The organism is Streptomyces sp. NPDC006552, from assembly GCF_040611655.1.
Classification (GTDB): domain Bacteria; phylum Actinomycetota; class Actinomycetes; order Streptomycetales; family Streptomycetaceae; genus Streptomyces.
Window position 1 is genome coordinate 55335 of sequence record NZ_JBEXOS010000022.1, and the last position, 43345, is coordinate 98679.

The following is a 43345-nucleotide window of genomic DNA, read 5'->3' on the forward strand; positions in this document are numbered from 1 at the left end:
GCCCGCGGGGTACCCGGGACGCCGTGCCCGCACCGGGGGCCGTGTGGCGGGAGAGCCTCACGTGTGAGCAGCCTGGTAAGGGCCCGCAGGCGAAGGAAAGAAGAACCATGGAACAGCAGCCGTCCGCCCTGATCGTCATCGACATGATCAACACGTACGACCATCCGGACGCCGACCAGCTCCTGCCCTCGGCCCAGAAGGCCGTACCGGTCGTGGCCGGGCTGATCCGGCAAGCGCGCGACGCCGGGGTCCCGGTGATCTACGTGAACGACAACTTCGGGCAGTGGCGCTCCCACCAGGGCGCGCTCGTGGACGCGGCGCTTGCGGGACCGCACGCGGAGCTGGTGGAACCGATCCAGCCCGACGACGAGGCGCTCTTCGTCCTGAAGGCCAGGCACTCCATCTTCTACGAGACGCCGCTGACGTATCTGCTGTGGGAACTCGGTGTCCACCAGGTGGTCCTGTGCGGCCAGGTCACCGAGCAGTGCGTGCTGTACTCGGCGCTGGACGCCCACATCCGGCACCTCGACGTGACCGTGGTCAGCGACGGGGTGGCGCACATCCACGCGGAGCTGGCCGACGCCGCCCTGGAGATGATGCGCCGGAACATGGGGGCGCAGATCGTCGCGGGCGCCGAGGTGACCTTCAGCGAGGAGGACGGCCGCGTCGGCCCGAGTCAGTGAGGCCGGAAGGCCGCGGCCGGCTCCGGGGCCAGTGCCGGCGCGGGCCTGCCCGGTCACCGGTGGCAGCGTGAGCACGCTCCGGGCGAGGCGGGCGCGTTCACCGCGCGACCACGGCCCGCCGGGTTGCCGTCACGGCGAGGGCCCCGGCCGCCGCGCAGCCGATCCCGGCCGTCTGCGCGCGGCCCTCCACCGAGATGATGAGCGCGAGCCACAGGGCGCCGAGCACGGCCCACCAGACCACGAACTCCAGGGCTGCCCACAGAGGACCACCGCGCCGCACCTTCCGCCTCCCGCCGCCGCCACCGTGCCGACAGTGCCTCATGCCCCCGCGGGGGGTTCTCATGCCCCTGCCCGGCCCGCCGCCAGGACTTCGAAGGTTTCCGGCGCCGCCGGTTGTCACGTCCGGGGATGTGGGTACCCGCGCTACTTCCGCTACCAGAGAGGAAGTTGACCATGGAGTGGCTCGAGAGGGCAGCGTGCGTCGGGGAGGACCCGGAGCTGTTCTTCCCGGTGGGCAGCACCGGTCCCGCCCTGCTGGACGTCCACGAGGCGAAGAAGGTGTGCCACCGGTGCCCGGTCATCGCGGAGTGCCTGGAACTGGCCTTGGAGACGGGCCAGACGACGGGCGTCTGGGGCGGCACCTCGGAGACCGAGCGGGCGCCGCTGCACAAGGCGCACCGCCGCCGGGCCCGGCAGAAGGCCCTCGCCGGATGACCACGGCGGGCGCGTCCGGCGGCGCGGCGAGACCGCGGGCCCGACACGGGGCCCGCGGCCCGGTCGCGGGCCGCCCTGGCCGGTGATGATGGACCCCATGGACGAAGCCCCGCAGAATTCCACGGACGAAGCTCCCGAGCCCGCTCTGCCGGCGCCCGCCGCACGTGCCGCGAACGCGCTGGACCGGCTGCTGGCGCACTACGCCGACCGGATCGCGGAACTCCGGCGCGCCGCCGCCCCCGACGCGGAGCGGCTCGGCCGGCTCCTCGCCGAGCGGCAGGAGCTGCTGACCGACAAGGACCTCCTCGCCGACCTGACGGAGGAACAGTTGGTTCAGGTGGCCGCCATCTACGAGACCCGCAACGACACCCTGGACTCCACCCAGCCCGACGTGCGGTGACCATGGACCGGGATGCGGCCCACGGCCGGATTAGGCTCCGCGCATGCTGAGACTCGGATATCCCGTCATCGGTGTCACGGACCTGCCGCGCGCGGTGGAGTTCTGGACCCGGGCGCTCGACCTGGTGGCCACTGAGGAGTGGGCGAGCGACACCTGGCGGACCCTCGACCACGCCGACGGCTCCGGCCGGGCCCTGGCCCTCATGGTCAGTGCGTCGCCCGCCGAGGCGCGCCCCCGTCTCCACCTCGACCTCTTCACGGAGACGAGCGCGGAGCAACAGGCCGAGGTCGAGCGGCTGACCGGACTCGGCGCACGCACGGTCGCCTGGGACTCCTATCCGCCCGACCCGGACTTCGTCGTCCTCGCCGACCCCGACGACAACATCTTCTGCGTCGTCGACCTGAGCCGCGCACCCAGCGGCAGCGGCGGACCGGCGGACTGACGACACGCCGGATCCGGCCCGGCGGACCGTCAGCCCGTCGCGATACGGCGCACGGCGAGCAGCGTGGCGTCGTCCGCGCGGTGCGGACCGTCCAGCCGGGCGACGAGCCGCTCGGCGTAGTCCTGCAACGCGTCGTGGCCGGCCGACGGCACCGCTTCGGTCAGGCACTCTTCCGCGGCGGCGAGGAAGCGCCGGGTGTCCTTGTCGGGATCGCACTCCCGGCGCTCGGTCAGCCCGTCCGAGTACATCAGCACGATGTCACCGACCCGGAGGTCGGTGGTGGCGGCGGTGTACGTCGTGTCCGGCAGGACGCCCAGGGTCAGGCCGGGGCCGTCGACGGGGTCCGGCAGCTGCGTGGCGCGGCCGTCGCGCAGCAGGACGGGGCGCGGATGGCCGGCGCACGTCCAGCGCAGCCGGGCCTGTCCGGGCTGGTAGCGGGCGATGATCGCCGTCGCGGTCGACTCGGTGCCGTCCGCGCAGGCCACCTCGTTGAGCCACTGCGTCAGCCGCTCCACGGGCTGCTCGGTATAGGCGAGCCCGGCCAGCGCGTAGCGCAGCTTGGCCATCAGGGTCGCCGCCTCCAGGCCGTGGCCGCGCGCGTCGCCCAGGGCGATCAGCGGCTGGCCGTCGGGCAGCTTGCGGGCCTTGTACCAGTCGCCGCCGATCCGCGCCTCGCGGGCGTCGGGACGGTAGACGGCGGCGGCGTCGAGCCCGTACGAGCCGAGTTCGTCCTGGAACTGGGGGAGGACCGCCTGGCGCAGGACGTCGGCGACCTCGGTGACGGCCTCGACGCGCTCCAGCTGGCGGTGGACCTCGCGCGCCGCGTACTCCGCGCTGTCGCGGCGCCGCCGCTCGGCGGTGACGTCGATGAGCACCGCCCGCAGCGCCCACACCAGGCTGCCCGGGGCGATGCGGACCGGTTCCGCGACCATGCGGAACACCCGCTCCCCGGCGCCCTCCAGACGCACCTCGCACTCGGTCTTCCGCTTGCGCAGGATGACGTCGTACAGGGCCTGGTACAGCCGCGGCAGGGTGCCGGGGGTGACCGCGGCCGCGAGGTCGGAGAGCGTCGGCGCCGGCGTGTCCCCGGGGAGGCCGAGCACTTCGTGGAACCGGCGGGACGGCTCGACGTGCAGGTCACCGAGGTTCCACTCCGCCCAGCAGGTCCGCACCAGGCGCTGCGCCGCTTCGGTCATCCGCTGACGGTGGCCGGGCTGCCAGGTGATGAGCAGGTGCTCGCCGCACGGGGCGACCCGCACCTCGTCGTTGAGCCGTACCGGGCACCGGGCGGTGCTGACGAGCCACTCGATCGTCTCGGGGCCCTGCGGGGCGCGCTCGCGGTGCGCGCGGGCCAGCATCGCGGGGACGGCCGTGCGGGCGAGCGCGGGGAACTGTTCGAACAGCGCCGTCGGGCCCGACCACAGCGGCAGCGCGGACTCGGGCAGGCGGCTGGCGCCGTAGGCGCGGGCCGCCGCGTTCTGCCGGACATAGAAGGCGTCCCGGACGCTCCCGTCCTCGCTCAGGAGGGGAAGGACCAGCACGGCCGGCTGCGGCAGGGCGTCGAGCACCTCGTGCCCCGAGGGACCGGACGGCACCGGCGGCGGGGCCGGGGCGCGCACCGGCGCGCAGCTCTGCTGGAGCTCCACATAGGCCCGGATCCGCCGCCGCTGCTCCTCCAGCAGCGCGTGGATCGCCTGCAACTCCAGGCGGGAGCGCGCGTCGCGTCGGGACGGGGCTTCGGCCATATGTGCGGGACCTTCTGTACGGGGGCCTCGGGTGACGTGGGCGGGCGCTGTCGAACACCCTCGGCGCCCCGCGCCCCGCCGGCCAGTCGGCCTGCGCCATGTGGCGGTGTCGCCGCCGTGCCGGGGCCGTCCAGACAGCGCCCTGCCGCCCGTACGCGGCGCTCAGTGGCCGAGCGCGCGGTCCACGGTCCGCACCAGCTCGCCGTCCGGGGTGTCGCCGTCCAGCGACCAGAACATCGCCCCGCCCAGCCCCTTCGCGCGCACGTACGCCGACTTCAGCCGCAGGACCTGCGGATCGTCGTAGGTCCACAGGGTCGTGCCGTCGAACAGCCAGGCGTGGCCGCCGCGCCGGTCCCGGTACAGCTCGTACGTGCCCGAACCCGCCCACGCCTTCAGCTCTTTGTAGTCCGCGTAGCCGTCGGCCCACCGGGCGGGCGCGGGTGCGCTCGCGGGCTGCCCGAGGCCGTCGCCGCCGCCGGTGACCCCGGTCCAGCCCTGCCCGTAGAAGGGCATGCCGACGACGAGCTTGCGGGCGGGGGCGCCGCGGCGCAGCCAGGCCTCGACCGTGCCGTCGACGCTGAAGTCGTCCCGGGCGTACAGGGCGGACTGCTGCGCGGTGCTCTTCTCGCCGCTGACGTGGAAGTCATAGCCCTGGAGGTTGACGAAGTCGAAGTCCTTCATCACCTTGCGGACCTCGTACCCCGCGTCGATCTTCGCGGGCGCGGTGGGCACGAACGCGGAGAGTTCGTAGTGCCGGTGCCGCGTCCGGCCGTACGCGTCGAGCTGCCTGCGGAACTCGGCGACGAGCGCCGTGAAGTTCCGCTTGTCCTCGGGGCGGTACACGGTGTCCGTGTCGCCCTCGGAGCCCGGCCACTCCCAGTCGATGTCGACGCCGTCGAAGACACCGGCCGCCGCGCCCGGGCCGCCGCGGGCGCCGTCCCGGGGGAGGTTGCCCTTGATGTACAGGTCGATGCAGGAGGCGACGAACGCCTTGCGGGACGCGGGGGTGCGGGCCGCGTCCGAGAAGTGGGTGGACCAGGACCAGCCGCCGAGCGAGATCATCGCCTTCAGCCGGGGGTTCTCGGCCTTGAGTTCGCGCAGCTGGTTGAAGTTGCCCGCGAGGGCCTGGGTGTCGGTGTCCGCGACGCCGTCGACGGAGTTCTCCGCGTCGAGCGGGCGCTGGTAGTCGGCCCATGGATCGGACTCGCCCGGCACGTTGCCCATCAGGCACCTGCCGTCCGGGCTCGCGTTGCCGAACGCGTAGTTGAGGTGGGTCAGGCGGGCCGCCGCACCGCTCTTCTTCAGGTCCTGGACCTGGAAGTCGCGTCCGTAGACGCCCCATTGGGTGAAGTAGCCGACGCGCCGCACGGTGTTGTGGCCACCCTCGTGGGCCGCGGCGGCGGGCGCGAAGGCGCCGAGCAGGGTCAGGGAGCTGACGGCGACGGCCGCCCGGGTGAGAAGTCTTCGGCGCGGGCTCGCGGGCATGGGCGGGCTCATTCCTGTGAGGCGGCGGTCAGGCGCGGTGCCGGACAACGGGCATGCACGCAGGCGAAGTTATTGGTCTGGACCAAAACGGTCAAGGGGGAGGACGGTGCTCCGGCTGGGGGCGTCTTCCGGCGCGGCCGGATTGTCAGTGGTGGACGGCAGGATGGAAGCCATGACGACGACTTCTGCCGGTCCCGCCGCGCTGTCCGACGCCGCTGCTTACGCACGGGCGGTCGAGGAAGCGTGGGCCGCGGCCGCCGCGTACTACGAGGGCGGCACCTCGCGGCTCGACGACGACGCGTACGACCGGCTCGTGCGGTCCATCACCGCGTACGAGACCGGCCACCCGGACCAGGTCCTGCCCGACTCGCCGTCCGGGAAGGTAGCGGGCGGCGCGGTGGAGGGGGACGTGCCGCACACGGTCCCGATGCTCAGCCTCGACAACGTCTTCTCCGAGGAGGAGTTCACGGCCTGGGCGGCCTCCCTGGAGCGGCGCATCGGCCGCGAGGTCGTCCGCTGGAACGTGCAGCCCAAGCTCGACGGCCTCGCGATAGCCGCCCGGTACCAGGACGGGCGCCTCACGCGCCTGGTCACTCGCGGCGACGGGAGCGCGGGTGAGGACGTCTCGCACGCCATCGGCACCATCGAGGGCCTGCCCGGCGAACTGTCCGAACCGGTCACCGTCGAGGTGCGGGGCGAGGTGCTGATGACCACCGCCCAGTTCGAGGACGCCAACCAGGTGCGCACCGAGCACGGCGGCGAGCCGTTCGCCAATCCGCGCAACGCCGCGGCGGGCACGCTGCGCGCCAGGGACCGGGCGTACACGGTGCGGATGACGTTCTTCGCCTACGGACTTCTCCCGCTGCCCGGCACCGGGGACGCGCTCGCCGCCGACCTGGCCGAGGCCGCGCACGGCGCGCTCACCGACCGCGCGGCCGGGTACGGCATCAACACCCCGGCGAGCACGCGCGTCGCCGGTCTCGTCGTCCCCACGGTCGGGGAGGTGGCCGCCCGGGTGCGGGAGATCGCCGCGCTCCGGGCCGAACTGCCCTTCGGCATCGACGGGATCGTCGTCAAGGCCGACCTCGCCGCCGACCAGCGCGCCGCGGGAGCGGGCTCACGGGCGCCGCGCTGGGCGGTCGCCGTCAAGCTCCCGGCCGTCGAGAAGATCACCAGACTGGTCGGCGTGGAGTGGAACGTGGGCCGCACCGGCGTCATCGCGCCCCGCGCGGTCCTGGAACCGGTGGAGATCGACGGCTCGACCGTCACCTACGCCACCCTGCACAACCCCGCCGACATCACCCGCCGCGACCTGCGCCTGGGCGACCACGTCATGGTCTACAAGGCGGGGGACATCATCCCGCGGATAGAGGCCCCCGTCGCCCACCTGCGGACCGGCGAGGAGCGGGAGATCGTCTTCCCCGCCACCTGCCCGCAGTGCGGCTCCGGCATCGACACCGGCGAGCAGCGCTGGCGGTGCGAGCGGGGCCGCGACTGCTACCTGGTCGCGTCGGTCAGCTACGCGGCGGGCCGCGACCAGCTCGACATCGAGGGGCTCGGCCACACCCGCGTCGTCCAGCTCGTCGAGGCCGGGCTCGTGCAGAGCCTGCCCGACCTCTTCGACCGGCTGACGCGCGAACAGCTGCTCGGCCTGGAGCGGATGGGCGAGACCAGCACCGGCAAGCTGCTGGCCGCCCTGGAGGCGGCGAAGCGCCGGCCGCTGTCCCGGGGGCTGTGTGCGCTCGGCGTGCGGGGCACCGGCCGCTCCATGTCCCGCCGCATCGCCCGGCACTTCGCCACCATGGAGCTGATCCGGGCCGCGGACGCCGAGGCGATGCAGCGGGTCGAGGGGATCGGCGCGGAGAGGGCGCGGGTCATCGTCGCCGAACTCGCCGATCTCGGCGCGCAGATCGACCGGCTCGCGGCGGCGGGGCTGACGATGACCGAGCCGGGGGCGACGCCGCCCGCCCCGGCCGGGGACGCGGAGCCGCAGGGCGCCCCGGCGGGCGGGGCGGGACCGCTGGCCGGGCTGAAGGTCGTGGTCACCGGCGCGATGACCGGCCCCCTGGAAAACCTCTCCCGCAACCAGATGAACGAACTCGTCGAGCGGGCCGGCGGGAAGTCCTCCGGCAGCGTCTCGAAGAACACCGGCCTGCTGGTGGCGGGAGAGGGCGCGGGCGCCAAACTCGCCAAGGCCGAGGCCCTGGGCGTCCGGCTCGCCACCCCGGACGAGTTCGCCGCGATGGTCGCCGGGCTGCTCGGCTGACCGGGGTGGCCGGGGCGCCGGCCGGTCCTCACGGAGCGGCGGCGACCTCGTCGGCGATCGTGCGCTCCTCGCCCACCGGGTGCGTCACCCGGTGCGCGAGGGCGGCCAGGACCCCGCCGACCAGCGGGGCGACGATGAACAGCCACAGCTGCGACAGGGCGGGCCCGCCGGCGAACAGGGCCGGGCCGAGGCTGCGCGCCGGGTTGACGGACGTGCCGGTCAGCGGGATGCCGACCAGGTGGATCACCGCGAGGGCGATACCGATCGGCAGCCCGTCGAAGCCGGTGACGGCGACGCGGTGCGTCACGGCGAGCACCACGAACACCAGCAGGAAGGTGAGGACGGCCTCGGCGAGGAACGCGCCACCGGTGTTGATGTGCACCGCGGAGCGCGCGCCGTAGCCGTTGCTGCCGAAGGCACCCTTGGCGTGGAACCCAGGCACCTGCTTGGCCAGCAGGAAGAGCAGCGCGGCGCCGGCGATGCCGCCCGCGAACTGCGCGACCCAGAAGCCGACCGCGGTGCGCACGTCGATCCGGCGGGCGCACAGCATGCCCAGGGTCACCGCCGGGTTGACGTGGCACCCGGAGATCGGTCCGAGCGCGTAGGCCAGCGCCAGCAGGACGAAGCCGAAGGCGAGCGCGATGCCGAGGGTGCCGATGAACTCGACCCCCAGGACCGCGGTGCCTACGGCGATGAAGACCAGGAGCAGAGTCCCGATGAACTCGGACGCCAGCGCTCTCGTGCGCATCGTCACCACCCTCACTACGTCGTCGGTACCAGCCGTAAGGCGAGCCTTGAGCCGGTACCGTCCGGGCGCCCGCCGGGAGCGCCGATGCGGGGCCGAACGGGTGACGGACGCGGAAGATGGGGCCGAGGAGGTTTCAGCTCTCCTGGACGGGGAGAGCGTGCAGCTTCGGCAGGTTGACCACGATCGCCTCCTGGGTGCTGCGGGCGATGACGACCACGGCCTCGTCCGCCGGATCGGGGTTCTCCTCGCGGTGCGGCACGTACGGCGGGACGAAGACGTAGTCCCCGGGCGCGGTGCGCAGCCGGACCTCCCGCTCCCCCTCGCCCGTGTCCTCGACGAAGACGAACTCCGGGTGCCCGCTGACCACGTAGATGGCGGTCTCGGACGCGCCGTGATGGTGGTCGGAGGAGGCGGTCGCGGGGGCCACGTGGGTCTGGCCCATCCAGAGCCTCTCCGAGCCGGCGGTCCGCCCGCTGACGGCGGCGAACCGGCGCATGCCGCCCGTCTGCGCGGTGTCGCCGTCCAGGGCGTCGGCGCGGATGTGGTGCAGGCGGCTCCGCAGGGGAGCCGTGTGCTCCGGCGCGTCGGGCAGATGCGGGTGGAAACCTTCACCGGGAGTGGTCGGCGCGTCGCTCATGACCGGACGCTAGAGGCCGCCGGAAAAGGATGTCAAGCGGTGTCCATTGCGCCTCACCTGCGGCAATGTTCCCGCAACAGAAGACGGGCGCCGGGGGGAGGGCTGGGAGGCGCCGCGCGGCTCAGGCATGATGGGCGCATGCATATCTCCGCGAAGGCGGACTACGCCACGCGGGCCCTCCTCGAGCTCGCCCGCACCCCCGACGCCCCGCTGACCTGCGAGGCCATCGCCTCCGCGCAGGAGATCCCGTTCCGCTTCCTGAAGTCCGTGGTCGGCGAGTTGCGCAAGGCGGGACTCGTGCGCAGTCAGCGCGGCTGCGAAGGCGGTTACTGGCTGGGCGGCCGCCCCGAGGACATCTCCCTGCTCGACATCGCGCGCGCCGTCGACGGCGATCTGCTCACCCTGCGCGGCGCGCCGCTCGACGGGCTCGGCTACCCGGGCGCCGCCACGGGCCTGCCCGACGTGTACCGCAGGATCGAGGCCGGGGCGGCGGCGGTCCTGGGCGCGGTCACCCTCGCCTCGCTGCTGCCGGCCGGGGTCCCGGTGCCCCACGCCGGAGCGCCGGCCCCGCGGGCGGACCGGAGCGCCGCGTGACGTCCCAGAGCCCTCCGGCGACGGACGGCCCGGGCCTCGAAGTCGTCGAGTACACCGACCCGTTGTGCCCCTGGGCCTGGGGGTCGGAGCCCACGTTCCGCCGGCTGCGGGCGGCGCTCGACGGACGGGCCCGCTGGCGCCGGGCCTACGCCGTCCTGTTCGACGAGGGCGAGGACCCCGCGCCGGACCCGGCGGCGGAGACCGCCTGGTACGCGCGGTACGTCGAGCGGATCAGCGCCCACACGCGCGCGCCCCGCGCCGCCCGGCCGGCCCGGGTCGCCGCGAGTTCCTGGCCCGCGTCCCTGGTCGCCGCGGCGGCCGAGGCGCAGGGGAGCCGGGCCGCCGACCGGGTGCTGCGCCGCCTGCGGGAGTCCATGTTCGTGACGGGCAGCCCGGCCGACACGCTCGACGCTGCCCTGTGCGTCGCGGCCGGCGTGCCCGGGCTGGACGCGGAGCGACTGCGGGCCGACGCGGCATCCGACGCCGTACGCGCGCGGGTCCGGGCCGACCACGCGGAAGCGCGCCGGCCGGTCCCCGAGGTGCTCCGCGTCGACTCCCGCTCGCCGCACCCGGGCGCCGCCAAGGAGGACGCGGACGGCCAACTGCGGTACGCGCTGCCGACGGTGCTGTTCCGCACGGCGGGCGGCCGGCGCGTCGTACCCGGCTGGCGTCCCTACGACGAGTACGCGGCGGCCGTCGAGGAGCTGAGCCCCGGCCTGCTGAGCGGGGTCGATCCGGTGCTGCCCGCGCCGCGGGCGCTACGGCACCACCGCAGTCTCACCGGGCCGGAGAGCCGGGCGCTGACGACCGGACCGTGGCCGCCCGCCGACGCGGTGCGCGTCGACACCGCGGGCGGCCCGCTGTGGCTGCTGGCGGAGGAGGCGCGGGTGTATCCCACCTCCGCGCAGAACGCGCCCGACGCCCCCTGACACGCCGTTGACCAGCGGTGCAGGCCCGTCCGGCCAATGAGACACCAATAGGTGTCCATTGACAGGGGCGGACGACCGGCCCAGGATGTGCCCCATGCTCACGACGCACCCCGGTGTGGTGTGCCGCTACGTGGATCTGCGGCGCACCTGTAGCGCCCTCTGTCGCTGACCGACCGAGTCCACCGCCTTCGCGCTGCTCGCTCCCCTCGCCGCGCCTCTTCTTTGCGCCGCCGCTTCTCGCTCCGCAACCCCGGTCCGCCCCGTGACCCGCTGACGCCCACCCCCACGTCCACCCTGCGCGCTCGCCCGCGCACGCCGGGCGGACGAGGTGGGTGCCGGCCCGTGTCGCGGGGGCGCCGTCCCTCGCCCCGCTCCCCGCCGCCCCGGGCGGCCGTGGGCCCTCGACGAAAGAGAACCATGTCCGGACGCCGCACGCCCCGACGCCCCGCAGGCCCTCCCCACCCCGCCGCCCGGCTGCGCACCGCAGGCCTCGTGACCGGCCTGGCCGCCCTCCTCGTACCGGCGCTGAGCGCGTGCGGCGGCGACGCCGCCTCCGCGAGCGCGGGCTCCGCCCTGAAATGGACCTCCTCGTACTTCCCCACGCACTGGGACCCCGTCGTCAGCGGCAGCGGCGCGCAGTTCCGCGAACTCTCCCTCGTCTACGCCTCGTTGACCCGCACCGACGAGAAGGGTGACGCGGTGCCCGACCTGGCCAGGAGCTGGGAGTACAACGCCAAGGGCGACCGGATCACCTTCCACCTGCGCCCCGGGCTGAAGTTCAGCGACGGCGAACCGGTGGACGGCGCCGCCGTGAAGGCCGCGGTCGAGCGGGCCAAGAAGCAGAAGAACTCCGCCCTCTTCGGCGACCTGACCTCGATCGGGTCGGTGGCCGCGAAGGGACTCGACGCGGTGGTCCACCTCACCCAAGTCGACTACCAGATACCGCAGTTGTTCGGTCAGCGCGTCCTGCAGATCGCCAGCCCCAAGGCCGCGAGGACCCCGGCGAAGCTCGACCAGAACCCGGTCGGCGCCGGGCCCTTCACCGTGACCCGGATCGTCCCCGGCACGAAGGCGGTCCTGAAGAAGAACCCGGACTACTGGGACGCCGACCACATCCACATCGACACCGTCGAACTGACCTCGGCGCCCGACGCCGCCACCGTCATCTCCGGCCTGCAGACCGGCGTCTACAACTTCGCCGACATCGAACCGAGTCAGGCGTCCGCCGCGAAAAAGGCCGGCCTCGACGTCTTCGTGCAGCCCGGCTTCAACGCCTCCAACCTCAGCCTGAACATCAACAAGAAGCCGTTCGACAACGACAAGGTCGTCGACGCCGTGCGCTACGCGGTCGACCGCCAGGAGTTCGTCGACAAGCTCACGTTCGGGTACGGCGAGACGACCGACCAGCCCTTCCCGAAGGGGTACGTCGCCTACGACCCGCGGTCCGCGAACGCCTACCCCCACGACGTGGGCAAGGCGAAGAAGCTGCTCGCCGAAGCGGGCTACGAGCCGGGCGACCTCAGACTGAAGCTCGTCATCCCCGCCGAGGACCCGCAGGCCGAGATCGTCCAAGCGCAGCTCGCGAAGGCCGGCATCACCGTCGACATCAAGATCGACAAGAACTGGGCCACGCCGTTCTTCGCCAAGGACCTCACCTTCTCCCTGTACTCGACGACCGGCCGCGACTCCGCCGCGCAGACCCTCACCGCCCACTTCGGCCCGGACGGCCCGCTCAACCTCAGCTCGCCCTACGAGCCCGACGGTTTCGAGGCCGCCGTCGCCAAGGTCCGCAGGACGCCGCTCGACTCACCCGCGTACGCCCGCACCCTCCAGGCGGCGACCCGGGCCGGCCTGGAGAGCAAGGCGCTCGTCTTCACCTACTCCCAGCCCAACCTCATCGCCAAGAGCAGGACCATCTCCCGGCTGCCCGCGAACCCGGCCCACATCGACTGGACCGGCGTCACCATCGGCGGCGCCAAGTGACGGCCGCAGCGCGCTCCCGCGCCCGCGGCGGCCCGGGCCGCGCGCTCGCCGCCCTCGGCCGGTCCCTCGCCCTCTTCGTCCCCGTCTTCCTGGTCGCGACCTTCGTCACCTTCGCGCTGCGCTCGCTGAGCGGACTCAGCCCGGCCCGCATCCAGCTGGGCGAGGAGGCGACCCCCGAGGCCGTCGCCCGCGTCGAGGCCGAATGGGGGCTCGACCGGCCCTTCCTCGTCCAGTACGGGGACTGGTTCCAGGGCATCCTCCACGGAGACCTGGGAACCAGCTGGACCAACGGCGCCGACATCGCCACCCTCATCGGCGTCGGTCTCGGCGTCAGCCTCTCCATCGCGACGTTCGCCCTCCTCATCGGCGTCGTCACCGGCTTCACCCTCGGCACGCTCGCCGCGCTGCGCCGCACCACCTGGATCGACCGGGCCGTCACCGGCTTCGTCACTGTGCTCTCGGTGATGCCCGCGTTCGTCGTCGGCATCGTCCTGGTCACCGTCTTCGCCGTCGGGCTCGGCCTGTTCCCGTCGGCCGGGTACGTGCCGGCGGCCCAGGGCGTCGGGCCGTGGCTCGCCCACATCACCCTGCCCGCGCTCGCCCTGAGCTTCGACGTCATCGCGGACGTGGCCCGGCAGTTGCGCACCAGCCTCACCGCCGCGTACAGCGAGAACTACGTGACCGGCGCCCTCGTGCGGGGCCTCGGTCCCCGCCGGATCTTCTTCCGCCACGTCCTGCGCAACGCCCTCGGCCCGACCCTCGCCACGCTCGGCCTGAAGTTCCCCGCGCTCGTCGGCGCCTCCGTCGTCACCGAGTGGATCTTCGGCCTGCAAGGCTTCGGACGGTTCGCCAACGACGCCGCCCAGTCCGGCGACGTACCCGCCGTGCAGGGCGTCCTCGTCGTCTCGATCGTCCTGGTCGTCACCTTCAACCTGCTGGTCAACCTCGCCCTGGCCCGCGTGACACCGGCCTCGCAGAGGGGAGTGTGACCCATGGTGCGCCGCGTCCTCAGCCTGACCTCCGGACGGATCGCCGTCACCCTCCTCGCCGTCATAGCCCTGCTCGCGCTCCTCGGCCCGCTGCTCGCCCCGCAGGACCCGCTCGCCACCAGCGCCCACACCCTGGCGGGCGCCTCGCCGGCACACTGGCTCGGCACGGATCACCTCGGCCGCGACACGTTCAGCCGTCTCCTCGACGGCTCCCGCGTCAGCGTCCTCGGCTCCCTCGAAGTCGCCGTCACCGCCCTGGTCGTGGGCGCGGTCCCCGGCATCCTCTCGGTCCACCTCGGCCGCGTCTTCGAGTGGGTCACCCTGCGGCTGACCGACACCCTCGTCGCCCTGCCGTTCCTGCTCTTCGCCGTCGCCGTGATCGCGCTGCTCGGCAACGGCATCACCCAGGCCATGCTCGTCACCGGCGTCCTCGTCGCCCCGCTGTTCTACCGGGTGGCCCGCGCCGCGACCCTCACCGTCGCCCGCTCCCCGTACGTCGAAGCCGCGCTGATCTCCGGCGCCTCGCTCGGCTGGATCGTCCGCCGTCATGTGGGGACGAAGGTGCTGCCGCCGCTCGCGGTCGCCCTCGCGCAGACCATCGGCGTCGGCTTCGTCATCGTCTCCTCGCTCACCTTCCTCGGCATCGGCGTCCAGCCACCCGCCCCGACCTGGGGCGGACTGCTCGCCTCCGACCTCGCCTACCTCAGCCACCAGCCGTGGGCACCCGTCGCCCCCGCTCTGCTGATCATGGTGACGGTCTGGGCCGCCAACCTGCTCGCCGACGCCGTCCGGGACGTCTCCGGAGAGGCGGGCCGCGCCCTCGTCAACCGCCGCGCGGCCCGCGCCCACCGCCCGGACCCGGCCGAACCCGCCACCGCCGGAGGTGCCCGATGACCCAGAAGACCCTCAGGGAGCCGGTCGCCGCGCCTGCGCCCCGGCCCGCCGACCCGGCGCCGCCCGTGCTCTCCGTACGCGACCTGCGGATCAGTGACCTCGCCGGCGGCCGCGAGATCGTGCACGGCGTGAGCTTCGAGCTGACCCCGGGCAAGAGCCTCGGCATCGTCGGCGAGTCCGGCAGCGGCAAGACCCTCACCTGCCGCGCCGCCCTCGGCATCCTGCCCCCGCACGTCGACATCACCGGCGGCGCGGTCGAGATCGCGGGCACCGACATCACCACCCTGACGCCGTCGCGGTGGACCGAGCTGCGGGGCACCACCATCAGCGCGGTCTTCCAGGACCCCGCCTCCTACCTCAACCCCTCGATCCGCGTCGGCGCCCAACTCGCCGAAGTCCTGCGGGTGAAGCGGGGACTCGGCCGTCGCGAGGCCCGCGAACGCGCCGTCGAGCTGCTGCGCGCGGTCCACCTGCGCGACCCCCAACTCGTCCACGGCCAGTACCCGTACGAACTCTCCGGCGGCATGCTGCAACGCGTCCTCATCGCCGCCGCCATCGCCGCCCGGCCGCGCGTCCTCATCGCCGACGAGGCGACGACCGCGCTCGACGTCACCGTGCAGGCGGAGATCCTCGACCTCCTCGCCGACCTGCGCGAGGGGGACGGACTCGCGCTCGTCGTCGTCTCCCACGACCTCGCGGTCGTCGCCCAGCTCTGCGACGAGGTGCTGGTCATGCGCCAGGGCGAGGTCGTCGAACAGGGGCCGACCCGCACCGTCCTGCACGCGCCGCGGCACGCGTACACCCGGCTGCTGGTAGCCGAGCACGAGAGCTACGGCCTCGACAGGTTCCGGACGAAGGAGGACGCGTGAGCGCGGGCGGGACAGACCCGAACCCGGTACTGCGGATCACCGGCCTCGACGTGCACTACGGGCCGCGCGGACGGCGCCGCCAGGCGCTGCACGGCGTCTCGCTGAGCGTCGCGCCGGGCGAGACGCTCGGCCTCATCGGTGAGACCGGGTCCGGCAAGTCCACCCTCGCCCGCACCGTCCTCGGCCTGGTCCCGGCGACGGGCGGCACCGTCACCGTCGCGGGAGCGGACGTCACCTCCTACGGCCGGCGGCAGTGGCGCGAACTGCGCAGGAGCGGGGTCGTCCAGTACGTCTTCCAGGACCCGCTGCGCAGCCTCGACCCGGACCTCACCGTCGCGGACTCGCTGAGCGAACCCCTGCTCGTGCGGGGCGTGACCCGCTCCGAGGCCGCAGCCGGGGTCCGGCGCTTCCTCGACCGGGTCCGCCTCACCGAGGACCTGCTCGGGCGGCTGCCGGGTGAACTCTCCGGTGGTCAGCGCCAACGCGTCGCCGTGGCAAGGGCGTTGGTCACCGAGCCCCGGCTCGTCCTCCTCGACGAGCCCGTCAGCGCCCTCGACTCCGCCAACCGCGTGCAGATCCTGGAGATCCTGAAAGAGCTGCGCGCCGAGGGCACGGCACTCGTCCTCATCTCGCACGACCTCGGCTCCGTCGCCGGAGTCGCCGACCGCATCGCCGTCCTGTACCGCGGCGAACTCGTCGAGACCGGCGCCGCCCGCACCCTCGTCGACGCGCCCCGCCACCCCTACACCCGCCTCCTGCTCCGCTCGGCCCCCACGCTGCACGGCACCCCGGCCGACCGCGCCGAACGGGACGCGCTGCGCGCCCTGCTGCACACCTGATCCCCGCACACCTGCTCACAGACAGGAACGCCCATGCCCCGCAAGAAGATCCACCTCGCGCTGCACCCGTACGGTGTCGGCGGCCCCGGCCAGCACGGCCTGTGGAAGGACCCCCGCGTCGCCAAGAACGCCAGCATCGACATCAACTACTACATACGGCTGGCGCAGGCGGCCGAACACGCGCTGTTCGACGCCCTGTTCATCGTCGACAGCCAGTTCATCAACGCCACCTACCCCGCGCACTACCTCAACCGGCTCGAACCCCTCACCCTCCTGTCCGCCGTCGCCACCCACACCCGGCACATCGGCCTCGTCGGCACGGCCAGCTCCACCTACAACTCGCCCTTCAACCTCGCCCGCCGCTTCGCCTCCCTCGACCACATCAGCGGCGGCCGCGCCGGCTGGAACGTCGTGACCAGCTTCGACACCGGGACTTCGAAGAACTACGGCCTCGACGAGCACCTCGACTACGCCACCCGCTACGGCCGCGCCCTGGAGTTCGTCCAGGTCGCGCACGGCCTGTGGGACTCCTACGAGGACGACGCGTTCCCCGCCGACGTCGACCGCGGCGTCTTCCTCGACCCGGCCAAACTGCACGCCCTCGACCACGTGGGGGAGCACTTCAAGGTCGCGGGACCGCTGAACCTCTCCCGCTCGCCGCAGGGCCGGCCGGTGATCTTCCAGGCCGGCGTCTCCGAGGAGGGCCGCGACCTCGCCGCCCGGGTCGCCGAGGGTATCTACGCGCCGGGCGGTCCACTGGCGCAGGCGCAGGAGTACTACGCCGACATCAAGCGGCGCACCGCCGCCCACGGCCGTGACCCCGAGCACATCAAGATCTTCCTCCACGGTGGTCCGGTCGTGGCCGCGACCGACGAGGCGGCCCGGCGCCGCGAACGGGAGATCTTCGAGGAGGACAACGACTTCGACCGCCACCTCGCACTGCTCGGCCGGTCCTTCGGCGCCTACGACTTCAGCGTCCACGACCTGGACGCGCCCTTCCCCGATGTCGCCCATCTCGCCGAGAAGGGCGGCCGCACCGGAGCCGCGAAGCTCATCGAGCGGGCGCGGACCGAGCGACTGACGCTGCGTCAAGTAGCGCAGTCGCTGGCCGAGTTCCGTCGCTCGCCGTTCGTCGGGGCGCCGGAGACCGTCGCCGACCGCATCGAGGAGTGGTTCGACGCCGGCACCTTCGACGGCATCAACCTGGCCTTCCGCACCGAGGAGGAGATGGAGCTCTTCGTCGACGGAGTCGTCCCGATCCTGCAGAAGCGCGAGCTGTTCCGCACCGCCTACGAGGCCGACACGCTGCGCGGCAACCTCGGGCTGCCGGTCCCCGCCAACCGCCACACCGCGCAGGCGGCCGGAGCGTGAGCCGCCGCGCGACCGCGCCCGCGGCCCGCCCATCCGCATCCGCCGCACCCGCAGGAGAAGCCGCATGACCCAGCAGCACACCGACCACCTCCCGGCCCCGGGCCCGCGCACCCGCGGCACTGTCGTCGTGGTGCCGGGCCGGGGCGAGTCCCGGGCCACCTACGACCGGCTCGGCAAGCGCCTCGCCGCCGACGCCTACCGGGTCCGCGTCCTCGACGCGGCGGAGTTCGACGCGGCCCCGGGTACGGGCGCGGAGCCCGGCGGCGCCCCGCTCGACGCGGCGCTGGAGGCGTTCGCCGGACGCCTCGCCGAGGCCGTGCGCGGCGCGGACCCCGAGGACGGGACGGCGCGCCCGCTCGTCCTCGTGGGCTCCGACACGGGCGCGGCCGCCCTCGCCGCGCTGTTCGCGCGGCCGGACGACGGCGGGGCACCCCGCCCCGACGGTCTCGTCCTCGCCGGGCTCCCCGGGGCCGGGGCCGTCGCCTCCGGCGCGACCTGGGACGCCGAACTGGACGTGCGTACCACGTGCCCCACCCATCGCGGCGCGCTCACCGAGGACCGGGACGTGCGGCGCGGCGCTCTCGGCGCGCCCGTGCCGGCCACGCTCCTCGACGCGGCCTACGCCTCCTCCCGCGACCTTCCCCACCTGCTGCTCGTCGGCGACCGCGACCCGCTCGCCGACCACGAGGCACTGGACCGGACGGCCAAGGCGCTGCCCCGGGCCCGGCTCGCCGTCGTGCACGACGCCCGCCACGACGTCCTCAACGACCAGCAGCACCGCTCCGTGGCCGCGGAACTCGTCGCCTTCCTCGAAACGCTGCGCAACGACCTGACCCCGCTGGTCACCGTCCGGGCCAGCGCCTGGTGACCGTACCCGCGTGACCCACTGACCGGGAGCCGGCCCGCACAGGCGGGCCCGACCGGCTCCGCCGCAGCCCCCGCTCCACCGAACCCGGAAGGTTCCCCATGGCCGTCGTCCTCTCCGTCTCCGGAAGCCCCTCCGCCACCTCGCGCACCGGCCGGCTCCTGCGCCACGTCGACGCCCGGCTCGCCGCCGGCGGCCACGAGGTCACCTCCCTCGCCGTCCGTGACCTGCCCGCCGAAGCGCTGCTGCGCGCCGACTTCGGCCATCCCGCGATCATCGACGCCGCCGCGCGGTTCGCCCGCGCGGACGGGGTCGTGATCGGCACCCCCGTCTACAAGGCCGCGTACAGCGGATTGCTCAAAACCCTGCTCGACCTGCTCCCGCAGTACGCCCTGGCCGGGAAGACCGTGCTCCCGCTCGCCACCGGCGGCAGCACCGCCCACGTCCTCGCCCTCGACTACGCGCTGCGTCCGGTCCTCACCTCCATGGGCGCGGCGCACATCGTCCCCGGCTGGTTCACCCTCGACACGGACATCACTGCCGACGGCGACCGCACCGTCATCGCGCCCGGGTCCGCCGAGGCCCTCGCGCAGGTCGCCGACGTCTTCGCGGCCGCGCTGCCCGGGCGGGTGAGCGTCCTGGCCTCATGACGGACGGGGCGCGGCCGTTTTGGACATATCCGGGGTGTGTCTGGCAAGGTCGCCCGTCCGTTCCCCTATGAACCGGAAGGACGTGGCGCGGTGACCGAGGTGAGCACTCGCGGTGTCCAGGAAGCCGCTGCGGTGGAGGAGCTGCGGGCGAGCACCACGACGCTCTCCATCCCCCAGGGCTTCGATCTGTGGCAGCCCGAGGAGATGGAGGACTGGCTGAACGAGGTGGAGGACGACCCGGACGTCTCCGACACCGACTACTACCAGGCCCGCCAGGCGGTCCTGAGCGCGATGGGCAAGGACGCCGACTGAGCGCCCGCCCGGGACGCGAGGGCCGGACGTCCCGCGGGACGTCCGGCCGAAGGTGCGCGGCGGCGCCGTGCCGGCGGGTCAGCTCTTCGGCATGAGGACGGAATCGATGATGTAGACGTTCGCGTTGGCGGTCTTCACGTTGCCGCAGACCACGTCGGCGCTGTCGTTGACCTTGTAGGACTCGCCGGAGCCCGCCGTCGTCAGCCTGGACTTCTCCAGCGTCGCGAACGAGCCCTTCTCCAGGTCCTTGGGCGCCAGCTTCTGGCCCACCACGTGGTACGTGAGGATCTTGGTGAGCATCGCCTTGTCGTTGAGGACCTTGTCCAGGTCCGCCTTCGGGATCTTGGCGAAGGCGTCGTTGGTGGGCGCGAAGACCGTGATGTCCTGAGCGTTGTTCAGGGTGTCGACGAGACCGGCCTTCTTGACGGCCGACACCAGCGTGGACAGCGCCGGGTTGTGGGAAGCGGCCGTGGCGACCGGGTCCTTGGCCATGCCGTCGAAGGAGCCCGCGCCGTCCTTGGGCACCGACGCGCAGCCGGGACCGAACGGCTTCGCCATGGTCCCCATGGAGTCGGACGGGCTCGCCGGGTCCGAGGCCCTGGACGAACCGGCAGAGGCGCTGTCGGACCCCTTGTCCTTGGAGTCGCTGTCGGAGCAGGCGGTCAGGGCCAGAGGCAGGACGGCGCTGACGGTGACGGCTACGGCGATACGACGCATTCGGATACGCATGGCAACTCCTGAGAGGGGCGGTCCACAAAGGCGGTCTGCCTTCGTCGGGGGGAATCCGGAACGGACCGCCGGGCGGATTGGTCGATCACCCGAAAGAGGGACAACCGGCCTGCCGGGGCCGGGAATGCAGCCGCCGTGACGACGACGGGGTACCGGCCGCAGGCGCCGACGGGAAGGGCCGGCCCGGGACGCACCGGGCCGGCCGCGTCCGCCCGGCCGGGTCGTCGTCGCCCTCGTACGCCTGCCGGGCGTACCACCACGGGCGGCGCCAGGTGCCGCACGGGCCCGCGGCGGCGAGGCGGCCCGCCCCCAGGGCCCGCCGGCGCCCGGCGGCGCCGCACCTCCCGCCCCGGCTCAGGCGGGCAGCCGCATCAGCGCCAGCGGCTGCGTCGTCGGCCGCGGTGAGCCGCCGGCCGGCTCGACCGTGAGGCCCATCCCGGACGCGTCGCCCACCGCTCCGGCCATCAGTACGGTCTGCGTGGTGCGTCCGGGGTCCATCAACCCGGCGGGCCGCATCGTGCCGCCGTCGTCGAACCACAGCTGGTAGACCTTCCCGGACGGTGGCCGGGCCAGCGACGCGGCCACGAACACGGCCTTGTCGCGCTCCGCGGAGACGGTGACCGTGCCGCTCGCCCCGTCCGGCAGCCGCGCGCCGCGCGTCCGCGCGTCGGGCGCCGCGAGGACGTCGGCCACCTGGTCCGTGACCTGCCGCGCCTGCCGGGCCTCCTGCCGCGCGTCCTGTGCCTCCATGTGCTGCCAGAGCGTGGTCCCGCCGAGCGCGGCCACCGCCGCGAGGCAGGCGGCGAGCGCCCAGCGCGAGACCGTGCGGCCGGCCCGGGCGACGCCGGCGGCCGGCGCGGCGGAGGTGCGCGGCGGCTCCTGGCGGACGCCGTCGACGCGGCGCAGGACCGCCTCCTTGAAGCCGTCGGGCGGCGGCACGCTCACGGCGAGCCCGAGCCGCGCCGCCGTGGCGGACAGCTCCCGCACCTCCTGGGCACAGGCCGGGCAGGCGTCGAGGTGCCGCTCGAACGCGGCCTCCTCGGACGGGTCGAGCGCGTGCAGGGCGTACGCCCCGGTCAGCGTGTGCAGTTCGGCGCTCACGCGTTCACCCCCAGGCAGTCCCGCAGCCGGATCAGACCGTCGCGCAGGCGCGTCTTGACGGTCCCGAGCGGCACCGCGAGCAGTTCGGCGACCTGGCTGTAGGTGAGGCCGCGGTAGTAGGCCAGCGAGACGGACTGCTTCTGCAGTTCCGTGAGCGTGCGCAGACAGCGCCGCAGCTGCTCGTGTTCGAGCCGCCGCTCCACCGCCTCGGTCACCTCGTCGAACTCCGGCGTCCGGGCCAGCAGAGCCGCCCGGTGGTCCCGCGCGGCGGCGGCCTCGACCGAACGGACCCGGTCGATGGCGCGCCGGTGGGCGAGCGTCAGCACCCAGTTGCGCGCCGTGCCCCGGTCGGCGCGGTAGCGGGCCGCACTGCCCCACACCTCGACCAGCACCTCCTGGGCGACCTCTTCGGACTGCGCGCGGTCCCGCAGGACGGCGCGCACGACACCGAGGACCGCGCCGGCCACGGCGTCGTACACCGAGGCGAAGGCGTCCTTGTCCCCCTTCGCCACATCGGCCATGAGCTCCTCCAGGCTGGGCCCGGCTCCTGGGGCGGGACCGATCCGGACGGCTTCCTTCACCTTCGCGACCTCCGAGCGTCGTGCGCACACGCGGAATCACGGGTGCAGGGGTAATACGGAGCCGCGGCGCGGGCGGATGGGTGGGAGCACGGAAATTTTTTCCGGCCCCACGGAGAGCGGCCCCGGGAGTCGGTCGACGCCACCGGGGCCGTGCTGCGCCGGGGTGTCAGCTCCGCGCACCGCCGTGCTCCGCGGTCGCGGCGATGTTGCGGGCCATGCCGCCGAAGACCACGGCGTGGAACGGCGCCACGCTCCACCAGTAGGCCTGGCCCGCCAGGCCGTGGGGGTGGAACAGGGCCCGCTGACGGTAGCGCGAGCGGCCGCCCGGCACCTCGTCGACGGTCAGTTCGAGCCAGGCGAGGCCCGGCAGCCGCATCTCGGCGCGCAGCCGCAGCAGCCGGCCCGGCTCGATCTCCTCCACGCGCCAGAAGTCCAGCGAGTCGCCGACCCGCAGCCGGGCCGCGTCCCGCCGGCCGCGCCGCAGCCCCACCCCGCCCACCAGCCGGTCGAGCCAGCCGCGCACGGCCCAGGCCAGCGGGAGCGAGTACCAGCCGTGCTCGCCGCCGATTCCCTCCACCACGTCCCAGAGCCGTCCGGGCGGCGCGTCCACCAGTTGCTCCCGCTCGTCGGTGTACAGGCTGCCGCCCGCCCAGTCCGGGTCGGTGGGCAGCGGGTCGCTGGGCGCGCCCGGCACCGCCGCCGACGACCAGCGGGTGGCGACCTCGGCCTGCTGGACGCGGCGCAGGGCGAGCGTCACCGCCTCGTCGAAGCCGATCGGCGCGCCCGGCGGGTCCGGCACGTAGGCGGCGATGTCGTGCTCGTGGCAGACGACCTCGTGCCGCAGCGACTCGCACAGCGGCCTGGCGATGGAGGCGGGCACCGGCGTCACCAGATTGACCCAGTGACTGGACAGGCCGGGGCTGAGCATGGGGACCGGGAGGAGCAGGCGCCGGGGGAGCCGGGCGGCGGCCGCGTACCGGACCATCATGTCCCGGTAGGTGAGGACGTCGGGGCCGCCGATGTCGAAGGTGCGGGAGACGTCCGGGGGCATCGTGGCGCTGCCGACCAGCGTGCGCAGGACGTCGCGGACCGCGATCGGCTGGATCCGGGTGCGCACCCAGCTCGGGGTGACCATCACCGGCAGCCGTTCGGTCAGGTAGCGCAGCATCTCGAAGGAGGCCGAACCCGAACCGATGATGACGGCGGCCCGCAGCACCGTCGCCGGCACGCCCGACCCGAGCAGGATGCGGCCGACCTCGGCGCGGGAGCGCAGGTGCGGGGAGAGCGCGTGCTCCGGCACGCCCCGCGGGGTGAGTCCGCCGAGGTAGACGATGCGCCGCACCCCGGCCAGGCGGGCCTGTTCGCCGAAGATCCGCGCGGCCTCGCGGTCGGTCCGCTCGAAGTCGGTGCCGGTGCCCAGGGAGTGCACCAGGTAGTAGGCGACGTCCACGCCCGCCATGGCGGCGGCGACCGATGCGGCGTCCATGACGTCGCCGCGCACGATCTCGGTGTCCTTCGCCCACGGGTGGTCGCGGAGCTTGGCCGGGGTGCGGGCGAGACAGCGCACCCGGTGGCCGGCGTCGAGGAGTTCGGGGACCAGGCGGCCGCCGATGTACCCGCTCGCCCCGGTCACCAGGCAGAGCGCTGCGTCGTCGGCCGTGTCCAAGACCACTCCCTCGTTCGGTGCTGCTGACTCCACCCTGTGGCGGCACGCTCCGCTCCGCCAGCGGAGGCACCGGACCGGGAGTGCGGCGGGCCGGGACCGGGAGCGGTCCGGCCCTGGCCCGCCGCGGCTCACGTCAGGGTGATCCGGTCGATGTCGGGTGCCCACCCGGTGGCGTTGGCAAGCGTGACACTGTTGCCGCTCCCCGCTTTCAGGTCGACGCTCAGGGTGATCGTGCCGGGTGTCGTCCAGTCGGCGGTGGGCGCGAAGTCGACGGTGCGGACGCTGCCGCCGTTGACCCGGACGGTCGCCGAGCGGGCCGCCGCGGTCGCGTAGTGGAGGGTCAGGGTCCTGGTGCCGCCGCTGCCGCCGTCCAGGCCCGGGAAGGTGAGCGTCGCGCCGTTACCGAGGTAGCCGACCTTGTGGCCGCCCGAGCAGCCCGCGCACTCCGCGACCACGGCGGTGCCGGTGCGGGTGTTCCCCGCGGCCTCGGCCTCGTAGGACACCGGACCGGTCGCGCCGCCCGAGCCGACGGTCAGGGCGCCCAGGTCGAGCCAGCCGTCCGCGTGCTGGCCGGCGTTGGCGAACCGCAGCTTCTTCGCCGCGGAACTGACGTCCTCCAAGGGGTTCTTGGCCTTCATGACGAGCTGGTACGAGCCGGAGGTGACGCCGGACAGGTCGACGCTGGTGTCGAAGTACTGGGCGTACCCGTAGTCGAGGTAGGCCGGGTCGGAGCCGACGCCCCAGTCCGGGAAGGCACGTATCTTGCCCGGCATGACCTTGCGCAGGTCCCAGGGGGTCGCCCAGGTCTTGACGACGTTCCCGGCGGGGTCCTTCAGACCGAGGCTGACGGTCCAGGGGTAGTAGAACGGCGCGACACCGCTGTTGGTGATCCGCAACCCGACCTTCGTGGTGCCCTGCGCGGAGTCGTGGAAGTAGGCGTGGTCGACGGTGAGGTCGTAGCCCATCAGCCGGACCGCGGCAGCCACCTTGGGGTCGGTGGGGGAGTAGTTGGCGCTGCCCTCGTTGATCTTCCAGGTGGTGTGCTCCAGCTCCAGGCACGCCTTCATGTCGTCGACGGCGCCACTTCCGCCGGGCCAGCTCGCGAAGGCGGTGGACTGGATCTCGGGCCGGACCTCGCCGCCCATGGAGGCCGTGGTCCAGCGGTTCTCCACCCCGTGGTCGAGGGCTTTCTGCAACTGCGCGTACGGGGCTCCGCCCATTGACGTCGGCAGGGTGACCCCGGCCAGGGGGCTGCCCTCGCGGTAGCAGAAGGAGTCGTCGTGGTAGCCGACCCGCGGCAGGGTGTCGGCGGCCCCGCCGGCCGACTCCGGGTATCTGACCTCGATCTTCGTACGGGTGAAGGCGTTGTTGTAGGCCTGGACGAGGGCGGCCCCGTGGGCGTCGGTGGGCATGTAGTTCGGGTAGGTGTCACCCGAGGTGTCCGTGTCGTAGGGCCAGGTGTGCCACTCGCCCCAGAGCCCGACCAGGCCCATGTGGATGAAGCCGATGCGCGGGTCGCCGTCGTAGCGCGCGCCGTACGCGGCGATGAAGTTCTTGAGCGCGTCGAGCAGGTACGGGCTGTCGTAGTCGGGGCTGGTGGTGTTCCAGTAGCTGTTGGTGCGGTTGTCGACGTGCCCGGCGAAGCACGGCGGGATCGCATTGGCGGGATGGCTGCCGCTGCCGCCCGGGTACTCGATGTAGAACCGGATGGCGGCCTGGTTGCCGTAGGAGGCCGTCTCGGCCAGCGCCTTGTCCAGCACGGACCAGTTGTAGTGGCCGCAGTCCGACGCGGAGTCCATCACCTCGGACAGGCCGAAGTAGCTCCAGGTCAGCGCGTGCGGGTAGCCCGTGTTCTGGTCGGCGCCGGGCTGGTAGAAGCGGGCGAAGCCCTTCAGCGGGTTGTCGAGCGGCGCGTCGGCGCGGGCGAGCGCGTGCGCCGGGAGCGAGGGGTCGGCGGCGGGGCCGGGGGACGGCCGCGCGGGCGCGCCCTGCGCCGCGGCGATGGCCGCCGGAGCGGACGGGGACGCGGGGGGAGCGGCCTCGGCGGTGACCGGGAGTGCGGCCAGGGCGAGCGCGGCGGCGGTGGAACCGAGCGCGGCGAGCAGTTTTCTGCCGCGGCGACGGGCGAAGGTGCGCATGGTGTCAACCTCCGTGCATAGGCGGGGAGTTGAGTGGGCGAGGTGAGCGGCAGCGGTGCGGCGGTCCGGGTGGGGGACCACCCTTTTTATGCGCCAGCATTGACAAAGTTTCGCTGCTGCTCATCAATATGTGTCCACGGCGCCCCACTGACAAGAGGTGCGGCGACAATCCGTTCGGAGGCGAACCATGGGCGCGGACACGGCAGTTGCGCCACCACCCGAGCTGGCGGGCCCCGCCCCCGGCGGCTCCGCCGGCCCGGCGAGGCCGCGCCGGCCGCGCGACGACCGCAAGGCGGCCTGGCTCTTCCTGGCCCCCGCCCTGCTGGGCTTCGCGCTCTTCTACGCGTATCCGACCGTCCGCGGCGTCTACTACTCGCTCACCGACTACAACCTGCTCTCCCCGCCCACCTTCACCGGCGCGGACAACTACCACCAGCTCATCGGCGACGACCAGTTCTGGAACGCGCTGAAGGTCACCGGTTACTACGTCGTGCTCAACATCGGCACACAGACCGTCCTGGGCCTCTTCCTCGCCACCCTCATGCACCGCCTGACCCGGTCGGTGGCGCTGCGGGCGATGCTGCTGGTGCCCTGGCTGGTGCCGAACGTCACCGTCGGGCTGCTGTGGATGTGGCTGCTGGACGCCAACCTCGGCTTCGTCAACCACATCCTGGGCGCCCTCGGCTTCGGCACCACCGGCTTCTTCACCTCACCCGACCTCGCGATGCCGACCGTCGCCGCCGTCAACACCTGGGCCTACACCGGCTACACGGCCCTGCTGCTGTACGCCGGCATGCTCCAGGTCCCCCAACACCTCTACGAGAGCGCCTCCTTGGACGGCGCGGGCGAGTGGCGGATGTTCGCCAGGATCACGCTGCCGCTGCTGCGGCCGGTCCTCGCCCTGGTCCTGGTGGTGTCGCTGATCGGCTCGTTCCAGATCTTCGACACGATCGCGGTGACCACCAAGGGCGGACCCGTCAGCGCGACCCGGGTCATTTACTTCTACATCTACGAACAGGCCTTCACCAACTTCCACATGGGCTACGCCGCCGCCGTCGCGGTCGTCCTCGCGGTCGTCCTCGGCGTACTGACCGCCGTGCAGATGCGGCTGCTGCGTGCTTCCCGCTCGGACCTGGCCTGAGGAGACGGACCGTGACCCGCATACGGACGAACCGCACACGCACCACGCTGTCACCGGGCCGGATCGCCGCGTGGGCGGCGCTCGCCCTCGCCCTGCTCGTGACCGTCTTCCCGTTCTACTGGATGGTCCGCACCGCCCTGACCCCCGCGGCCGACATCTACTCCGACGCCACCGGGCTCGTCCCGCACCACCCGACCATGGTCAATTTCCTGCGGGTGCTCGGACTGACCAGCGAGGCGCAGGCGCGCGCCGCCGGCGGCTCGGGCGCGCACGTCGACTTCCTGCGTTACCTGCTCAACTCCGTGGTCTACAGCGGTCTGATCGCCGTCCTGCAGACCCTCTTCTGCGCCATGGCCGGCTACGCCTTCGCCCGGCTGCGCTTCCCCGGCCGGGACGCGGTCTTCGGGGTGCTGATCGCGGCGCTCATGGTGCCGCCGATCTTCACCGTGCTGCCCAACTTCGTCCTGGTGAAGAACCTCGACTGGCTGAACACCTTCGCCGGCATGGTCGCGCCCAGCGTCCTGATGACACCGTTCGCGGTCTTCTTCCTGCGCCAGTTCTTCCTGTCGATCCCGCGGGACGTGGAGGAGGCGGCCGTGCTCGACGGCGTCGGCGCCTGGGGCGTCTTCTGGAAGATCGTGCTGCCGATGAGCCGGGGCCCGCTCATCACCATCGGGCTCACCACCACCGTGTGGGCCTGGAAGGACTACCTGTGGCCGCTGCTGACCGGCCGCGACGAGCAGACCCGCGTCCTGACCGTGGCGCTCGGCATCTTCCAGCAGCAGTCACCCAACACCCAGCCCGACTGGACCGGCCTGATGGCGGGCTCCGCCCTGTCGGTCCTGCCCGTCCTCGTGCTGCTGATCGTGCTCGGCCGCCGACTGGTCGAGTCCCTGAACTTCACCGGCATCAAGTAGCCGCGAACTCACCCCCTTCACGCCCCTTCACGCCTTCCACGAGCCCGAGAGGCACTTCACGATGAGATCCACGCACCTGCGCACCGGCGCCGCCCTGCTGTGCCTGGCCGCCCTGTCCACCGTCGTCTCCTGCGGCGGCTCCGGCAGCGACACGGCCGGCGGCCGGACCACGATCGACTACTGGCTCTGGGACGACAAGCAGCTGCCCGCCTACCAGGACTGCGCGACCGCGTTCCACCGCGCCAACCCCGACATCACGATCAAGATCACCCAGACCGCCTGGAACCAGTACTGGCAGAACCTCACCACCCAGCTGACCTCCGGCGAGGCCCCCGACGTCTGGACGGACCAGGCCTCCTACTATCCGCAGTTCGCGACCAGCAACCAGCTTCTGGACCTTGCGCCCTACGTCGAGAAGGACAAGCTCGACCTCACCGCCTACCAGCCCGGTCTCGCCGAGACCTGGGTCAAGGACGGCAAGCGCTACGGCCTGCCCAAGGACTGGGACACCATGGCCCTCGTCTACAACACCGCCATGCTGAAGAAGCAGGGCCTGGACGCCGCCGAGCTGGCCGGCCTCACCTGGAACCCCGACGACGGCGGCACACTGGAGCAGGCGATCGCCAAGGCCACCGTCGACACCCAGGGCCGTAACGGCCTCGACCCGGCCTTCGACAAGGACCACGTGCGGACCTACGGCTTCCTGCCCGAGTGGGCCGACGGCTCCCAGGGCCAGAACGGCTGGGGCGACCTCGCCGCCGCCAACGGGTTCACCTACCTCGACAAGAACCTGTGGGGCACGAAGTACCGCTACGACGACCCGAAGCTCGCCGAGACCCTCGCCTGGTTCAGGCACCTCATCGACCAGGGCTACGCGCCCCGCTTCGACAAGCAGTCCAGCGTCGCCAACTCCGAACTGCTCACCGCGGGCAAGGGCGCCCTCATGGTCACGGGCTCCTGGACGATCCCCACCTTCACCGACCCCAAGCTGAAGCAGAAGTTCGCCTTCGCGCCCCTGCCGACCGGCCCGGCCGGCCGCAAGAGCGCCGTCAACGGGCTCTCCGACGCCATCTGGGCCGGCAGCGCCCACAAGGACCAGGCGTGGAAGTGGGTCAAGTACCTCGCCTCCGCCGACTGCCAGAACCTGGTCGCCAAGCGCGCCGTCGTCTTCCCGGCCCTGAAGTCCGCCACCGCCAAGACGCTCGCGGCGCACAAGGCGCAGGGACGCGACGTCCACGTCTTCACGGATGTGGTGGCGGACAAGGGCAGCACGTTCCAGCTGCCCGTCACCGAACACGGCACCGAGATCGGCCCGATCGTCCAGGACGCCATCCAGTCCGCGATCCTCGGCCGGGCCACGCCGCAGTCCGCGCTGAAGTCGGCCAACGACAAGGTGAACGGCCTCTTCAAGTAGGCGCGGGTCCCGGGCGCCCGGGACCCGCAGACCCGTACCTCCCACCCCCCGACACAAGGAGTTCCATGGCCCAGGTCGTCACCCTCGCAGGGCGCGCGTTCGCCGTCGAGCTGACCGGCGACGCCCCGCCCCGGCCCGTCGACGGAGGTCTGCTGCTGCCGCCCGGCCGGGTGGCCCTGCTGCACGGCCTCGGCGACGCGCTGTTCTACCGGCACGGACACAACTCGTGGAGTCCGTGCGGCTGGCGCCGGCTCTCGGCCGCGCCGCTGCGCATCGAGAGCGCCGAACGCCGCCTCACCGCCGACGACTCCGGCTGGGACGACCCCGCCCGCCACCACTCGTCCGCCGTCGCCGCCCTCCAGGGGGCCGACGGACAGGTGCTGCTGCTCGGCGCGCTCGGCCTCGACATCCCGCGCCTCACCGCGGACCGCGACACCCTCGCCGGCTGGTGCGAGCGCGGCGACACCCCCTGGTTCCTGGCGTACGGCGACGAGGAGGAGGTCTTCGCCGCCTACGCCCGGCACCTCGCCGCCCGCCTCGGCCACAGCGACAAGCGCGCGGGCAACGTGTGGTGCAGCTGGTACGCGTATTACGAGAACATCACCGAGGAGCAGCTCACCAAGGACATCACCGCCCTGCGCGGACTGCCCTTCGACGTCGTCCAGATCGACGACGGCTGGGAGCGGACGGTGGGGGACTGGCACCCCAACGCCAAGTTCCCGTCCGGCATGCGGGCGCTGGCCGACCGGATCACGGACGCGGGGCTGCGGCCCGGCCTGTGGATCGCGCCGTTCATCCTGCGCCCCGACTCCCGCACCGCCCGCGACCGGCCCGAGCTGCTGCTGCGCGACGAGCGCGGCGAGCCCGTGGTCGCCGGGCACAACTGGGGCACCGGCTACTGGGCCCTCGACCTCACCCGGCCGGCCGCCCAGGACCACCTGCGCGAGATGATCCACCGGGTCAGCCGCGAATGGGGCTTCAGCTACCTCAAGCTCGACTTCGTCAACGGCGGCGCGGTACCGGGTGCCCGGTCCACGGACCTCGGCCGCGAGGAGGCGTACCGGCTCGGCCTCGGGATCATCCGTGAGGAGGCAGGCGAGGATGCCTACCTGCTCGGCAGCGGCGCCCCCCTGTTGCCGTCCCTGGGGCTGATCGACGGCATCCGCAGCGGCCCCGACGTGGCGCCGTTGTGGGAGCACTACGCGACGCAGGACCCCTCCGACGCCCTCGCCCGCAACGCCGTCGTCAACGCCCTGCACCGGCTCTGGCAGGCGCCGCTGCTGGAGGTCGACCCGGACGTCGTCTACTTCCGCAGCCGGCTGAACCTGCTGACCGACCAGCAGCAGACCCTGCTGCGCGACCTCGCCGACATCTGCGGCTTCCGCGCGGTCTCCGACCCGCCCGGCTGGCTGCACCCGGACGAACTGGAGGCCATGACCGCGTACTTGGGCCGCCGCCCCGAGATCCGTAGGCTCGGCCGGTACCGTTTCGCGCTCGACGGACGGGAGGTCGACTTCACCGCGGCCGTCACACCCGGCACGGAACAGCGCTACCCGATCGCCTGACCGGCTCCTCGTCGCGCCCTGATGCCCCGGGTCTTCGCACGGCCGCCGCCGCGAATTAGTAAAGTCTTCAGCATTATTCCGTAGCGGGCACCGCAACCCCTCCAGGGAGCACCAGCATGGCGACCACCGGAACAGACATGTCCCGGATGCGCGAGATGAACCAGCTGTCGATCGTGTGGGCGCTGCGCGGCAATCCACCCGCCACCGTCACCGAACTCGCGGGCCGCGCCGGACTGTCGCGGCCCGCCGTGGACGTGCTGGTCCAGGGGCTCGTCACCGACGGCTGGGCGGAGGTCGAGGAGCCGGGGGCCAGCAGTGTCGTCGGGCGTCCCGCGCGCCGCTTCCGGTTCCGGGCCGGCGCCGGGCACGCGCTCGGCATCGACATCGGCGTCCACAAGATCCTCGTCATGGTGAGCGATCTGGAGGGCGAGATCGTCGGAGCCGCGCGCCGCCCGGTCGATCCACAGGCGGCGCCGCAGGCCCGGCTCGCGGCGGTCGATTCGGTCATCGACGAGGTGCTGCGCGGCGCGGCCATGACCCCGTCCGACATCTGGGCCGTCACCGTCGGCGTGACCGGACCGGTCGACGCCACCGGCCGCACCACCCTGTTCACCCCGCTGCCCGGCTGGCACACCACCGACCCGGCCGCTCACCTGGCGGCCCGCTTCACCTGCCCGGTCCAGGTCGAGAACGACTGCAAACTCGCCGCCGTCGCCGAGCGCTGGAAGGGCGTCGCCCAGGACGCCGACGACATCGTCTTCCTCCTCGCGGGCCTGCGCACCGGCGCGGGCCTGATCCTCGACGGCACCCTGCGCCGCGGCCACGGCGGAGCGGCCGGCGAGATCGGCGCCCTCAAGGCCGTACGGTGGCTCACCGCCCCCGACCACCTGGAGAACTGCCCCGGCGTCCCGGCGACGGCCGGCGAGGCGGCCGCGTGGGTCTTCCAGGCGGCGCGGGAAGGGAACAAGGACGCGAAGACCGCCGTCCGGCGCTACACCCGGGACCTCGCCGTCGGCGTCGCCGCCCTGGTGCTCGCCCTCGACCCGCAGGTCGTCGTCTACGGCGGCGGCTTCTCCCGCTCCGCCGACGTGGTCCTCGACCCGCTGCGCCGCGAACTGACCAAGCACTGCCTGCGCCTGCCCGAGCTGCGCACCTCGACCCTGGGCGACGAGAGCGTGGCCCTCGGGGCGCTGCGCCTGGCCCTCGACGAGATCGACAGCCGCCTGCTCCGCGACGGCCTCGCGGCCCCGTCGGCCCCGCGCGGATAGGCCGGAGCCGCGCGCACCGCCCCCGCGGGCGTGCGCGCGGCCCGTCTCGTCCGGGCGCGGGGTCAGGGGGCCCAGGGCGCCTCCACGGCCCACGTGGTGTCCTCGGTGAACAGGTTCGGGTCGTCCGCGGCGCGGGAGCCGCCGGGGACGGCGAGGTACACCGCGGAGTTGTAGTGCCGCAGGTACTGGCCGGGGAAGTTCTGGGCCGTCAGCCGGACCCCGCCCTGCCCCTGGACCGCGCAGAACGTGGCGTCCGCGCGGAACAGCGCCGAGCCGTCACCGGCCTCCCGGTGGACGCGGAAGTCGCGGTGGCGCAGATACTCGCCCGGGTAGTTGCGCGACTCGAAGGAGTAGCAGGCGCTGTCCGCGAGACCGGGCACGACGCGCCAGGTGGCGTCGGACTTCAGCAGAGCGCTGCTGCCGCTGTTGACGACCTCGGTGAACGCGAGGGCGTCCTGGTGGCGCAGGTAGCGGTCGGTGTAGCCGGGCGTGGTGACCCGCAGCGACCGGTAGCCGGTGGGCAGGGTCACCGGCGCCGCCGGACTCCTGGAGGCGTTGATCAGCGCCTGGTTGGCCGCCTTGATCCGCGGTTGATCGACCTTGGTCACCTGCCGGTCGTACGTCAGCAGGCCGTTGACCTCGTTCTCCACGTCGGTGATCTCGGTGTAGACGGACGCGGAGAGACCGGCCGGCATCTGTTGCAGGCGCAGCGCGTCGATCAGGCCGACGAAGCGGTTGTTCAGATGGGCGGTGTCGGCCTGGTCCTCGTAGGAGAAGCCGTTGCCGGGTGACCACTCGTGGCCCGCCACGCGCAGTCCGAGGCCGCCGAACTCCCCGAGGACGGCGGCCCGCGCCGAGGACGGCGACGTCACGCCGGGGCCCACGTAGTTGTGGTGGTCGACGACGTCGCCGTTGCCGCCGTCGACCGCGCCGCAGCAGTTGACGCCGCTCATGTTGTCGACCAGGCGCGAGGGGTCCGCCGCCTTCACCTTGTCGGCGATGCGGGCCTGGTCGTACTGGCCCCAGCCCTCGTTCTCGTCGACCCACATCACCAGCGCGGGCGAGCTGCGGTGCTCGTCGACGATCTGGTCGAACTCGGCCTCCCACTGGGTGCGGGCCGCCGCGTCCGGCGTACGGGTGTCCATCGCGGGCATGTCCTGCCACACCAGCAGCCCGAGCCGGTCGGCCCAGTAGAACCAGCGCTGCGGCTCCACCTTGATGTGTTTGCGGACCATGTTGAAACCGAGGTCCTTGTGCTTCTGGAGGTCGTACTTGAGGGCGTCGTCGGTGGGCGCGGTGTAGATGCCGTCGGGCCAGTACCCCTGGTCGAGGGTGCCGGACTGGAAGACGAACTTCCCGTTGAGCAGCAGCCGTTGCTTGCCGTCGACCGTGCCGCGGGAGATCGAGCGCATGCCCGCGTAGCTGCCGACCGAGTCCGAGACCGTGGAGCCGGAGACGAGGTCGGCCCGCACGTCGTACAGGAACGGGTCGTCCGGTGACCACAGGTGCGGGTTCGCGACGCGGACCGTCAGCTGGGTGCCGACCGCGCCGGTCACCGTGCCCACCGTGGTGCCGCCCGAGCTGACGGTGACGCGCGCGCTCTGCCCGCTGACCCCCTCGCCCCGGACGGTGACGCGCAGCGTCGAGTCGGTGAGGTTCGCCACCGTGTCGAGGCGGGTGATGTGGGCCGGCGCCGTCGGCTCCAGCCACACGGTCTGCCAGATGCCGGAGGCGGCGGTGTAGAAGATGCCGCCGCCCGGGTGCGGTGTCACGTCGTTGATGCGCTGCTTGCCGAGGGCCTGTCCGCCGGTCTGGGTCGGGTCGAACACCGAGACCACGACGGTATTGGTTCCGCCGTTGAGCAGCGGTGTGATGTCGTAGCCGAAGGCGTCGTAGCCGCCGCTGTGCACGGCGCCGGCCTGCTGCCCGTTCACCCACACCGTCGTACGCCAGTCACTGGCGCCGAAGTTGAGCTGGACGCGGCGGCCGTTCCAGTTGGACGGCACGGTGAAGGTGCGCTTGTACCAGAGCTTGTCGTTCTGGGTGATCTTGCGCTGGATGCCGGAGAGCGCGGATTCCGCGACGAAGGGGACCCGGATCTGCTCGGTGAAGGAGGCCGGCTGGCCGGCGCTCGCGGAGGTGACGGCGAAGTCCCAGATGCCGTTGAGGTTGCTCCAGTCCGGCCGGGTCAACTGCGGTCTGGGGTACTCCGGCAGCGGGTTGTCCCGGGAGACCTGACCGGTCCAGGGCGTGGTCATGGGCGCCGGCTTGGGGGTCCAGGCGGTGGGCGCCGCCTGCGCGGCGGGGGCCAGGGCGGTGGCGCCGCCCAGGAGCAGCGCGAGGACGCTCAAGAGGATGCCGAGCGCGTGGCGCGCCGGTCCGGGGCGGGCGGGGAAGGGGTGATGGCGCATCGGAGCTCCTCGTGTCGCGGGGCGCGGCCGGGTGGATCCGTGTCGGTGTGCCGGTTCTTACATCGTTGTAAGAGCCGTTTGTACGCACTGCGCGAAGGCGCGTCAATGCCCTGGACATGCCAATGTGCAGGAAGGTCGCCCGTGGCCGGGAACCGCTTATGTCTGTGGGGTCGCGGTGCTGCGGTGTGGGCCCAACTCGCCCAGCACGTCCGCGAGTTGTGCGGCGCTGAGCGCGGGGTCGGGCAGGGCGGCGGCGGCGGGTGAGGCGCGCAGGCCGGCCAGGAGCAGGGCGAGGGGGCGGCGCCAGGCGTCGGCGGTGGTCGCCGCGGTCAGGGCCGGGACGGCGCGGCCGAGTGCGGCCAGCGCGAAGAGGACGTCCTCGGGCGTGAGGTCCGCGCGCACGGTGCCCTCCTGCCGGCCGCGGTCCAGGAGCAGTTCGATCGTGTGCCGGTTGTGCGCGTGCACGGCTTCGAGGGCCTCGACGCCCCGCAGCGGGGTCGTCATGAGGTCGTTGGTGCCGCGGTCGGTGGCGAGCACGGTGAAGACGGCGGCGAGGTAGCCGGTGAGTCCCGCCCAGGCGTCCGGGGCCCGCCGGGCCTGCTCGCCGGCGGCCATCGTGCCGGCCAGCGGCGCGTCGAAGACCGCGCCGACCAGCGCGGTGCGGGTCGGGAAGTGACGGTAGAGCGTCGCGTTGCCCACCCCCGCCCGCCGGGCGATGACGTCGAGCGGTGCGTCGAGCCCCTGCTCGCGGAAGACCTCGCGGGCGGCCTCGGTCAGCAGCTCCCGGTTGCGCCGGGCGTCACGGCGGCGCGGGGCCGCCCCGCGGTCCGCGGCGTCGCTCATCGTCGTCCTCCGTGCGGCCCTGAGTGGGGAAGCGGGGGTCCTCCCCGGCCGCGATGCTATCGCGGCCGGCGAGGACCCCCACGGAGGGGACACGGGGCGCCGGTCCGGCGCCCCGCCGTCTCAGTGGCCGGCCACGGCGGGCGGAGCCACGCCGGCGCCCCAGCTCGTCGGGCGGGCCGAGAGCGTGACCTTCAGGGTGCCGGCGCGCAGCAGATCCTGATGGGAGAGCCAGCTCTGGCGCAGCGTGCCCGCACCCGTGCGCACGGAGGACACGTACTGGAGCTTGGACGCGTCCGCGCCCGGCGCCTCGATCGCGACCCGGCGTCCGTGGGCGGGCCGGATCTCGACCTTCTCGAACATCGGCGCGGAGACGAGGTACTTCGCCGAGCCGGGCTGTGCCTCGAAGACACCGGCCATGGCGAAGACGAGCATCGACGAGGTGGCGCCGAGGTCGTCGTTGCCGGGCATGCCGTAGGCGTTGTCCGTGAAGAGCGTCCGCAGCGCCCGCAGCACCGCCGAGGTCTTCCACGGCGCGCCCGTCCACGCGTACATCCACGGCGCGTGGAAGTCGGGCTCGTTGTTCGGGTTGAACGCGAAGTTGTTGTGGTAGTCGTAGGCGCCCGTCACCCACGACTCGGACGCGGCCTTCGCCGGGTCGCTCAGCACGGTCGGCAGGTCGAAGAACGTGTCGAGCCGCTGCTCCGCGGACTTCTGACCGCCCATCAGGCCGAAGAGGGCCTGCGGGTCCTGCTGGGCGAGCCACTGGTACTGCCAGGCGGTGCCCTCGTGGAAGGCGCCGGACTGCGTGGGATCGGGGTCGCCCGCGACGCTGCCGTCCGCGTTCCTCGTGACCGGGAAGCCGGTGAAGCCCTTCGACGTGACGCCGGTGTCCCACAGCTTGGCGAAGTTGTCGCAGCGCCCGGCGAGCGTGGCGGCTTTGTCCCGGTAGCCGAGACCGGCGGCCATCGTCGACAGCGAGCAGTCGGCGAGCGCGTACTCCAAGGTGGCCGAGCCGGCCTGGCGGCTGTCGCCGTACAGGTACCCGGGCAGGTTCTGGTAGCCGACGAAACCGTTCTTGACGTAGGTCGGGTTGCCGTCGCGGCCGCGGAAGACCGACTGGTCGGCGGGGACGTCGTTGGCGTTCTTCCACAGGGCGTCGAAGAGCTGCCGCGAGGTGCGCCGGTCGAGCAGGCCGCGGTTGTAGAGATCGACGACCCACGGGGTGACGGGGTCGCCGCTCATCACATTGGTCTCGCCGCCGCCCAGGCCCCAGCGCGGCAGCCAGCCGCCGTCCTGGTAGACGCGCAGCACGGACTTGGCCATGTCGGCGGCCTTGTCCGGTTCGAGGAGGGCCACCAGCTGGTTCTGCGAGCGGTAGGTGTCCCAGAGCGAGAACATCTGGTAGTACGGCGCGTCCGCCCGGTGCACCTTGTCGTCGAAGCCGCGGTAGCGGTTGTCGACGTCCGAGCCGACCGACGGGTGAAGCAGCGAGTGGTACAGCGCGCTGTAGTACGTGCGCTGGTCGGCGGTGCTGCCGCCGGCCACCCGCATCCGGTTCAGCCCGTCCCGCCAGGTGTCGTGCGCGCTCGCGCGGGCCCGGTCGAACGACTTCGGCTGCTCGGCCCCGCGGTTGAGGCGGGCGCCGTCGACCGAGGTGTAGGAGAGCCCCACCGAGGAGCCGACCCGGTCACCCTTGGCCGGGTCGAACGAGAGCCAGGCGCCCGCGCGCTTGCTGCCGCGCGTCGCGTCACGGCGGCCCGGGGTGAGGGTGTCGTCGGTCCACGTGCCGAACGTGGCGAACTTCCGGTCGAACTTGGCGCTGAAGTAGACCCGGTAGCGCTCCTTGCCGGTCTCGCCGCAGAAGTTGCCGCCCTGCACCCAGCCCTCGACGGTGTCGTCGCCGACCACCTCGATGTCACCGGCGTAGGTGCTGCCGTTGCTCTCACCGGCCTCGATGAGCACGTTCTGCGCGCCCGAGCCGCCGGGGTAGGTGTAACGGTGCTGGCCGGTGCGCTGCGTGGCGCTCAGTTCGGCGTGGATGCCGTTGTCGAACGTCACGCCGTAGTAACCCGGCGACCGGGTCTCGTGGTCGTGGCTGAACTTCGCGCCGTAGCGCGCCGGGTCGGACGAGGTGACCGCGCCCGTGGTCGGCATGAAGCGGATGTTGCCCATGGTCTGACAGCCGACGCCGGACAGGTGGGTATGGCTGAACCCGAGGATGGTGTCCTGCGCGTAGTCGTACGAGGCGTACTTGTTCAGCTGGGTGTCCGGACTCAGCTGCACCATGCCGAACGGGGTGGTGGCACCCGGGAAGGTGGTGCCGTCACCGTTGTTGCCTATCGACGTGTCGACCAACCGGGTGGGATCGGCGGCGAACCGCGCTCCGCGCTCCCGGGCGCTCGCGGTACCCGCGGTGACGGAGGCCGAGGCCACCGTGGTGATGATCAACAAGGCGGTGGACAGGCGTTTCCACGCTCTCATCGAGATCCTCTCTCGTCCGACAACGTTGTCATATTCGTGCCTGTCGATCTTTCTGCTTCAGGTGCCGTTCCGTCAATGCGTCGCTGCGCGGAAAGGGCTCGCCCCCGAGGGGGCGAGCCCATCCGCTGCGACGCTCAGACCTGCGTCCCGTCCGGCGGGCGGGACAGGACGACAAGGCTGCGCTCCGCCACGAGCAGGGTCGACTCCGCCTTGTGCTCCACCTCGTCGCAGACGCCGTCCGGCTCGGCCGTGTCGATCAGCTTGGTCCAGCGCGCACCGTAGGCCGCGCGCGGCAGGACGAACTCCATCGGCTCCCAGAAGCAGTTGAACAGCACCAGGAAGGAGTCGTCCACGACGGTGCGCCCCTGCGGGGTGGGCGCCGCGATCCCGTCGCCGTTCAGGAAGACGCCGATGGTGTGGGCGTCCGGCCGGCGCCAGTCCTTCGGCGTCATCTCCGCGGAGTCCGGCCGCAGCCACACGAGGTCGGGCAGCCGCCGCCCGCCTTGCGCCACGCCGTCGAAGAAGTGGCGCCGGCGCAGCACCGGATGGGCCTTGCGCAGGGCGATCAGCTCACGGGTGAAGCGGAGCAGGTCCTCCTGCTCCTCGTCGAGCCGCCAGTCGATCCAGCTGATCTCGTTGTCCTGGCAGTACACGTTGTTGTTGCCGCCCTGGGTGCGGCCGAGTTCGTCGCCGTGGCTCAGCATCGGGATGCCCTGCGACAGCATCAGCGTCGCCAGGAAGTTGCGCTGCTGCCGGCCGCGCAGCGCCCGCACCGCCGGATCGTCGGTAGGGCCCTCGGCGCCGCAGTTCCAGGAGCGGTTGTGCGACTCGCCGTCCTCGTTGTTCTCCCCGTTGGCCTCGTTGTGCTTGTCGTTGTACGAGACCAGGTCGCGCAGGGTGAACCCGTCGTGGGCGGTGATGAAGTTGACGCTCGCCCGCGGCCTGCGCCGTTCGTGCTCGTAGAGGTCGGCGGAGCCGGTCAGGCGGGAGGCGAACTCGGGCAGCGACCCGTCGTCCGCGCGCCAGAAGTCCCGGACGCTGTCGCGGTACAGGCCGTTCCACTCGGACCACAGCGGGGGGAAGTTGCCGACCTGGTAGCCGCCGTCGCCCAGGTCCCAGGGCTCGGCGATCAGCTTGACGCGGCTGATCACCGGGTCCTGCTGGATCACGTCGAAGAACGCCGAGAGCCGGTCCACCTCGTGGAACTGGCGGGCCAGGGTGGCGGCCAGGTCGAAGCGGAAGCCGTCGACATGGCACTCGGTCACCCAGTACCGCAGCGAGTCCATGATCAGCTGAAGGACGTTCGGGTGCCGCATCAGCAGGCTGTTGCCGGTGCCCGTGGTGTCGTAGTAGTGGCTGAAGTCCTCGTCGGAGAGCCGGTAGTACGACGCGTTGTCGATCCCGCGGAAAGAGATCGTCGGGCCCTTCTCGTTCCCCTCGGCCGTGTGGTTGTAGACCACGTCGAGGATGACTTCGAGCCCCGCCGCGTGCAGGTCCTTCACCATCTGCTTGAACTCGGTGACCTGTTCGCCGAGCGTGCCCCGCGCGGCGTAGGCGTGGTGGGGCGCGAAGAAGCCGATCGTGTTGTAGCCCCAGTAGTTGGAGAGGCCCTGGTCGCGCAGGAACCCGTCCTGGATGAACTGGTGCACGGGCATCAGCTCGACCGCGGTCACGTTCAGGGACGTGAGGTGTTCGATGACGGGCGGGCTCGCCAGTCCGGCGTACGTGCCGCGCAGCTCCTGCGGTACATCCGGGTGGGTGCGCGAGATCCCCCGCACGTGTGCCTCGTAGATGACCGAGTCGGTGTACGAGTACGACGGCGGCGCGTCCGAGCCCCAGTCGAAGGCCGGGTCGACGACGACCCCGTACAGCCCGTGCTCCGGACCGCCCTCGGCCGGCGACTGTTCGTGGACCGCGAGGGCGTAGGGGTCCAGCAGGAACGCCTCGGGGTCGCAGCGGTGCCCCGACGACGGCTCCCAGGGGCCGTGGACGCGGTAGCCGTACCGCTGGCGCGGACCGACGCCTGGGAGGTAGCCGTGCCACACGAAGCCGTCGACCTCGGGCAGGGTCACGGTCCGCTCACTGCCGTCGGGCTCCGCCAGGACCAGGTCCACCTGGGTGGCGACGGCGCTGAACAGGGAGAAGTTCGTGCCGTGGCCGTCGTAGGTGGCGCCGAGCGGGTAGGGGCGTCCGGCCAGGACGCCCCCGTTCGCGGCGTTCGCCGGGCGTGCCGTCACGACGCGGTTCCGGCCGTCTCGGACGTACGGGCGGGCTTGGTGTGCGCGACCGGGGTCTGCGGCACGGTGAGCGCCTCGCTGGACCACGGCTCCGGCTGCTTGGCGTCGAGCGGCTCGCGGTCGTGGTCGGTCTTGCGCAGGGAGAACCAGACGATGCGCTGATTGTTCGTGGTGCAGCTGCCCCAGCCGTCGCTCAGCGTCGCGATCTGGTGCAGATGGGGGTGCGCGTCCGTGTGCCGGTCGGAGGCGTCGTGGTGGGAGACCGCGGTGATCAGGTGCTGCCCCGTCCACCAGGTCTCGATCTCCACACGCTCGACCGCGTCGGCCGCCGCCGCCTCCAGCAGCAGCCCGACCCCGCGGGTCGCCGAGGTCACCAGCTTCTGCAGCCCCCAGTACCGAAGATGGGCGGCCACGATGCGCTGCATCTGTCCGACCCGCTCCAGCGAGGACTCGACCTCGACGTGGTAGTAGCGGGGATCTGTCCGGTTCATGGTTCTTGCTCCTCACCGCGTGACTCACGTCGCCGGCGTCCGGACAGTGCCGGTGCGCACGGAACGTGAGCGTGGGTCGCTCGAGAGTCAAGGACCACTTTCCGGCCCGTACTCCATCCGTGCAACACGAGAGTGATCGGGTGGTGACGCTCGGCTCAACAGGACGGATGGCCGATCACCCCGCACCATGGTGGGAAGCGGCCGTGTGTGACGGACCGCTTCCACTCCGTGCAGGTTCGGGGAGCCGCGACGCGTGCGTCCGCGGATTTACAGGAGGTCGACGGATGCCATGGACGCATCACAGGTCGGCGAGGAGATCGAGGCGAAGCTGAAGCACTACCGGTGGTGGCAGAGCCGATTCCTCGCCTCTCCCGCAGACGCTCGGATCCGCGCGCGCTTCGCGCGGTCCGTCGAGGTGCTGTGCGCCGCGACGGGTGAGCGGTGCGGACGGGAGGCGGCGTCCACGGCCGAGCGCCGACTGCGCGGCACTGGAGGTGAGAGCGATGACAGCTAGGGCGCAGCTTGTTCCTGTGCAGATCGAGGACGTGCGTCCGCGGGTGCACGGTGGGCGCCGGACGGCGAAGGCCGTGGTCGGCGAGGCGTTCGCGGTCACGGCCCTGGTCTTCGTCGAGGGGACCGGCATCGTGCGGCCGCACGCCGTGCTGCGTGACCCGGACGGCCGTACGGTCCAGTGCGCCACGATGCACGAACTGGTCCCGGGCGAGGACCGGTGGAGCGCCGAGCTGACACCGACGTCCCCCGGCCGGTGGAGCTACTGCGTACAGGCCTGGTGCGACGTGGTGGCCGCCTGGCAGCGCGACGCCGCCGTCAAGGTGCCGGCGGGCGTGGACACCGACCTCACCCTGGAAGAGGGCGCCGTCCACCTGGAGCGCGCCCTGGGCCGGGTCACCGACGAGGCCGCGCGGCGCACCCTCTTCGAGGCCATCCGGGTGCTCGAGGACGGTTCCCTCGACGACGCGCGGCGGCTGGCGGCGGCCCTGGACCCCGAGGTCCGCGCGGTGCTGCGCGCCCACCCTCTGCTCGACCGGCTGACCGAGAGCGGCCCGCTGCCCCTGCTGGTGGAGCGGGAACGGGCGCTCTTCGGGTCGTGGTACGAGTTCTTCCCGCGCTCGGAGGGCGCCGTGGTGGCGGAGGGCGCGCCGCCGGTCAGCGGCACGTTCGCGACGGCCGCGCGCCGCCTCCCCGCCATCGCCGCGATGGGCTTCGACGTCGTCTACCTGCCGCCGATCCACCCCATCGGCACGACCTTCCGCAAAGGCCCGGACAACAGCCTCACCCCCGGTCCGCACGATGTGGGGGTGCCCTGGGCGGTCGGTTCGGCCGAGGGCGGCCACGACGCGGTCCACCCCGATCTCGGCACGCTCGACGATTTCGACGCGTTCGTGGCGCGGGCCAAGGGGGAGGGGCTCGAAGTGGCCCTCGACTTCGCGTTGCAGTGCTCGCCGGACCACCCCTGGGTGGAGAAGCACCCGGAGTGGTTCCACCACCGTCCCGACGGTTCGATCGCGTACGCGGAGAACCCCCCGAAGAAGTACCAGGACATCTACCCGGTCAGCTTCGACCGGGACCTGCCGGGGCTGGTCGCGGAGACGACGCGGGTGCTGCGGCACTGGATGGCGCACGGGGTGCGTATCTTCCGCGTCGACAACCCGCACACCAAACCGGTGGTGTTCTGGGAGCACGTGATCGCGGACATCAACCGCACCGACCCGGACGTGATCTTCCTGGCGGAGGCGTTCACCCGTCCCGCGATGATGCGCGCGCTGGCCGAGGCGGGCTTCCAGCAGTCGTACACGTACTTCACCTGGCGCAACACCAAGGCTGAGCTCACGCAGTACGTACAGGAGCTGGCGGGCGAGTCGGCGGCCACGATGCGGCCGAACTTCTTCGTCAACACCCCGGACATCCTGCACGAGTTCCTCCAGCACGGCGGCCGCCCCGCCTTCGAACTGCGGGCGGTCCTCGCCGCGACGCTCTCCCCGTCCTGGGGCGTCTACAGCGGGTACGAACTGTGTGAGAACACGCCGCTGCGGCCCGGCAGCGAGGAGTACCTGCACTCCGAGAAGTACGAACTGCGGCCCCGTGACTGGGGGTCGGCCGAGCGGGAAGGGCGCACCATCGCCCCGCTGCTCACCCGGCTGAACGAGATCCGGCGCCGCAGTCCGGCCCTGCGCGGGCTGCGCAACGTGCACTTCCACCACGCCGACAACGACGCGGTGATCGTGTACTCGAAACGCAGCGGCCCGAACACGGTCCTGGTGGTGGTGAACCTCGACCCGCACCACACCCAGGAGGCGACGGTCCGCCTCGACCACGCACCGCTGAACGTCGGCCCCGACACCTCGTTCCCGGTGCGCGACGAACTCACCGGGGCCACCTACACGTGGGGAGCGACCAACTACGTGCGCCTCGTCCCGGGGGAGTCACCGGCCCACATCTTCACCGTCGGCTGACCCCCCACCCCTCCTCTCCTTCATCCGCGTCCACGGAGGCCTATCCGTATGTCCACGGACGAATTGGCGCAGTCGCCGTACCTGCCCGCCAAGAGACCCGACCCCGAGTGGTACAAGCGTGCCGTCTTCTACGAGGTGCTCGTCCGCTCCTTCTACGACAGCAACGGGGACGGCGTCGGTGACCTCAAGGGCATCACGGCGAAGCTGGACTACCTGCAATGGCTCGGCGTCGACTGCCTCTGGCTCCCGCCGTTCTACACCTCACCGTTGCAGGACGGCGGCTACGACGTCTCCAACTACATCGTCGCGCTGCCGGAGTTCGGCGATCTCGCGGACTTCGTGGAGTTCGTGGACGCCGCGCACCAGCGCGGCATGCGGGTCATCATCGACTTCGTCATGAACCACACGAGCGACCAGCACGAGTGGTTCCAGCAGTCGCGTTCCGACCCGGACGGTCCCTACGGCGACTACTA

38 protein-coding genes and 1 pseudogene are annotated in these 43345 nt (G+C 72.4%); 24 read left to right on the forward strand and 15 right to left on the reverse strand.

Going from position 1 to position 43345, the window contains the following annotated elements:
- The first annotated feature begins 107 nt into the window (after positions 1-107).
- Positions 108-683 (forward strand): isochorismatase family cysteine hydrolase, encoded by a 576-nt coding sequence (locus ABZY33_RS15700; protein ID WP_356492110.1) that lies wholly within the window; start codon positions 108-110, stop codon positions 681-683.
- Positions 684-780: 97 nt separating this feature from the next.
- Here ABZY33_RS15700 and ABZY33_RS15705 read toward each other — a convergent pair whose 3' ends face one another.
- Positions 781-963: a hypothetical protein gene (locus ABZY33_RS15705; RefSeq protein ID WP_356492111.1), complete on the reverse strand. Its 183-nt coding sequence runs from the start codon at positions 961-963 to the stop codon at positions 781-783.
- A 173-nt stretch (positions 964-1136) separates the two neighbouring features.
- Here ABZY33_RS15705 and ABZY33_RS15710 point away from each other — a divergent pair, with 173 nt between their 5' ends.
- The 3 genes from ABZY33_RS15710 (at position 1137) to ABZY33_RS15720 (ending at position 2239) form a co-directional block, all read left to right on the forward strand.
- Positions 1137-1397, forward strand: a complete 261-nt coding sequence (locus tag ABZY33_RS15710) for a WhiB family transcriptional regulator (protein WP_356492112.1) — start codon at positions 1137-1139, stop codon at positions 1395-1397.
- A gap of 97 nt (positions 1398-1494) precedes the next feature.
- Entirely contained in the window at positions 1495-1797 is a 303-nt protein-coding gene (locus tag ABZY33_RS15715; protein WP_356492113.1) for a hypothetical protein, read from the forward strand.
- Between the two features lie 43 nt (positions 1798-1840).
- Positions 1841-2239 (forward strand): VOC family protein, encoded by a 399-nt coding sequence (locus ABZY33_RS15720; protein WP_356492114.1) that lies wholly within the window; start codon positions 1841-1843, stop codon positions 2237-2239.
- A 29-nt stretch (positions 2240-2268) separates the two neighbouring features.
- On the opposite strand, the gene ABZY33_RS15725 is transcribed toward ABZY33_RS15720, so the two are convergent.
- The gene (locus ABZY33_RS15725; RefSeq protein ID WP_356492115.1) at positions 2269-3984 is read right to left on the reverse strand and encodes a PP2C family protein-serine/threonine phosphatase; all 1716 of its coding nucleotides are present in this window, start codon (positions 3982-3984) and stop codon (positions 2269-2271) included.
- A 162-nt stretch (positions 3985-4146) separates the two neighbouring features.
- Entirely contained in the window at positions 4147-5469 is a 1323-nt protein-coding gene (locus ABZY33_RS15730) for a glycoside hydrolase family 18 protein (protein WP_356492116.1), read from the reverse strand.
- Between the two features lie 172 nt (positions 5470-5641).
- On the opposite strand from ABZY33_RS15730, the gene ligA reads away from it, so the two are divergent.
- Entirely contained in the window at positions 5642-7735 is a 2094-nt protein-coding gene (gene ligA / locus ABZY33_RS15735) for an NAD-dependent DNA ligase LigA (RefSeq protein ID WP_356492117.1), read from the forward strand.
- Positions 7736-7763: 28 nt separating this feature from the next.
- Here ligA and ABZY33_RS15740 read toward each other — a convergent pair whose 3' ends face one another.
- Complete coding sequence (locus tag ABZY33_RS15740) at positions 7764-8483, reverse strand: MIP family channel protein (RefSeq protein ID WP_356492118.1); 720 nt, start codon at positions 8481-8483, stop codon at positions 7764-7766.
- 133 nt (positions 8484-8616) lie between these two features.
- Positions 8617-9120: a cupin domain-containing protein gene (locus tag ABZY33_RS15745; protein ID WP_356492119.1), complete on the reverse strand. Its 504-nt coding sequence runs from the start codon at positions 9118-9120 to the stop codon at positions 8617-8619.
- Positions 9121-9258: 138 nt separating this feature from the next.
- Here ABZY33_RS15745 and ABZY33_RS15750 point away from each other — a divergent pair, with 138 nt between their 5' ends.
- The 11 genes from ABZY33_RS15750 (at position 9259) to ABZY33_RS15800 (ending at position 19415) form a co-directional block, all read left to right on the forward strand.
- Entirely contained in the window at positions 9259-9714 is a 456-nt protein-coding gene (locus tag ABZY33_RS15750) for an Rrf2 family transcriptional regulator (RefSeq protein ID WP_356492120.1), read from the forward strand.
- Entirely contained in the window at positions 9711-10643 is a 933-nt protein-coding gene (locus ABZY33_RS15755) for a DsbA family protein (protein ID WP_356492121.1), read from the forward strand. Before ABZY33_RS15750 ends, ABZY33_RS15755 begins: the two co-directional genes overlap by 4 nt.
- Positions 10644-11060: 417 nt before the next feature.
- Positions 11061-12626: an ABC transporter substrate-binding protein gene (locus ABZY33_RS15760; RefSeq protein ID WP_356492122.1), complete on the forward strand. Its 1566-nt coding sequence runs from the start codon at positions 11061-11063 to the stop codon at positions 12624-12626.
- Positions 12623-13615, forward strand: coding sequence for an ABC transporter permease (locus tag ABZY33_RS15765; protein WP_356492123.1), 993 nt, complete (start codon positions 12623-12625; stop codon positions 13613-13615). Before ABZY33_RS15760 ends, ABZY33_RS15765 begins: the two co-directional genes overlap by 4 nt.
- Before the next feature lie 3 nt (positions 13616-13618).
- Positions 13619-14509 carry an ABC transporter permease gene (locus ABZY33_RS15770; RefSeq protein ID WP_356492124.1) on the forward strand — a complete coding sequence of 297 codons (891 nt, stop codon included), beginning with the start codon at positions 13619-13621 and terminating at the stop codon, positions 14507-14509.
- Positions 14506-15378, forward strand: a complete 873-nt coding sequence (locus tag ABZY33_RS15775; protein WP_356492125.1) for an ABC transporter ATP-binding protein — start codon at positions 14506-14508, stop codon at positions 15376-15378. Before ABZY33_RS15770 ends, ABZY33_RS15775 begins: the two co-directional genes overlap by 4 nt.
- Positions 15375-16217, forward strand: a complete 843-nt coding sequence (locus tag ABZY33_RS15780) for an ABC transporter ATP-binding protein (protein WP_356492126.1) — start codon at positions 15375-15377, stop codon at positions 16215-16217. The genes ABZY33_RS15775 and ABZY33_RS15780 overlap by 4 nt, the downstream gene beginning before the upstream one ends.
- 33 nt (positions 16218-16250) lie before the next feature.
- Positions 16251-17588, forward strand: a complete 1338-nt coding sequence (locus ABZY33_RS15785) for an LLM class flavin-dependent oxidoreductase (RefSeq protein ID WP_356492127.1) — start codon at positions 16251-16253, stop codon at positions 17586-17588.
- Positions 17589-17652: 64 nt separating this feature from the next.
- The gene (locus tag ABZY33_RS15790) at positions 17653-18456 is read left to right on the forward strand and encodes an alpha/beta hydrolase (protein WP_356492128.1); all 804 of its coding nucleotides are present in this window, start codon (positions 17653-17655) and stop codon (positions 18454-18456) included.
- 98 nt (positions 18457-18554) lie between these two features.
- On the forward strand, positions 18555-19103 hold the full coding sequence (ssuE, locus tag ABZY33_RS15795) for an NADPH-dependent FMN reductase (protein ID WP_356492129.1): 549 nt from the start codon (positions 18555-18557) through the stop codon (positions 19101-19103).
- Between the two features lie 90 nt (positions 19104-19193).
- Entirely contained in the window at positions 19194-19415 is a 222-nt protein-coding gene (locus ABZY33_RS15800) for a hypothetical protein (RefSeq protein ID WP_356492130.1), read from the forward strand.
- Between the two features lie 78 nt (positions 19416-19493).
- Here the strand turns inward: ABZY33_RS15800 and ABZY33_RS15805 are convergent, their stop codons facing one another.
- The 5 genes and pseudogenes from ABZY33_RS15805 to ABZY33_RS15825 all read right to left on the reverse strand — a co-directional run bounded on the left by ABZY33_RS15805 (position 19494) and on the right by ABZY33_RS15825 (position 25630).
- Entirely contained in the window at positions 19494-20144 is a 651-nt protein-coding gene (locus tag ABZY33_RS15805; RefSeq protein ID WP_356492131.1) for a fasciclin domain-containing protein, read from the reverse strand.
- Between the two features lie 354 nt (positions 20145-20498).
- Complete coding sequence (locus ABZY33_RS15810; protein WP_356492132.1) at positions 20499-21245, reverse strand: anti-sigma factor; 747 nt, start codon at positions 21243-21245, stop codon at positions 20499-20501.
- Positions 21242-21826 (reverse strand): ECF RNA polymerase sigma factor SigK, encoded by a 585-nt coding sequence (gene sigK, locus ABZY33_RS15815; RefSeq protein WP_356492133.1) that lies wholly within the window; start codon positions 21824-21826, stop codon positions 21242-21244. Before sigK ends, ABZY33_RS15810 begins: the two co-directional genes overlap by 4 nt.
- A gap of 166 nt (positions 21827-21992) precedes the next feature.
- Positions 21993-23498, reverse strand: a pseudogene (locus ABZY33_RS15820) (SDR family oxidoreductase); the annotation flags it as partial.
- 122 nt (positions 23499-23620) lie between these two features.
- Positions 23621-25630: a DUF4832 domain-containing protein gene (locus tag ABZY33_RS15825; protein ID WP_356492134.1), complete on the reverse strand. Its 2010-nt coding sequence runs from the start codon at positions 25628-25630 to the stop codon at positions 23621-23623.
- 187 nt (positions 25631-25817) lie between these two features.
- On the opposite strand from ABZY33_RS15825, the gene ABZY33_RS15830 reads away from it, so the two are divergent.
- From ABZY33_RS15830 to ABZY33_RS15850, 5 genes are all read left to right on the forward strand, one after another.
- Positions 25818-26771: a sugar ABC transporter permease gene (locus ABZY33_RS15830; protein WP_356492135.1), complete on the forward strand. Its 954-nt coding sequence runs from the start codon at positions 25818-25820 to the stop codon at positions 26769-26771.
- Between the two features lie 11 nt (positions 26772-26782).
- Positions 26783-27688, forward strand: a complete 906-nt coding sequence (locus ABZY33_RS15835) for a carbohydrate ABC transporter permease (protein ID WP_356492136.1) — start codon at positions 26783-26785, stop codon at positions 27686-27688.
- A gap of 61 nt (positions 27689-27749) precedes the next feature.
- Complete coding sequence (locus tag ABZY33_RS15840; protein WP_356492137.1) at positions 27750-29102, forward strand: sugar ABC transporter substrate-binding protein; 1353 nt, start codon at positions 27750-27752, stop codon at positions 29100-29102.
- Between the two features lie 65 nt (positions 29103-29167).
- A complete protein-coding gene (locus ABZY33_RS15845; RefSeq protein WP_356492138.1) occupies positions 29168-30667 on the forward strand; it encodes a glycoside hydrolase family 36 protein in 1500 nt (499 codons plus the stop codon).
- Between the two features lie 116 nt (positions 30668-30783).
- Entirely contained in the window at positions 30784-31935 is a 1152-nt protein-coding gene (locus ABZY33_RS15850) for an ROK family transcriptional regulator (protein WP_356492139.1), read from the forward strand.
- 62 nt (positions 31936-31997) lie between these two features.
- On the opposite strand, the gene ABZY33_RS15855 is transcribed toward ABZY33_RS15850, so the two are convergent.
- The 5 genes from ABZY33_RS15855 to ABZY33_RS15875 all read right to left on the reverse strand — a co-directional run bounded on the left by ABZY33_RS15855 (position 31998) and on the right by ABZY33_RS15875 (position 40398).
- Positions 31998-34346, reverse strand: a complete 2349-nt coding sequence (locus tag ABZY33_RS15855) for an AbfB domain-containing protein (RefSeq protein WP_356492140.1) — start codon at positions 34344-34346, stop codon at positions 31998-32000.
- Positions 34347-34502: 156 nt separating this feature from the next.
- Entirely contained in the window at positions 34503-35189 is a 687-nt protein-coding gene (locus ABZY33_RS15860; RefSeq protein ID WP_356492141.1) for a helix-turn-helix domain-containing protein, read from the reverse strand.
- Between the two features lie 120 nt (positions 35190-35309).
- Positions 35310-37670: a GH92 family glycosyl hydrolase gene (locus tag ABZY33_RS15865; protein WP_356492142.1), complete on the reverse strand. Its 2361-nt coding sequence runs from the start codon at positions 37668-37670 to the stop codon at positions 35310-35312.
- A gap of 134 nt (positions 37671-37804) precedes the next feature.
- Positions 37805-39907, reverse strand: coding sequence for a glycogen debranching protein GlgX (gene glgX, locus ABZY33_RS15870; RefSeq protein ID WP_356492143.1), 2103 nt, complete (start codon positions 39905-39907; stop codon positions 37805-37807).
- Positions 39904-40398: a pep a2 gene (locus ABZY33_RS15875; RefSeq protein ID WP_356492144.1), complete on the reverse strand. Its 495-nt coding sequence runs from the start codon at positions 40396-40398 to the stop codon at positions 39904-39906. Before ABZY33_RS15875 ends, glgX begins: the two co-directional genes overlap by 4 nt.
- 289 nt (positions 40399-40687) lie before the next feature.
- Between ABZY33_RS15875 and ABZY33_RS15880 the strand changes: the two genes are divergently transcribed.
- The 3 genes from ABZY33_RS15880 to ABZY33_RS15890 all read left to right on the forward strand — a co-directional run.
- Positions 40688-40912, forward strand: a complete 225-nt coding sequence (locus ABZY33_RS15880) for a DUF5133 domain-containing protein (RefSeq protein WP_356492145.1) — start codon at positions 40688-40690, stop codon at positions 40910-40912.
- Positions 40902-42872 (forward strand): maltotransferase domain-containing protein, encoded by a 1971-nt coding sequence (locus tag ABZY33_RS15885; protein ID WP_356492146.1) that lies wholly within the window; start codon positions 40902-40904, stop codon positions 42870-42872. The genes ABZY33_RS15880 and ABZY33_RS15885 overlap by 11 nt, the downstream gene beginning before the upstream one ends.
- Positions 42873-42920: 48 nt before the next feature.
- Positions 42921-43345, forward strand: a 425-nt coding sequence (locus ABZY33_RS15890; RefSeq protein WP_356492147.1) for an alpha-amylase family glycosyl hydrolase, incomplete at its 3' end; no start/stop codon positions are given.

What these genes read in the sequence shown, in the direction of transcription:
- ABZY33_RS15700 (WP_356492110.1), top strand. Translation starts at nt 108, where the DNA reads ATGGAACAGCAGCCGTCCGCCCTGATCGTCATCGACATGATCAACACG.
- ABZY33_RS15710 (WP_356492112.1), top strand. Translation starts at nt 1,137, where the DNA reads ATGGAGTGGCTCGAGAGGGCAGCGTGCGTCGGGGAGGACCCGGAGCTG.
- ABZY33_RS15715 (WP_356492113.1), top strand. Translation starts at nt 1,495, where the DNA reads ATGGACGAAGCCCCGCAGAATTCCACGGACGAAGCTCCCGAGCCCGCT.
- ABZY33_RS15720 (WP_356492114.1), top strand. Translation starts at nt 1,841, where the DNA reads ATGCTGAGACTCGGATATCCCGTCATCGGTGTCACGGACCTGCCGCGC.
- ABZY33_RS15725 (WP_356492115.1), bottom strand. Translation starts at nt 3,984, where the DNA reads ATGGCCGAAGCCCCGTCCCGACGCGACGCGCGCTCCCGCCTGGAGTTG.
- ABZY33_RS15730 (WP_356492116.1), bottom strand. Translation starts at nt 5,469, where the DNA reads ATGCCCGCGAGCCCGCGCCGAAGACTTCTCACCCGGGCGGCCGTCGCC.
- ligA (WP_356492117.1), top strand. Translation starts at nt 5,642, where the DNA reads ATGACGACGACTTCTGCCGGTCCCGCCGCGCTGTCCGACGCCGCTGCT.
- ABZY33_RS15740 (WP_356492118.1), bottom strand. Translation starts at nt 8,483, where the DNA reads ATGCGCACGAGAGCGCTGGCGTCCGAGTTCATCGGGACTCTGCTCCTG.
- ABZY33_RS15745 (WP_356492119.1), bottom strand. Translation starts at nt 9,120, where the DNA reads ATGAGCGACGCGCCGACCACTCCCGGTGAAGGTTTCCACCCGCATCTG.
- ABZY33_RS15750 (WP_356492120.1), top strand. Translation starts at nt 9,259, where the DNA reads ATGCATATCTCCGCGAAGGCGGACTACGCCACGCGGGCCCTCCTCGAG.
- ABZY33_RS15760 (WP_356492122.1), top strand. Translation starts at nt 11,061, where the DNA reads ATGTCCGGACGCCGCACGCCCCGACGCCCCGCAGGCCCTCCCCACCCC.
- ABZY33_RS15770 (WP_356492124.1), top strand. Translation starts at nt 13,619, where the DNA reads ATGGTGCGCCGCGTCCTCAGCCTGACCTCCGGACGGATCGCCGTCACC.
- ABZY33_RS15775 (WP_356492125.1), top strand. Translation starts at nt 14,506, where the DNA reads ATGACCCAGAAGACCCTCAGGGAGCCGGTCGCCGCGCCTGCGCCCCGG.
- ABZY33_RS15785 (WP_356492127.1), top strand. Translation starts at nt 16,251, where the DNA reads ATGCCCCGCAAGAAGATCCACCTCGCGCTGCACCCGTACGGTGTCGGC.
- ABZY33_RS15790 (WP_356492128.1), top strand. Translation starts at nt 17,653, where the DNA reads ATGACCCAGCAGCACACCGACCACCTCCCGGCCCCGGGCCCGCGCACC.
- ssuE (WP_356492129.1), top strand. Translation starts at nt 18,555, where the DNA reads ATGGCCGTCGTCCTCTCCGTCTCCGGAAGCCCCTCCGCCACCTCGCGC.
- ABZY33_RS15805 (WP_356492131.1), bottom strand. Translation starts at nt 20,144, where the DNA reads ATGCGTATCCGAATGCGTCGTATCGCCGTAGCCGTCACCGTCAGCGCC.
- ABZY33_RS15825 (WP_356492134.1), bottom strand. Translation starts at nt 25,630, where the DNA reads ATGCGCACCTTCGCCCGTCGCCGCGGCAGAAAACTGCTCGCCGCGCTC.
- ABZY33_RS15830 (WP_356492135.1), top strand. Translation starts at nt 25,818, where the DNA reads ATGGGCGCGGACACGGCAGTTGCGCCACCACCCGAGCTGGCGGGCCCC.
- ABZY33_RS15840 (WP_356492137.1), top strand. Translation starts at nt 27,750, where the DNA reads ATGAGATCCACGCACCTGCGCACCGGCGCCGCCCTGCTGTGCCTGGCC.
- ABZY33_RS15845 (WP_356492138.1), top strand. Translation starts at nt 29,168, where the DNA reads ATGGCCCAGGTCGTCACCCTCGCAGGGCGCGCGTTCGCCGTCGAGCTG.
- ABZY33_RS15850 (WP_356492139.1), top strand. Translation starts at nt 30,784, where the DNA reads ATGGCGACCACCGGAACAGACATGTCCCGGATGCGCGAGATGAACCAG.
- ABZY33_RS15855 (WP_356492140.1), bottom strand. Translation starts at nt 34,346, where the DNA reads ATGCGCCATCACCCCTTCCCCGCCCGCCCCGGACCGGCGCGCCACGCG.
- ABZY33_RS15860 (WP_356492141.1), bottom strand. Translation starts at nt 35,189, where the DNA reads ATGAGCGACGCCGCGGACCGCGGGGCGGCCCCGCGCCGCCGTGACGCC.
- ABZY33_RS15865 (WP_356492142.1), bottom strand. Translation starts at nt 37,670, where the DNA reads ATGAGAGCGTGGAAACGCCTGTCCACCGCCTTGTTGATCATCACCACG.
- ABZY33_RS15875 (WP_356492144.1), bottom strand. Translation starts at nt 40,398, where the DNA reads ATGAACCGGACAGATCCCCGCTACTACCACGTCGAGGTCGAGTCCTCG.
- ABZY33_RS15880 (WP_356492145.1), top strand. Translation starts at nt 40,688, where the DNA reads ATGGACGCATCACAGGTCGGCGAGGAGATCGAGGCGAAGCTGAAGCAC.
- ABZY33_RS15885 (WP_356492146.1), top strand. Translation starts at nt 40,902, where the DNA reads ATGACAGCTAGGGCGCAGCTTGTTCCTGTGCAGATCGAGGACGTGCGT.